The 56,260-nt window shown below is 73.7% G+C and carries 54 protein-coding genes and 1 riboswitch (2 of these 55 only partly in view); of the genes, 29 read left to right on the top strand and 25 right to left on the bottom strand.

Features of this window, described 5'->3' with window-relative positions; translation table 11 throughout:
* A protein-coding gene (locus ACF1AL_RS12260) for a streptophobe family protein (protein ID WP_391825886.1) crosses the window boundary here: on the top strand, positions 1-588 show its final stretch. It extends 1,368 nt beyond the left edge of the window; 588 of the gene's 1,956 nt are visible here — the last part of the coding sequence; its start codon lies off the left edge, out of view; its stop codon occupies positions 586-588.
* A gap of 140 nt (positions 589-728) precedes the next feature.
* Positions 729-1,970 carry a phosphoserine phosphatase SerB gene (serB, locus tag ACF1AL_RS12255; protein ID WP_391660475.1) on the top strand — a complete coding sequence of 414 codons (1,242 nt, stop codon included), beginning with the start codon at positions 729-731 and terminating at the stop codon, positions 1,968-1,970.
* 101 nt (positions 1,971-2,071) lie between these two features.
* Here the strand turns inward: serB and ACF1AL_RS12250 are convergent, their stop codons facing one another.
* The 4 genes from ACF1AL_RS12250 to ACF1AL_RS12235 form a co-directional block, all read right to left on the bottom strand.
* The gene (locus tag ACF1AL_RS12250) at positions 2,072-2,590 is read right to left on the bottom strand and encodes a histidine phosphatase family protein (RefSeq protein ID WP_366840546.1); all 519 of its coding nucleotides are present in this window, start codon (positions 2,588-2,590) and stop codon (positions 2,072-2,074) included.
* A 242-nt stretch (positions 2,591-2,832) separates the two neighbouring features.
* The gene (locus tag ACF1AL_RS12245; protein ID WP_366840545.1) at positions 2,833-3,039 is read right to left on the bottom strand and encodes a hypothetical protein; all 207 of its coding nucleotides are present in this window, start codon (positions 3,037-3,039) and stop codon (positions 2,833-2,835) included.
* A 260-nt stretch (positions 3,040-3,299) separates the two neighbouring features.
* A complete protein-coding gene (locus ACF1AL_RS12240) occupies positions 3,300-3,416 on the bottom strand; it encodes an SGM_5486 family transporter-associated protein (RefSeq protein ID WP_361637635.1) in 117 nt (38 codons plus the stop codon).
* Between the two features lie 44 nt (positions 3,417-3,460).
* Positions 3,461-4,828, bottom strand: coding sequence for a CynX/NimT family MFS transporter (locus ACF1AL_RS12235; protein WP_391825885.1), 1,368 nt, complete (start codon positions 4,826-4,828; stop codon positions 3,461-3,463).
* An 82-nt stretch (positions 4,829-4,910) separates the two neighbouring features.
* Between ACF1AL_RS12235 and ACF1AL_RS12230 the strand changes: the two genes are divergently transcribed.
* Entirely contained in the window at positions 4,911-5,600 is a 690-nt protein-coding gene (locus ACF1AL_RS12230; protein WP_386585500.1) for a FadR/GntR family transcriptional regulator, read from the top strand.
* Between the two features lie 104 nt (positions 5,601-5,704).
* Here the strand turns inward: ACF1AL_RS12230 and ACF1AL_RS12225 are convergent, their stop codons facing one another.
* The 3 genes from ACF1AL_RS12225 to fabG all read right to left on the bottom strand — a co-directional run bounded on the left by ACF1AL_RS12225 (position 5,705) and on the right by fabG (position 7,674).
* On the bottom strand, positions 5,705-6,046 hold the full coding sequence (locus tag ACF1AL_RS12225; RefSeq protein ID WP_391825884.1) for a hypothetical protein: 342 nt from the start codon (positions 6,044-6,046) through the stop codon (positions 5,705-5,707).
* A 150-nt stretch (positions 6,047-6,196) separates the two neighbouring features.
* On the bottom strand, positions 6,197-6,964 hold the full coding sequence (gene fabI / locus ACF1AL_RS12220) for an enoyl-ACP reductase FabI (protein WP_384214807.1): 768 nt from the start codon (positions 6,962-6,964) through the stop codon (positions 6,197-6,199).
* 5 nt (positions 6,965-6,969) lie between these two features.
* A complete protein-coding gene (gene fabG, locus ACF1AL_RS12215) occupies positions 6,970-7,674 on the bottom strand; it encodes a 3-oxoacyl-[acyl-carrier-protein] reductase (RefSeq protein WP_366840540.1) in 705 nt (234 codons plus the stop codon).
* A gap of 256 nt (positions 7,675-7,930) precedes the next feature.
* Here fabG and ACF1AL_RS12210 point away from each other — a divergent pair, with 256 nt between their 5' ends.
* The 3 genes from ACF1AL_RS12210 to tyrS all read left to right on the top strand — a co-directional run bounded on the left by ACF1AL_RS12210 (position 7,931) and on the right by tyrS (position 12,219).
* Positions 7,931-9,454, top strand: coding sequence for a TldD/PmbA family protein (locus ACF1AL_RS12210; protein WP_366840539.1), 1,524 nt, complete (start codon positions 7,931-7,933; stop codon positions 9,452-9,454).
* The gene (locus ACF1AL_RS12205) at positions 9,451-10,845 is read left to right on the top strand and encodes a metallopeptidase TldD-related protein (protein WP_366840538.1); all 1,395 of its coding nucleotides are present in this window, start codon (positions 9,451-9,453) and stop codon (positions 10,843-10,845) included. The genes ACF1AL_RS12210 and ACF1AL_RS12205 overlap by 4 nt, the downstream gene beginning before the upstream one ends.
* 105 nt (positions 10,846-10,950) lie before the next feature.
* Positions 10,951-12,219, top strand: a complete 1,269-nt coding sequence (tyrS, locus tag ACF1AL_RS12200; protein ID WP_391821639.1) for a tyrosine--tRNA ligase — start codon at positions 10,951-10,953, stop codon at positions 12,217-12,219.
* A 52-nt stretch (positions 12,220-12,271) separates the two neighbouring features.
* On the opposite strand, the gene ACF1AL_RS12195 is transcribed toward tyrS, so the two are convergent.
* Positions 12,272-12,556 (bottom strand): GlsB/YeaQ/YmgE family stress response membrane protein, encoded by a 285-nt coding sequence (locus ACF1AL_RS12195; protein WP_384214811.1) that lies wholly within the window; start codon positions 12,554-12,556, stop codon positions 12,272-12,274.
* A 214-nt stretch (positions 12,557-12,770) separates the two neighbouring features.
* Here ACF1AL_RS12195 and ACF1AL_RS12190 point away from each other — a divergent pair, with 214 nt between their 5' ends.
* Complete coding sequence (locus ACF1AL_RS12190; protein ID WP_391778673.1) at positions 12,771-13,163, top strand: DUF3099 domain-containing protein; 393 nt, start codon at positions 12,771-12,773, stop codon at positions 13,161-13,163.
* A 212-nt stretch (positions 13,164-13,375) separates the two neighbouring features.
* Entirely contained in the window at positions 13,376-13,603 is a 228-nt protein-coding gene (locus ACF1AL_RS12185; RefSeq protein WP_391778674.1) for a hypothetical protein, read from the top strand.
* Between the two features lie 7 nt (positions 13,604-13,610).
* Here ACF1AL_RS12185 and moaA read toward each other — a convergent pair whose 3' ends face one another.
* The 3 genes from moaA to ACF1AL_RS12170 form a co-directional block, all read right to left on the bottom strand.
* Positions 13,611-14,600, bottom strand: coding sequence for a GTP 3',8-cyclase MoaA (moaA, locus tag ACF1AL_RS12180; RefSeq protein WP_391825883.1), 990 nt, complete (start codon positions 14,598-14,600; stop codon positions 13,611-13,613).
* A 193-nt stretch (positions 14,601-14,793) separates the two neighbouring features.
* On the bottom strand, positions 14,794-16,431 hold the full coding sequence (locus tag ACF1AL_RS12175; protein WP_391706191.1) for a cation acetate symporter: 1,638 nt from the start codon (positions 16,429-16,431) through the stop codon (positions 14,794-14,796).
* Positions 16,428-16,784, bottom strand: coding sequence for a DUF485 domain-containing protein (locus ACF1AL_RS12170; protein WP_366840532.1), 357 nt, complete (start codon positions 16,782-16,784; stop codon positions 16,428-16,430). Before ACF1AL_RS12170 ends, ACF1AL_RS12175 begins: the two co-directional genes overlap by 4 nt.
* A 246-nt stretch (positions 16,785-17,030) precedes the next feature.
* On the opposite strand from ACF1AL_RS12170, the gene ACF1AL_RS12165 reads away from it, so the two are divergent.
* The 4 genes from ACF1AL_RS12165 (at position 17,031) to ACF1AL_RS12150 (ending at position 22,759) form a co-directional block, all read left to right on the top strand.
* Positions 17,031-18,557 carry a S8 family serine peptidase gene (locus tag ACF1AL_RS12165; protein ID WP_386419978.1) on the top strand — a complete coding sequence of 509 codons (1,527 nt, stop codon included), beginning with the start codon at positions 17,031-17,033 and terminating at the stop codon, positions 18,555-18,557.
* 65 nt (positions 18,558-18,622) lie between these two features.
* Positions 18,623-20,149 (top strand): S8 family serine peptidase, encoded by a 1,527-nt coding sequence (locus ACF1AL_RS12160; RefSeq protein WP_386419979.1) that lies wholly within the window; start codon positions 18,623-18,625, stop codon positions 20,147-20,149.
* 45 nt (positions 20,150-20,194) lie between these two features.
* Positions 20,195-21,637: a CoA transferase gene (locus ACF1AL_RS12155; RefSeq protein ID WP_391821637.1), complete on the top strand. Its 1,443-nt coding sequence runs from the start codon at positions 20,195-20,197 to the stop codon at positions 21,635-21,637.
* Between the two features lie 111 nt (positions 21,638-21,748).
* Positions 21,749-22,759, top strand: a complete 1,011-nt coding sequence (locus ACF1AL_RS12150) for a CopD family protein (RefSeq protein ID WP_391706200.1) — start codon at positions 21,749-21,751, stop codon at positions 22,757-22,759.
* 40 nt (positions 22,760-22,799) lie between these two features.
* On the opposite strand, the gene ACF1AL_RS12145 is transcribed toward ACF1AL_RS12150, so the two are convergent.
* Together ACF1AL_RS12145 and ACF1AL_RS12140 are read right to left on the bottom strand one after the other, a co-directional pair.
* On the bottom strand, positions 22,800-23,849 hold the full coding sequence (locus ACF1AL_RS12145) for a zinc-dependent alcohol dehydrogenase family protein (protein WP_391706203.1): 1,050 nt from the start codon (positions 23,847-23,849) through the stop codon (positions 22,800-22,802).
* A 98-nt stretch (positions 23,850-23,947) separates the two neighbouring features.
* On the bottom strand, positions 23,948-24,658 hold the full coding sequence (locus ACF1AL_RS12140; protein WP_391778680.1) for a VIT family protein: 711 nt from the start codon (positions 24,656-24,658) through the stop codon (positions 23,948-23,950).
* Between the two features lie 208 nt (positions 24,659-24,866).
* Here ACF1AL_RS12140 and ACF1AL_RS12135 point away from each other — a divergent pair, with 208 nt between their 5' ends.
* The 5 genes from ACF1AL_RS12135 (at position 24,867) to ACF1AL_RS12115 (ending at position 29,766) form a co-directional block, all read left to right on the top strand.
* Positions 24,867-25,892 (top strand): DEDDh family exonuclease, encoded by a 1,026-nt coding sequence (locus tag ACF1AL_RS12135; RefSeq protein WP_391821635.1) that lies wholly within the window; start codon positions 24,867-24,869, stop codon positions 25,890-25,892.
* A 63-nt stretch (positions 25,893-25,955) separates the two neighbouring features.
* The gene (locus tag ACF1AL_RS12130) at positions 25,956-26,189 is read left to right on the top strand and encodes a hypothetical protein (RefSeq protein WP_361637674.1); all 234 of its coding nucleotides are present in this window, start codon (positions 25,956-25,958) and stop codon (positions 26,187-26,189) included.
* Positions 26,190-26,248: 59 nt separating this feature from the next.
* Complete coding sequence (locus ACF1AL_RS12125) at positions 26,249-27,049, top strand: SURF1 family protein (protein ID WP_391706212.1); 801 nt, start codon at positions 26,249-26,251, stop codon at positions 27,047-27,049.
* A gap of 168 nt (positions 27,050-27,217) precedes the next feature.
* Positions 27,218-29,005, top strand: a complete 1,788-nt coding sequence (locus ACF1AL_RS12120; RefSeq protein WP_391706215.1) for a glycoside hydrolase family 15 protein — start codon at positions 27,218-27,220, stop codon at positions 29,003-29,005.
* Positions 29,006-29,010: 5 nt separating this feature from the next.
* Positions 29,011-29,766: an SDR family oxidoreductase gene (locus tag ACF1AL_RS12115; protein ID WP_366840522.1), complete on the top strand. Its 756-nt coding sequence runs from the start codon at positions 29,011-29,013 to the stop codon at positions 29,764-29,766.
* Positions 29,767-29,837: 71 nt separating this feature from the next.
* Here the strand turns inward: ACF1AL_RS12115 and amaP are convergent, their stop codons facing one another.
* Genes amaP through ACF1AL_RS12090 form a run of 5 tightly spaced genes read right to left on the bottom strand, consistent with a single transcriptional unit; the run spans position 29,838 to position 32,106 of the window.
* Positions 29,838-30,425, bottom strand: a complete 588-nt coding sequence (amaP, locus tag ACF1AL_RS12110) for an alkaline shock response membrane anchor protein AmaP (protein WP_391825882.1) — start codon at positions 30,423-30,425, stop codon at positions 29,838-29,840.
* Positions 30,422-31,045: a DUF6286 domain-containing protein gene (locus ACF1AL_RS12105; RefSeq protein WP_391825881.1), complete on the bottom strand. Its 624-nt coding sequence runs from the start codon at positions 31,043-31,045 to the stop codon at positions 30,422-30,424. The genes amaP and ACF1AL_RS12105 overlap by 4 nt, the downstream gene beginning before the upstream one ends.
* Positions 31,042-31,425 carry an Asp23/Gls24 family envelope stress response protein gene (locus ACF1AL_RS12100; RefSeq protein WP_366840519.1) on the bottom strand — a complete coding sequence of 128 codons (384 nt, stop codon included), beginning with the start codon at positions 31,423-31,425 and terminating at the stop codon, positions 31,042-31,044. The genes ACF1AL_RS12105 and ACF1AL_RS12100 overlap by 4 nt, the downstream gene beginning before the upstream one ends.
* Positions 31,422-31,607 carry a hypothetical protein gene (locus ACF1AL_RS12095; RefSeq protein WP_366840518.1) on the bottom strand — a complete coding sequence of 62 codons (186 nt, stop codon included), beginning with the start codon at positions 31,605-31,607 and terminating at the stop codon, positions 31,422-31,424. Before ACF1AL_RS12095 ends, ACF1AL_RS12100 begins: the two co-directional genes overlap by 4 nt.
* A 34-nt stretch (positions 31,608-31,641) precedes the next feature.
* On the bottom strand, positions 31,642-32,106 hold the full coding sequence (locus ACF1AL_RS12090) for an Asp23/Gls24 family envelope stress response protein (RefSeq protein WP_384214027.1): 465 nt from the start codon (positions 32,104-32,106) through the stop codon (positions 31,642-31,644).
* Between the two features lie 94 nt (positions 32,107-32,200).
* Here ACF1AL_RS12090 and ACF1AL_RS12085 point away from each other — a divergent pair, with 94 nt between their 5' ends.
* Positions 32,201-33,067 carry a hypothetical protein gene (locus ACF1AL_RS12085; protein ID WP_391706222.1) on the top strand — a complete coding sequence of 289 codons (867 nt, stop codon included), beginning with the start codon at positions 32,201-32,203 and terminating at the stop codon, positions 33,065-33,067.
* Positions 33,068-33,363: 296 nt separating this feature from the next.
* Here the strand turns inward: ACF1AL_RS12085 and ACF1AL_RS12080 are convergent, their stop codons facing one another.
* From ACF1AL_RS12080 to ACF1AL_RS12055, 6 genes are all read right to left on the bottom strand, one after another.
* Complete coding sequence (locus ACF1AL_RS12080) at positions 33,364-34,167, bottom strand: enoyl-CoA hydratase/isomerase family protein (protein WP_366840515.1); 804 nt, start codon at positions 34,165-34,167, stop codon at positions 33,364-33,366.
* 160 nt (positions 34,168-34,327) lie between these two features.
* The gene (locus ACF1AL_RS12075) at positions 34,328-34,549 is read right to left on the bottom strand and encodes a helix-turn-helix domain-containing protein (RefSeq protein ID WP_043499642.1); all 222 of its coding nucleotides are present in this window, start codon (positions 34,547-34,549) and stop codon (positions 34,328-34,330) included.
* Between the two features lie 334 nt (positions 34,550-34,883).
* Positions 34,884-36,482, bottom strand: a complete 1,599-nt coding sequence (abc-f, locus tag ACF1AL_RS12070) for a ribosomal protection-like ABC-F family protein (protein WP_366840514.1) — start codon at positions 36,480-36,482, stop codon at positions 34,884-34,886.
* A 161-nt stretch (positions 36,483-36,643) separates the two neighbouring features.
* Complete coding sequence (locus tag ACF1AL_RS12065; RefSeq protein WP_391706225.1) at positions 36,644-38,158, bottom strand: hypothetical protein; 1,515 nt, start codon at positions 38,156-38,158, stop codon at positions 36,644-36,646.
* A gap of 183 nt (positions 38,159-38,341) precedes the next feature.
* On the bottom strand, positions 38,342-39,466 hold the full coding sequence (locus tag ACF1AL_RS12060) for an alpha/beta hydrolase (protein ID WP_391660496.1): 1,125 nt from the start codon (positions 39,464-39,466) through the stop codon (positions 38,342-38,344).
* A gap of 215 nt (positions 39,467-39,681) precedes the next feature.
* A complete protein-coding gene (locus ACF1AL_RS12055) occupies positions 39,682-40,419 on the bottom strand; it encodes a class II aldolase/adducin family protein (RefSeq protein ID WP_391706228.1) in 738 nt (245 codons plus the stop codon).
* A 253-nt stretch (positions 40,420-40,672) separates the two neighbouring features.
* On the opposite strand from ACF1AL_RS12055, the gene ACF1AL_RS12050 reads away from it, so the two are divergent.
* From ACF1AL_RS12050 to cobI, 9 genes are all read left to right on the top strand, one after another.
* Positions 40,673-41,980 carry an inorganic phosphate transporter gene (locus tag ACF1AL_RS12050; RefSeq protein WP_366840510.1) on the top strand — a complete coding sequence of 436 codons (1,308 nt, stop codon included), beginning with the start codon at positions 40,673-40,675 and terminating at the stop codon, positions 41,978-41,980.
* Positions 41,981-42,014: 34 nt separating this feature from the next.
* The gene (locus ACF1AL_RS12045) at positions 42,015-42,236 is read left to right on the top strand and encodes a hypothetical protein (protein WP_366840509.1); all 222 of its coding nucleotides are present in this window, start codon (positions 42,015-42,017) and stop codon (positions 42,234-42,236) included.
* Between the two features lie 130 nt (positions 42,237-42,366).
* Positions 42,367-42,502: riboswitch (cobalamin riboswitch) on the top strand.
* Between the two features lie 105 nt (positions 42,503-42,607).
* A complete protein-coding gene (locus ACF1AL_RS12040; protein ID WP_391706232.1) occupies positions 42,608-43,552 on the top strand; it encodes a cobalamin biosynthesis protein in 945 nt (314 codons plus the stop codon).
* On the top strand, positions 43,549-45,057 hold the full coding sequence (locus ACF1AL_RS12035; protein ID WP_366840507.1) for a cobyric acid synthase: 1,509 nt from the start codon (positions 43,549-43,551) through the stop codon (positions 45,055-45,057). Before ACF1AL_RS12040 ends, ACF1AL_RS12035 begins: the two co-directional genes overlap by 4 nt.
* Positions 45,054-48,707: a cobaltochelatase subunit CobN gene (gene cobN / locus ACF1AL_RS12030; RefSeq protein WP_391825880.1), complete on the top strand. Its 3,654-nt coding sequence runs from the start codon at positions 45,054-45,056 to the stop codon at positions 48,705-48,707. The genes ACF1AL_RS12035 and cobN overlap by 4 nt, the downstream gene beginning before the upstream one ends.
* A complete protein-coding gene (locus tag ACF1AL_RS12025; protein ID WP_386419997.1) occupies positions 48,704-50,710 on the top strand; it encodes a putative cobaltochelatase in 2,007 nt (668 codons plus the stop codon). Before cobN ends, ACF1AL_RS12025 begins: the two co-directional genes overlap by 4 nt.
* Entirely contained in the window at positions 50,710-51,309 is a 600-nt protein-coding gene (gene cobO, locus ACF1AL_RS12020) for a cob(I)yrinic acid a,c-diamide adenosyltransferase (protein ID WP_366840504.1), read from the top strand. The genes ACF1AL_RS12025 and cobO overlap by 1 nt, the downstream gene beginning before the upstream one ends.
* Positions 51,309-52,802, top strand: a complete 1,494-nt coding sequence (locus ACF1AL_RS12015) for a cobyrinate a,c-diamide synthase (RefSeq protein ID WP_391825879.1) — start codon at positions 51,309-51,311, stop codon at positions 52,800-52,802. The genes cobO and ACF1AL_RS12015 overlap by 1 nt, the downstream gene beginning before the upstream one ends.
* On the top strand, positions 52,799-53,530 hold the full coding sequence (gene cobI, locus ACF1AL_RS12010) for a precorrin-2 C(20)-methyltransferase (RefSeq protein ID WP_391825878.1): 732 nt from the start codon (positions 52,799-52,801) through the stop codon (positions 53,528-53,530). Before ACF1AL_RS12015 ends, cobI begins: the two co-directional genes overlap by 4 nt.
* 26 nt (positions 53,531-53,556) lie before the next feature.
* Here the strand turns inward: cobI and ACF1AL_RS12005 are convergent, their stop codons facing one another.
* On the bottom strand, positions 53,557-54,285 hold the full coding sequence (locus ACF1AL_RS12005; protein ID WP_366840500.1) for a ZIP family metal transporter: 729 nt from the start codon (positions 54,283-54,285) through the stop codon (positions 53,557-53,559).
* 103 nt (positions 54,286-54,388) lie between these two features.
* On the opposite strand from ACF1AL_RS12005, the gene cobM reads away from it, so the two are divergent.
* Together cobM and cbiE are read left to right on the top strand one after the other, a co-directional pair.
* Positions 54,389-55,207, top strand: a complete 819-nt coding sequence (gene cobM / locus ACF1AL_RS12000) for a precorrin-4 C(11)-methyltransferase (protein WP_391825877.1) — start codon at positions 54,389-54,391, stop codon at positions 55,205-55,207.
* Positions 55,204-56,260 carry the 5' portion of a precorrin-6y C5,15-methyltransferase (decarboxylating) subunit CbiE gene (gene cbiE, locus ACF1AL_RS11995; RefSeq protein WP_391825876.1) on the top strand. It continues 179 nt past the right edge of the window, so the window shows 1,057 of its 1,236 coding nt (coding positions 1-1,057); it begins with the start codon at positions 55,204-55,206; its stop codon lies off the right edge, out of view. Before cobM ends, cbiE begins: the two co-directional genes overlap by 4 nt.

Below are 56,260 nucleotides of genomic sequence, written 5' to 3'. Positions count from 1 at the left end.
GCGAGCGGGGCGGCCGGGAGGCGCGCGGTGACGTGGGGCGGGGCGGACGGGCGGGGCGCCGGGGATGCGGTGGGGGCGGAGGCCCCGGGACGGCGTCCGCCGCCGGAGGGCGAGGCCGGGGGGCGGGAACAGGACGGGACGTGGACGCGGACGCAGGCTGCGCCGACGTATCCGCAGGCGCCCGGGACGTACGCCCCGCGCGAGCAGGCCGGACGGGAGACGCCGGCCGAGTCGTCCGGGCCGTACCGGCCGAGCGCGTCGTACCGGCCGCCGAACCCGGACACGAATCCCTATCTCCGGGTACCGGGGGACGCGCCTCGGCCCGGGGATGCGCCGGGCTCCGACCGGGAGGGGCCGGGCCGCGACCGGGAGGGGCCGGGCCGCGACCGGGAGCGCCCGAGCCGCGACCCGGAGGGGCCCGACACCGACGTGTACGGCGCTCCCACGGTCGTCGGACCGCTCGGGCCCGTGGGGCCGCCGCCGCGGGGCCGCAGGGGCAGGCGGCCGCCCTCCTGGCCGGACGAGGTGCCGCCACCGCCTCCGCCGCCGCCCGCTCCCCCGCCCCGGAAACCGAAGGGACCGCGCTGAGGCAAGCCGCCGGGCCGTGCGGCGCCGGACGCTCTCCTCCGTTTCGGCCCGGCGTCACCCACGCGTCGCCGAGTGTTCCGTGTCCGCCAGACGGACCTCGGGGGCGCGAGGCACTCGGTGCCGGATACGGTGGGAACACCATGAGCGCTTCGCAGACCTCGACCTCCGGGACTCCCGAGACCCCCGAGTACTCGGACGTCCCCACCCTCCTCGTCAAGATCTTCGGCAAGGACCGGCCGGGCATCACGGCGGGACTCTTCGACACCCTCGCCGCCTACTCCGTCGACGTGGTCGACATCGAGCAGGTCGTCACCCGGGGCCGGATCGTGCTGTGCGCGCTCGTGACGCAGCCGCCGCAGGGCCTGGAGGGCGACCTGCGGGCCACCGTGCACAGCTGGGCCGAGTCGATCAAGATGCAGGCCGAGATCATCTCCGGCCGCGGCGACAACCGGCCGCGCGGGCTCGGCCGGTCCCTGGTCACCGTGCTGGGCCACCCGCTGACCGCCGAGGCCACGGCCGCCATCGCCGCCAAGATCACCAAGGCGGGCGGCAACATCGACCGTATCTTCCGGCTGGCCAAGTACCCGGTCACGGCGGTGGAGTTCGCGGTGTCCGGCGTGGAGACCGAGCCGCTGCGCACCGCGCTGGTGACGGACGCCGCGGCACTGGGTGTCGACGTCGCCGTCGTGGCCGCGGGGCTGCACCGGCGTGCCCAGCGGCTGGTGGTCATGGACGTGGACTCCACGCTGATCCAGGACGAGGTGATCGAGCTCTTCGCCGCGCACGCCGGCTGCGAGGACAAGGTCGCCGAGGTGACGGCGGCCGCGATGCGCGGCGAGCTTGACTTCGAGCAGTCGCTGCACGCGCGCGTGGCGCTGCTGGAGGGGCTGGACGTCTCGGTGGTGGACAAGGTGCGCAGCGAGGTGCGGCTGACGCCGGGCGCGCGCACGCTGATCCGCACGCTGAAACGACTCGGCTACCAGGTCGGCGTGGTCTCCGGCGGCTTCACCCAGGTGACCGACGACCTCAAGGAGCGCCTCGGCCTCGACTTCGCGCAGGCCAACACGCTGGAGATCGTCGACGGCAAGCTGACCGGCCGGGTCACCGGCGAGATCGTGGACCGGGCGGGCAAGGCGCGGCTGCTGCGCCGGTTCGCGGCGGAGGCGGGCGTACCGCTGTCGCAGACGGTGGCGATCGGTGACGGCGCCAACGACCTGGACATGCTGAACGCGGCCGGTCTCGGGGTGGCCTTCAACGCCAAGCCGGTGGTGCGGGAGGCCGCGCACACGGCGGTGAACGTGCCGTTCCTGGACACGGTGCTGTATCTGCTCGGGATCACCCGGGAAGAGGTCGAGGCGGCGGACACCGTCGGCCTCGAGTAGCGCGGACACCGTCGGCCTCGACCAGGGCGGCGCATCGGCAGGGGCCCGGCACCGTGACGGTGCCGGGCCTCTGCGCGTGCGGTGGACGGGGCGGCGGTGGATCAGTCGGCGGGTGCCCAGTAGTCGACCAGGGTGGCCACGCCCGGCTCCAGGGACTTCCAGGGGGCGTCGAAGGACAGGACGGCGAAGGCGGCGGCGGGGAAGCCGCGCCGGCTCATGCGCTCGCGGGCCTCTTCCTCGGCGGCTCCGGCCAGGATCTCGGCGAGGCCCTGGACGCCCGGGTTGTGGCCAATGAGCAGCAGGCTGCGCACGTCGTCCGGGGTCTCGTTGAGCAGGGCGATCAGCTCACCCGGGGAGGCCTCGTAGATCCGCTCCTCGTAGACCGTTTTCGGCCGGTGCGGGAGCTCGTGGACGGCGAGCTTCCAGGTCTCGCGGGTGCGGTTCGACGTGGAGCACAGGGTCAGGTCGAAGGGGATGCCGGTGTCGGCCAGCCTGCGTCCGGCTTCGGCGGCGTCCTTGCGGCCCCGTTCGGCGAGCGGCCGCTCGTGGTCGGGAACCTGTGGCCAGTCGGCTTTCGCATGCCGGAAGAGGACGATCCTGCGGGGTTCTGCGACGCTCATGCGTCCCAGCTTCGCATGAAACAGGCCATGCGGCGCAGGGAGTTGACGGGGCTTCCCACCATGGGGTTCCCAGGGGATTCCCAGGGGGTGTCTCGTTGATCAGGCCGGATCAGGGAGCGGCGTCTGGTGCCGTGCATCGCAAGGCGGAGGAGGGAGTCGATGCGGAGCATCGGGGACCGACGACAACGCGGCGAGGTGCGGTGCCAGGCGTCGCGAGCCCGGCGTGATCGACGAGACACCCCCTAGCGGGCGAGGAGCGCCTGGAGGTGTTGGAGGAGGTGGGTGAGCGCGGGGCCGCCGGTGGAGGCCTGCGCGTGGGCCGGGTTCAGGATCAGCACGAGCAGGGTGATGAAGGCGAGGGTGGGCAGGGCCAGGGCCCACCAGGGCAGCCGGGCCTGGACGCCGCCCGTGGTCGCCGGGTGGGGCCGGGGGTGCGAACGGGCCGACATGGGTGCCTCCGCGGTCGTCGAGCGTGCCGTGAACGGGGTGTGTGCCGCCGGGGGCGGGCACATCTCGACGCTACGGAATCCGCGGGGCCCGGCCCATCCGGTGATCCACCCACTTGACCCTGACCCGCACCCCCTAGGGGACGGTGGGGGTAACCCCACCATGGCCGGGGTGGGTCTCACGGGGACGGCGATCACGCCCGACGGCGGCACGGCTGACGGCGGCACGGCTGACCGGCGCAGACCGACGACGACCGCGGTGGTCAGGGAGACGCGATCGTCGCGATGACGGCGATGATCACGAAGATGGCGAGGAACGAGCCGAAGACGATGAGCATCTTCTTCTGGCCGTTCTGGGGGTTCGGCTCGAGCACGGGCATACGCCCAGTTTCGCACCCCTCCCCGCGCCTCCCGTCCGCGGGGGTCAGGCCGCGCCGGCCGCCTCGTCCTCCACCGTGCGGTCGCGTCCGGCGAGGACGCCCACGGCCATCTGCGGCAGCATCAGCGCGGCCATCAGGGCGATCGGCAGGCCCCAGCCGCCGCTGCTCTGGTAGAGCACGCCGACCAGCAGCGGACCGGGGATGGAGATCAGGTAGCCGGTGCTCTGCGCGAAGGCCGACAGCTGGGCGACGCCGCCGCCGGTCTTCGCCCGCATGCCGACCATGGTCAGGGCGAGCGGGAAGGAGCAGTTCGACACGCCGAGCAGCAGGGCCCAGGCCCAGGCGCCGCTCGCCGGCGCGAAGTACAGGCCGGCGTATCCGGCGAGGCCGCACACGCCGAGGGCGAGCACGATGGGACCCTGCTGGGGCAGGCGGGTGGCCAGCCGCGGGATGACGAAGGCGAGCGGCACGCCCATCACCATGGTGACGGCCAGCAGCAGCCCGGCCGTGCCGGCCGAGACCCCGGAGTCGCGGAAGATCTGCGCCATCCAGCCCATGGTGATGTAGGCGGCGGTGGCCTGGAGGCCGAAGAAGACGGCGAGCGCCCAGGCGGTACGGCTGCGGGTGATGCGCAGGGCGGGCGCGGCAGCCTCGGCGGCCCTCCCCTGCCGCGAGCCGGCCGGCGCGCCGCCGCCCGCCGCGGTCGAGGCGTCCTCGGCCGACGCGTCCTCGGCCGACGTCTCCTGGGCGCGGGCCGCGGACCGCTCGGCGGTGCCGCGGTCGCGCAGGACGGGCAGCCAGGGCAGCACGGCCGCGGCGGCGAGGGCGGCCCACACGGTGAGCCCGGACTGCCAGCTGCCGCCGAGCGCCCGGGTCATCGGCACGGTCGCGGCGGCCGCGATGGAGGTGCCGAAGGCGAGGAACATCGAGTACAGGCCGGTCATGGAACCCACCCGGTCGGGGAACCAGCGCTTGACGATGACCGGCATGAGCACGTTGCTGACGGCGATGCCCATCAGGGCGAGGGCGCTCGCCGCGAGGAAGCCGGCCGTGCTGCCCGTGTACGGCCGGACGGCCAGGCCGACGGCGATGGCGGCCATGCCGGCGCACACCACGGCGGCGGGGCCGAAGCGGCGGGCGAGCCGGGGCGCCGTCACGCCGAACACGGCGAAGCACAGCGGCGGCACGGAGGTGAGCAGGCCCGCCACGCTGCCGCTCATCCCGAGCCCGTCGCGGACCTCCTCCAGGAGGGCGCCGAGGCTGGTGATGGCCGGGCGGAGGTTGAGCGCGGACAGCATGATGCCGACCACCACCAGGCGGGTCGCCCACGCGCGCGTGGCCGTACCGCCGGTTTTCCCGCGTGTCGCGGGCGGGGTCGGGGTCGTGATCGTCCGGGTTTCCTCACTAGCCATGCCGCCCATCATAGAATCATGGGATGATTGGTTGTCCATCCCCGGGCGGCCGGCCCCGGCCCCGCGCGTGCGAAGGTGTCCCATGCCCCTGAGCCATCCCCGCCGCTCGGTGCTGTCCGAGCAGGTCATCGCCGAACTGCGCACCCAGATCACCTCCGGCGAGTGGCCGGTCGGCTCGCGCATCCCGACCGAACCCGAGCTGGTCGAACAGCTCGGGGTGGCCCGCAACACCGTCCGTGAGGCCGTCCGCGCCCTCGCCCACAACGGCCTGCTGGACATCCGCCAGGGCTCCGGCACGTACGTCGTGGCGACCAGCGAGCTGGCCGGGGTGATGCACCGCCGGTTCGCGGGCGCCGATCCGCAGCACATCGCCGAGCTGCGCTCCACGCTGGAGGCGAGCGCGGCGAAGCTGGCGGCGGTGCGGCGTACCGAGAAGGACCTCAAACAGCTGGACGCGCTGCTGCTGCGGCGCGAGGAGGCCTGGGAGTCGGGGGACGCGGAGGCGTTCGTGACGGCGGACGCGACCTTCCACCTGGCGGTGGTCTCGGCGTCCCACAACGACGTGCTGACCGCGCTCTACGCCGACCTGGGCGAGGTGCTGCGGGACTGGCTGCGGGTGGACGTCGGCGATGAGCTGACGCCGGAGACGCACATGGACCACGCGCGGCTGGTGGACGCGCTGCGCGACGGCGACGCCGAGACGGCCGCCGAGGAGGCCGGGAGCTACCCGTTCCTGTGCCGCCCGGGCCGCTTCACCCCGCCCGGCGGCTGAGCACACCCCGGGGCTCGCCCCTGCTCACCGGCACACGGCCCCCGGCCACTCGCGCACGCACCCGTCTGATCACGACTCGGCCGGGCTCACCCGTGCACGGCTGATCACGTCTTCTCATGGCTGACCCACACCGCCTCGACCTCCTTCCAGCACCGCCCGGTCAGCCGTACGGTCGTGGCCGGGCCGGCGTCGACGGGGGTGCCGTCGGTGTCGATGTCCCACCATCGGGCGCACTCGATGTGCAGAGCGACGCGATCGGTGTCCACATAGGGGTTGTGGCACCAGGCGACGACCTCCGAGCCGTGCACGGTGGCCCGGCACTCGGCGCCGAAGGGCTGGTCGGCGGAGGGCCGCGCCACGCGCGGGTGCGGCAGCGCGTCGTACGGCAGGCAGAGGACCAGCGCGGCGGCGACGGTCACTGGGACGAGGCTGCGGAACAGACGCACAAGGGGACCTCCTCGGCCGTACGGCTGCGGGGGCGGTGCCCTACCAGCGTGCGCGGTGAGCACCCCACCCCGCCCGGCCGGTGAGCCGAACGGGTGAACGCCGAGGGCCCGCACCCCCGTGGGATGCGGGCCCTCGCGCGTCGGCCGTGATCAGGCGCCGATGGCGTGCAGACCGCCGTCGACGTGCACGATCTCGCCGGTGGTCTTCGGGAACCAGTCGCTCAGCAGGGCGACGATGCCGCGGCCGGCCGGCTCGGGGTCCTTCAGGTCCCACTCCAGCGGGGAGCGGCTGTCCCACACCGAGGCCAGCTCGCCGAAGCCCGGGATGGACTTGGCGGCCATGGAGCCGATGGGCCCGGCGGAGATGAGGTTGCAACGGATGTTCTGCTTGCCCAGGTCCCGGGCGAGGTAGCGGCTGGTGGCCTCCAGGGCGGCCTTGGCCGGGCCCATCCAGTCGTACTGCGGCCACGCGTACTGCGCGTCGAAGGTCAGGCCGACGACCGAGCCGCCGTTCTGCATGAGCGGCAGGCAGGCCATGGTGAGCGACTTCAGGGAGTACGCCGAGACGTGCATCGCGGTGGCGACGGACTCGAACGGCGTGTTCAGGAAGTTGCCGCCGAGCGCGTCCTGCGGCGCGAAGCCGATGGAGTGCACGACGCCGTCCAGGCCGCCCAGCTCCTCGCCGACCAGGTCGGCGAGCCGGCCCAGGTGCTCGTCGTTGGTGACGTCGAGCTCGATGACCTTGGTGGGCTTCGGCAGCTTCTTGGCGATGCGCTCGGTCAGCGTGGGCCGCGGGAACGCGGTCAGGATGATCTCGGCACCCTGCTCCTGGGCCAGCTTCGCGGCGTGGAAGGCGATGGAGGACTCCATCAGCACACCGGTGATCAGGACGCGCTTGCCCTCGAGAATTCCGCTCATGGTGATCAGTGACCCATTCCCAGTCCGCCGTCAACGGGAATGACGGCTCCAGTGATGTACGAGGCGTCGTCCGAGGCGAGGAACCGCACCGTCGCGGCGATCTCCTCCGGCTGCGCGTACCGGCCGAGCGGCACCTGCGAGACGATGTTCTCGCGCTGCTCGTCGGTGAGCGCCTTGGTCATGTCGGTGTCGACGAAACCGGGTGCGACGACGTTGAAGGTGATGTTGCGCGAGCCCAGCTCACGGGCGAGGGAGCGCGCGAAGCCGACGAGCGCGGCCTTGGAGGCGGCGTAGTTCGCCTGCCCCGCGGAGCCGAGCAGCCCGACGACGGAGGAGATCAGGACGACCCGGCCCTTCTTGGCGCGCAGCATGCCGCGGTTGGCGCGCTTGACGACCCGGAAGGTGCCGGTGAGGTTGGTGTCGACGACCGAGGAGAAGTCCTCCTCGGACATGCGCATCAGGAGCTGGTCCTTGGTGACACCGGCGTTGGCGATGAGGACCTCGACCGGGCCGTGCTCGGCCTCGATCTCCTTGTAGGCCTGCTCCACCTGCTCGGAATCGGTGATGTCGCACTTGACGGCGAGGAAGCCGGCCGGCGGCTCCCCCGAGCGGTACGTGATGGCGACCTTGTCGCCGGCGTCGGCGAACGCGCGGGCGATGGCGAGGCCGATGCCCCGGTTGCCTCCGGTGACGAGAACCGAGCGGCTCAACGGATCACCCTTTCGATAGCGTCTGACAGCACCCGCCCGGACACCTGGATGGCAGGCGGCTTCACCGAAAACCTATCGGTCCGCCCGGCGGCGCGGACATTCGGGCACCCACAGCGGCATACGGAACTGACTGTGGGGTCCCTACAGAAAGCGGCGCACGCCGGTCGCAAACGTGTGGTCCCCGGCCGGGCCGGCAGGACATGATCGGTGCAACGACAGGCCACGACGACAGGTCACGACGACAGGAGAGACCTCGGTGCCTCATACGATCGACGAAGCCTTCACGGCACTCCCGCTCCGCGCGCTCGCCGACGCCGCCCTCGCCCGGGCGCGGGCGCTCGGGGCGGAGCACGCCGACTTCCGGCTGGAGCGGGTGCGCAGCGCGTCCTGGCGGCTGAGGGACGCCAAGCCGGCCGGGTCGTCGGACACCACCGACCTCGGGTACGCGGTGCGGGTCGTGCACGGCGGGACCTGGGGGTTCGCCTCGGGCGTGGACCTGACCATGGACGCCGCGGCCCGGGTCGCCTCCCAGGCCGTGGCCATGGCCAAGCTGTCCGCGCAGGTCATCAAGGCCGCCGGCGCCGACGAGCGGGTGGAGCTGGCCGACGAGCCGGTGCACGCGGACAAGACGTGGATCTCGGCGTACGAGATCAATCCCTTCGACGTGCCGGACGAGGAGAAGACGGGACTGCTGGAGGAGTTCAGCCGGCGGCTGCTGAACGCCGACGGGGTCGACCACGTCGACGCCTCGCTGCTCACCGTGCACGAGAACAAGTTCTACGCCGACACCGCGGGCACCGTGACCACGCAGCAGCGCGTCCGGCTGCACCCCGTCCTGACGGCCGTGTCGGTGGACGACTCCAGCGGCGAGTTCGACTCCATGCGCACCCTCGCGCCGCCCGTGGGGCGCGGCTGGGAGTACCTGACGGGCACCGGCTGGAACTGGGACAAGGAGCTCGCCGAGATCCCCGGGCTGCTCGCGGAGAAGATGCGCGCGCCGAGCGTCGAGCCGGGGCTGTACGACCTGGTCGTCGATCCGTCCAACCTGTGGCTGACCATCCACGAGTCCATCGGCCACGCCACCGAGCTGGACCGCGCGCTCGGCTACGAGGCGGCCTACGCCGGCACCTCCTTCGCCACCTTCGACCAGCTCGGCACGTTGCGGTACGGCTCGGAGCTGATGAACGTCACCGGTGACCGCACCGCCGAGCACGGGCTCGCCACGATCGGCTACGACGACGAGGGCGTCGCCGCGCAGTCCTGGGACCTGGTGAAGGACGGCACGCTCGTCGGCTACCAGCTCGACCGCCGGATCGCGAAGCTCACCGGGTTCGAGCGGTCCAACGGGTGCGCCTACGCCGACTCCCCCGCGCATGTGCCGGTGCAGCGCATGGCCAACGTCTCGCTCCGGCCCGACCCGGCCGGGATGTCCACGGAGGACCTGATCGGGGGCGTGGAGCGCGGGATCTACGTCGTCGGGGACCGGTCCTGGTCGATCGACATGCAGCGGTACAACTTCCAGTTCACCGGTCAGCGCTTCTTCCGGATCGAGAACGGGCGCCTCGCCGGGCAGCTGCGGGACGTGGCCTACCAGGCGACGACCACCGACTTCTGGGGCTCCATGGCGGCCGTCGGCGGCCCGCAGACGTATGTCCTGGGCGGCGCCTTCAACTGCGGCAAGGCCCAGCCGGGGCAGGTCGCGGCCGTCTCCCACGGCTGCCCTTCGGCCCTGTTCAAGGGCGTCAACATCCTCAACACCACGCAGGAGGCCGGTCGATGAGCGCCGCGACGAACAAGCCGCACGAGATCGTCGAGCGGGCCCTTCAGCTGTCCCGGGCCGACGGCTGCGTGGTGATCGCCGACGAGCGGTCGACCGCCAATCTGCGCTGGGCCGGGAACGCCCTGACCACCAACGGCGTCACCCGCGGGCGCACGCTCACCGTGATCGCGACGGTGGACGGCAAGGAGGGCACCGCGTCCGGTGTGGTCTCCCGGTCGGCGGTGACCGCCGACGAGCTGGAGCCACTGGTGCGGGCCGCCGAGGCCGCCGCGCGCGGCGCGGGTCCCGCCGAGGACGCGCAGCCGCTGGTCGGCGGGGTGCCCGAGGCCGGCGACTTCACCGAGCCGCCGGCGGAGACCTCCTCCGCGGTGTTCGCCGACTTCGCGCCCGCCCTGGGCGAGGCCTTCGCACGCGCGCGTGCGGGCGGCCGGGAGCTGTACGGCTTCGCCCACCACGAGCTGGTCTCGACGTACCTCGGGACCTCGACCGGGCTGCGGCTGCGGCACGACCAGCCCACCGGCACGCTGGAGCTGAACGCCAAGTCCCCGGACCGTACCCGCTCGGCGTGGGCGGGCCGCGCCACCCGGGACTTCAAGGACGTCGACCCGGCGGCGCTGGACGCCGAGCTGGCGGTGCGGCTGGGGTGGGCCGAGCGGCGCGTGGAGCTGCCCGCCGGGCGGTACGAGACGCTGCTGCCGCCGACCGCCGTGGCGGACCTGCTGATCTACCAGCTGTGGTCGGCGTCGGGCCGGGACGCGGCCGAGGGCCGGACGGTGTTCTCCAAGCCGGGCGGCGGCACGCGCGTGGGCGACAAGCTCACGGATCTGCCGCTGACCCTGCGCAGCGACCCGCACGCGCCGGGCCTGGAGTCGGCGCCGTTCGTGATCGCGCACTCCTCGGGCGGGGACCAGTCGGTCTTCGACAACGGGCTGCCGGTCGGGAACACCGAGTGGGTCGACCGCGGTGAGCTGCGGCATCTGACGACCAGCCGCCACAGCGCGGCGCTGACCGGGCTGCCGGTCGCCCCGGGCGCGGACAACCTGATCCTGGAGGGCGGCGAGGACCGCTCCCTGGAGGAGATGGTCGCCGCCACCGAGCGGGGGCTGCTGCTGACCTGCCTGTGGTACATCCGCGAGGTCGATCCGGCGACGCTGCTGCTGACCGGCCTGACCCGGGACGGGGTCTACCTGGTGGAGAACGGCGAGGTGACCGGCGAGGTGAACAACTTCCGGTTCAACGAGTCGCCGGTGGACCTGCTGGGGCGGGCCACGGAGGCAGGGCGTACGGAGAAGACGCTGCCGCGGGAGTGGAGCGACTGGTTCACCAGGGCCGCGATGCCCGCCCTGCGGGTGCCGGACTTCAACATGAGCTCGGTCAGCCAGGGCGTCTGAGGGAGCCCCGCCGGTCCCACCGTGCGAAATGGCGGGCGGGGGTGGCGGAGCTCCCCCCTAGACTGGCCACGACACCTTTCGCACCTCTCGAGGAGACATACGACCGTGACGGACATCGTCGACGAGCTGAAGTGGCGCGGGCTGTTCGCCCTGTCCACCGACGAGGACGCTTTGCGCAAGGCTCTCGCGGACGGTCCCGTCACGTTCTATTGCGGCTTCGACCCGACCGCGCCGTCGCTGCACGTGGGGCACCTGGTGCAGGTGCTCACCGTGCGCCGGCTCCAGCAGGCCGGGCACCGGCCGCTGGCGCTGGTCGGCGGCGCGACGGGCCTGATCGGCGACCCGCGGCCCACCGCCGAGCGCACGCTGAACGACCCGGAGACGGTCGCCGGCTGGGTGGACAAGCTGCGCCGCCAGATCGAGCCGTTCCTGTCCTTCGAGGGCGAGAACGCCGCGGTCATGGTGAACAACCTGGACTGGACCGCGGGCCTGTCCGCGATCGAGTTCCTGCGCGACATCGGCAAGCACTTCCGCGTCAACAAGATGCTGACGAAGGACTCCGTGGCCCGCCGCCTGGAGTCCGACCAGGGCATCAGCTACACCGAGTTCAGCTACCAGATCCTGCAGGGCATGGACTTCCTGCAGCTCTACCGGCGCTACGGCTGCACGCTCCAGCAGGGCGGCAGCGACCAGTGGGGCAACCTCACGGCCGGCCTGGACCTGATCCACCGGCTGGAGCCGGGCGCCACGGTGCACGCGCTGGCGACGCCGCTGATGACCAAGGCGGACGGCACCAAGTTCGGCAAGACCGAGGGCGGTGCCGTCTGGCTGGACCCGGAGATGACGACGCCGTACGCGTTCTACCAGTTCTGGCTGAACGTGGACGACCGGGACATCTCCCGGTACCTGCGCATCCTGTCCTTCAAGTCCCGCGAGGAGCTGGAGGAGCTGGAGAAGCAGACCGAGGAGCGTCCGCAGGCGCGTGCGGCGCAGCGTGCGCTGGCCGAGGAGCTGACCACGCTGGTGCACGGCGCCGACCAGACGGCCGCCGTGATCGCAGCCTCCAAGGCGCTGTTCGGTCAGGGCGAGCTCGCCGAGCTCGACGAGCGCACGCTGGCCGCTGCCCTGTCGGAGGTGCCGCACATCCAGGTCGCCGAGCTCGGGCCGGTGGTCGACCTGCTCGCCGAGGTCGGCCTGGTGCCCAGCAAGTCGGCCGCGCGGCGCACGGTCAAGGAGGGCGGCGCCTACGTGAACAACGTGAAGATCACCGCCGAGGACGCGGTCCCCTCTCCGGAGGACCTGCTCCACGGGCGCTGGCTGGTGCTGCGGCGCGGCAAGAAGAACCTGGCCGCGGTGGAGGTCACCGGAGCCTGAGCACGGCCGACGGGCCCCGCACTCCTCGCCGAGGGGTGCGGGGCCCGTCGCGTCAGGCCCGCTGCCGCATCTTCTTGTTCCCCCACAGCGCCATGTACGCCATGTCGCCGACGGCCACGATGATGATCGCGGCGACCAGCTGGAACAGGTGCCGCCACCAGTCGATGCCGGAGGTCGCCGCCACGCCGGCGGCGCGGGCCACCGCGTTGCCGACGATGGCGCCCAGCATGCCGAAGATCGTGGTCAGCCACAGGGGGCTGTGCTGCTTGCCGGGGATGATCGCCTTCGCGATCAGTCCCAGCACGAATCCGACGATGATCGCCCACAACCAGCCCATCGACTGCCTCCTCGTCCCGCTCGACGTGAGCATTACGACGAGTGTGTGGCCGTACACCGTACGGCGCATGCCGGGTGCCGCCGTACGTGCTACGGCGCAGGTCGCGCGCCCATCGGTACCGGGGACCCGGTCTCGTGGGCCGCGCGGGCGCGGCGTACCGTGGACGGTGTCCGGGATGTCCGGGGGAGTCCGAGCGGGCGGGTGGTGGAATTCGATGCGGAAGCTGCAGCACGACAGCGGCAACACCCAGGTGTTCCGGATCACGGGGGCACGCACGGGCCTGCAGGAGGACGTGCGCGGCCGCCAGCGGCGGTATGTCATCTCGATGACCATCCGCACCCTGTCGGTCATCCTCGCGGTGTCGCTGTGGAACGTGGAGCGGTACGTGGCGATCGCGGCGCTGGTCCTGGGCGCGGTACTGCCCTACATCGCCGTGGTGATCGCCAACGCGGGGCGGGAGAACGCGCCGGGGCTGCCCTCGACGTTCCTGTCGACGCCGGTGCGGACGATGATCGCGCCGCTGCCGGCCGAGGAGCCGTCCGGGGACCGTTTCGCGGAACCGGGAGCGGAGCGGTCCGTGAAGCAACCGCCCGAGGCGCAGGTGTGAGGGTGCCGGGCGCCGGTGGTGCGTGGCCCGTCCTCGAACCTCAAGAAAAGCTCAGATCAATCCTGTTGTTCCGCTGCCCCGCGGCCCACGGGTCGTGACGTACTGCGTACGCGCTCCGCATCCCCCGTCGGAGCGACGGACCGACGCCGGGCAGCTCCCCCCGTGGCTGCTCGGCGTCGCCTTTTGTGCGGCTTCCTCTGTGAGACGAACCTGTGAGTGACGAGACCCCGATCTGTTCCGCCAAGGGCTGCCGTGCCGACGCCGTGTGGGTGCTGGCGTGGAACAACCCGAAGATCCACACGCCTCAGCGGCGCAAGACGTGGCTCGCGTGCGACGAGCACCGCGAGCACCTTTCCCAGTTCCTGGGGGTGCGGGGGTTCCTGAAGGACGTGGTGAAGCTCGACGAGTGGCAGGCGCCCGAGGCGCCCGAGGCGCCCTAGGGGGTGTCTAGCCGCCGATCGCGGACATCGGGCGGTCCGGCTGGACGAAGCTCGGGTCGTCCAGGCCCGCTCCCGCCTTCTTGCCCCACATCGCCAGGCGCCAGATGCGGGCGATCTCCTCGTCGGGGGCGCCCGAGCGCAGGGCGGCGCGCAGGTCCGTCTCCTCGGTGGCGAACAGGCAGGTGCGCACCTGTCCGTCGGCCGTGAGGCGGGTGCGGTCGCAGGCGGCGCAGAACGGGCGGGTGACGGAGGCGATCACGCCGACCACATGGGGGCCGCCGTCGACGACCCAGCGCTCGGCCGGGGCCGATCCGCGCTTCTCCTGGCCCTCGGCGGTCAGCTCGAACCGGGTGCGCAGCGAGGTCAGGATGTCCCCGGCGGTGATCATGCCGTCGCGCTTCCAGCCGTGCTGGGCGTCCAGCGGCATCTGCTCGATGAAGCGCAACTCGTAGTCGTGCTCGACCGCCCAGGCGAGCAGGTCGGGTGCCTCGTCCTCGTTCAGCCCCGGCATGAGGACGGAGTTGACCTTGACGGGGGTGAGGCCGGCGTCGCGGGCGGCCCGCAGCCCTTCGAGGACGTCCTGGTGGCGGTCGCGCCGGGTGAGGGTCTTGAAGACGTCGGGGCGCAGCGTGTCCAGGGAGACGTTGACCCGGTCCAGGCCGGCCGCCTTCAGGGCGGTCGCGGTGCGCTTGAGGCCGATGCCGTTGGTGGTGAGGGACATCTGCGGGCGGGGGCCGAGGGCCGCGACGCGCTCCACGATGCCGACCAGGCCGGGCCGCAGCAGCGGCTCGCCGCCGGTGAAGCGGACCTCGGTGATACCGAGCGAGGTGACCGCGATGTCGATCAGGCGGACGATCTCGTCGTCGGTGAGCAGGTCGGGCTTGGCCAGCCACTGCAGGCCCTCCTCGGGCATGCAGTAGGTGCAGCGCAGGTTGCACCGGTCGGTCAGCGAGACCCTCAGGTCGGTGGCCACCCGGCCGTAGGTGTCGATGAGCACGTGGGCCCCCTCCCTCGTCGCGGAGCAGTCCTGCCTGTCACCGGACTCAAGTCACCAATTCCGTCACCTGCGAGCCTACGTGACACCACTGACGGTCACACCAGCCCGATCCCACGACGTAAGACGCGGCCGTGTCGTAGGTACCTACCAGGCACCCGCGGCACGGCCGCTCGGAGGATGCGCCGGGTGCCGCTCAGTGGGCTCCGGTGCCGGTGAGCGAGCGCACCTCCAGTTCGGCGTACTTGCCGGTGTCCGGGGTCTCCTTCGACAGCAGGGTGCCCAGGATGCCGAGCAGGAATCCGACCGGGATGGAGATCAGGCCGGGGTTCTCCAGCGGGAACCAGTGGAAGTCGACGTCGGGGAACATCGACGTCGGCTTGCCGGAGACGACCGGCGAGAACAGCACCAGGCCGACGGCGGTGACCAGGCCGCCGTAGATCGACCACAGGGCTCCGGCGGTGGTGAACCGCTTCCAGAACAGGCTGTAGAGGATCGTCGGCAGGTTGGCGGAGGCGGCGACCGCGAAGGCGAGGGCGACCAGTCCGGCGACGTTGAGGTCGCGGGCGAGGGCGCCGAGCACGATGGAGACGGCGCCGATGCCGACGGTGGCCCAGCGGGCGGCGCCCAGCTCCTGCTTCTCGGTGGCGCGGCCCCGCTTGATGACGTTGGCGTAGATGTCGTGCGCGAAGGACGAGGAGGAGGCCAGGGTCAGGCCGGCCACGACGGCGAGGATGGTGGCGAAGGCGACCGCCGAGATGGAGGCCAGCAGGATCGCGCCCCAGCTGGAGTCGGTGCCGCCGAGGTGCAGGGCGAGCAGCGGGGCGGCGGTGTTGCCGGCCTTGTTGGAGGCGATGATCTCGTCCGGCTTGATGAGCGCGGCGGCGCCGAAGCCGAGGGCGAGGGTCATCAGGTAGAAGGCGCCGATCAGGCCGATGGCCCAGATGACGGACTTGCGGGCGGCCTTCGCCGTCGGGACGGTGTAGAAGCGGATCAGGATGTGCGGCAGGCCGGCGGTGCCGAGCACCAGGGCGATGCCCAGGGAGAGGAAGTCCAGCTTGGTGGTGCCGGTGGCGCCGTACTTCAGGCCGGGCTCCAGGAAGGCGGCGCCCTTGCCGCTGTTGTCGGCGGCGGAGCCGAGCAGGTCGGAGACGTTGAAGTCGAACTTCAGCAGCACCAGGAAGGTCAGCAGCAGGGCGCCCGCGATGAGCAGGACCGCCTTGACCATCTGCACCCAGGTGGTGCCCTTCATGCCGCCGATGGTGACGTAGACGATCATCAGGACGCCGACCAGGGCGACGATGCCGATCTTGCCGCCGTCGCTGGTGATGCCGAGCAGCAGCGAGACGAGGACGCCGGCGCCGGCCATCTGCGCGAGCAGGTAGAAGATCGACACGACGATGGTGGAGGTGCCGGCCGCGGTGCGCACGGGCCGCTGGCGCATCCGGTAGGCCAGCACGTCGCCCATGGTGTAGCGGCCGGAGTTGCGCAGTGGTTCGGCGACCAGGAGCAGGGCGACCAGCCAGGCGACGAGGAAGCCGATCGAGTACAGGAAGCCGTCGTAGCCGAAGAGGGCGATGGCGCCGGCGATGCCGAGGAAGGACGCGGCGGACATGTAGTCGCCGGAGACGGCGAGCCCGTTCTGGAAGCCGGTGAACTGCCGTCCGCCGGCGTAGAAGTCGGCGGCGTCCTTGGTCTGGCGGCCGGCCCAGACGGTGATGACGAGGGTCGCGGCGACGAACACGGCGAACAGCGTGATGATCAGCGTGCGGTGTTCGCTCGCCTCGCCGGCGGCGAGCGGGGTCACGGCGGCGTGCGCGATCGCGGGGCTCATGTCCGGTCCTCCATGCGGGACTTGATGGCCTCCGCCTTGGGGTCGAGCTTGGCGGCGGCGTGCCGGGCGTACCACCAGGCGATGAGGAAGGTGGTGACGAACTGGGCGAGACCGAGGGCGAGCGCGACGTTGAGGTTGCCGACGAGCCGGGTGCCCATGAAGTCGCCCGCGTAGTTGGACAGCAGGACGTACAGCAGGTACCAGACGATGAACGCGACGGTGAGCGGGAAGGCGAAGGAGCGGTGGGAGCGGCGCAGTTCCCCGAATTCCTCGCTCTGCTGCGTCTGGACGAACTCCTCCTGGGTGGGGAGTGCGGTGGGGGCTGGGGAGGGGGGCGGTGTCTCGGTGGCCACCTGGTTCTCCTCGCGTCGCGGACGGTTACGGCCGGGGCCTCCGGCACGGCGGAGGCTCCCTGTACAACGGCACGGCGCCCCGCGGGGTCCGGTTCAGTGCGCTTTTTCTTTCAGTCGCATCGCCATAGGTCATTGCTGACGCTCCAGGTGGCGGGATAGCTTCGGCCTGGCACCACCCGTCATGTACCTGCCCGAGGACCACCTGTGTCTCGGGCCGGTTTCGTTTCCGGATGATGTGGAGACCCCATGGCTCATCTGCGCTCCAGACGCCGTCTCGCCCTCGCCGTGCCCGTCGTGATGTCCCTGACCGCCTCGCTCGGCTTCCTGCCGGCGGTGGCGTCGGCGGCACCGCACGCGCAGACCACCGCGCAGGCGACGTCGGCCGGAACGCTGGCGTACGTCGTCAACACGCGCACGGACCCCCGCACGATCGCGTCGGTGCGGCAGGCGATCGCCGCGCACGGCGGCAGTGTCGTGGCGACGTACGCGCGCATAGGCGTCTTCGTCGTGCACTCCGCCAACCCGGACTTCGGCAAGGAGATACGCGCGGTGCGCGGCGTGCAGTCGGCGGGCGCCACGCGCACGACCCCGCTGAGCGCGGCGGGCACCACCGACGAGGGCGCGGTGCAGTACCTGTCGAAGGCCGAGGCCGCGAAGGTCACCCAGGGCGCCGCGGCGGGCGAGGAGCCGCTGGAGGCCGACCAGTGGGATCTGCGCGCGATCGGCGCCGACCGGGCCGCGAAGATCAACCCGGGCAGCCGGAACGTGACCGTCGCGGTCATCGACACGGGCGTGGACGACACCCATCCCGACCTGGCGCCGAACTTCTCCCGGTCCCAGTCGGCCAACTGCGTGGGCGGTGTCGCCGACACCAGCGAGGGCGCCTGGCGGCCGTACAACCCGGCCGAGGACTACCACGGCACGCATGTCGCCGGTGAGATCGCCGCGGCCCGCAACGGCGTCGGCGTGGCCGGTGTCGCGCCGGGGGTGAAGGTCGCCGGCATCAAGGTGAGCGACCCGAAGGACGGCCTGTTCTACCCGGAGAACGTGGTCTGCGCCTTCGTCTTCGCGGCCGACCACGGCGTGGAGGTCACCAACAACAGCTACTACGTGGACCCGTGGCTGTACAACTGCATGGACGACCCCGACCAGCGCGCCATCGTCGACGCGGTCAACAGGGCCCAGCTGTACGCGCAGAGCAAGGGCACGCTCAACGTGGCCTCCGCGGGCAACTCCAACGACGACCTGGACTCCGACGCGCTGGTGGACGACTCCAGCCCGGACGACGCGACCCCGGTGACCCGGACGGTGAACCCGCACGAGTGCTTCGACGTGCCGACCCAGCTGCCGGGTGTGGTCACGGTGAGCGCGACCGGCGTCAAGGGCACCAAGTCGTACTACTCCAGCTACGGCAAGGGCGTGGTGGACGTGGCCGCGCCGGGCGGTGACAAGTACCAGATCCCGGACACCCCGTCGAAGAACGGCCGCATCCTGTCGACGATGCCGGGCAACCAGTACGGCTTCCTCCAGGGCACCTCGATGGCCTCCCCGCACGTGGCCGGTGTGGCCGCGCTGCTGAAGTCCGCGCACCCGCACGCGACCCCGGCCCAGCTGCAGGCGCTGCTCAAGGCGCAGGCGGACAACCCGGGCTGCCCGGCCGGACCGTACGACGGTGACGGCGACGGCGTGGTGGACGCGACCTGCGTGGGCGGCAAGCGCGTGAACGGCTTCTACGGCTTCGGCGTCGTCGACGCGCTGCGCGCGGTCAAGTGACCCGCCCCGCCCCGCACGTCCGCACGGCCCGCCCGAACCGCGAACGAACTGGAGAGAACTCACCCATGACAGCGCCTCACCCGCGCCACCGCCGGCTGGTGGCGATCCCGGCCGGCATGGCCCTGGCCACCGCTCTGGCGTTCCTGCCCGACGTCGCCGCCTCCGCCGCGCCGCAGCAGCAGGCGCCCGCGGCGGCCGCCGCCGACGCGACCGCGCTCAGCTATGTCGTCAACGTCAGCCCCGGGCACGGCGTCTCGGCGCACGTGAAGAAGGCGATCGCCGCGGCCGGCGGCACCGTCGTGACGTCGTACGACCAGATCGGCGTGATCGTCGTCCACTCGTCGAACGCCGACTTCGCCAAGACCGTGCGCCGGGTGCCCGGGGTGCAGTCGGCGGGTGCCACGCGCACCGCGCCGCTGCCCGCCCAGTCCACGGGCGACATGGGCGCACCGAAGGTGCTCACCGCGCAGGAGGCCGCGGCAGTCCAGGCGAGCGCCGGGCAGGACCCGCTGGAGCCGCTGCAGTGGGACCTGCCGGCCATCAAGGCGGACAAGGCGCACGAGAAGACGCTGGGCAGCCGGGACGTCACCGTCGCGGTGATCGACACCGGTGTGGACGACACCCACCCGGACATCGCGCCGAACTTCGACCGGGCCGCGTCCGTCAACTGTGTGTCGGGCAAGCCGGACACGGCCGACGGGGCGTGGCGGCCGGGCGCGGCGGAGAGCCCGCACGGCACGCACGTGGCGGGCGAGATCGCCGCCGCGAAGAACGGCATCGGCATGACGGGCGTGGCGCCGGGCGTGAAGGTCGCCGGCATCAAGGTGGCCAACCCGGACGGCTTCTTCTACACGGAGGCGGTCGTCTGCGGGTTCGTCTGGGCGGCGGAGCACGGCGTCGACGTGACGAACAACAGCTATTACACGGACCCGTGGTACTTCAACTGCACCGACGACCCCGACCAGAAGGCGCTGGTGGAGGCCGTCACGCGCGCGTCGCGGTACGCGGAGAAGAAGGGCACGGTGAACGTCGCGGCGGCCGGCAACGAGAACTACGACCTGGCCGCGGACACGATCACCGACCCGGCCTCGCCGAACGACTCCACCCCCGGTGACCGGGTGATCGACACCTCCAAGTGCTTCGACATACCCACCGAGCTGCCGGGTGTGGTGACGGTGTCGGCGACGGGCGCCAAGGGCGTGAAGTCGTCGTTCTCCAACTACGGTCTGGGTGTGATCGACATCGCCGCCCCCGGCGGCGACTCGACCCGCTACCAGACGCCCGCCCCGCCGGCCACGAGCGGCCTGATCCTGGGCACCCTGCCCGGCGGCAAGTACGGCTACATGGCCGGTACGTCGATGGCGACGCCGCATGTCGCGGGTGTGGCCGCGTTGATCAAGTCGACGCACCCGCACGCCCCGGCGGCCCTGGTCAAGGCCCTGCTGTACGCCGAGGCCGACGCCGTGCCGTGCACGGACCCCTACGACATCGACGCCGACGGCAAGGTCGACGCGGTGTGCGAGGGCACGAAGAACCGCAACGGTTTCTACGGCTGGGGCATGGCGGACGCGCTGGACGCGGTGACCAAGTAGGGACTCGTCCATATATTGATTCAGTCAATACTGCATAGTGCAGTCATGACTGACATCAGGTCCGCATGGTCCGCGCTGGGCGGCGACCCCGCCCTCCTCACGCGGACGACGACCGTCGTACGGGAGGGCGCGCTCACGGCGCGCCTTCCCGCCCGGGAGCTGGCACGCGCGTGCGTCGGTGCGTGCGCGCTCGCCGCAGCCGAGCTGGGGGCGCGCCGCGCCGGGCTCGCCGAGGTGCCGGCCGTGCGCGTGGACGACGGCGCCGTGGCGGCCGCGTTCGCCAGTGAGCGGCTGCTGCGCGTCGACGGGCGGGCGCCCGTGTCGTTCGCGCCGCTGTCGCGCCTGTGGCAGACGGCCGACGGCTGGGTGCGCACCCACGCCAACTACCCGCACCACCGCGCCCGTCTGCTCGCCGCGCTGGGCGGACTCCCCGAGGACGCGGCCGCGGTCGAGGCCGCGCTCGCCGAGCGGTCGGCCGCCGAGGTCGAGGAGAGCGTGTACGCCGCCGGCGGGCTCGCCGTCGCCCTGCGCACCCCCGAGGAGTGGGCGCGCCATCCGCAGGCCGCCGCCCTCGCCGGGCAGCCCCTCGTCGCCCGCGAACGCCTGGACGACGCCCCCGCGCGCGTGCTCCCGCCGGTCACCGGCGCTCCCCTGCTGCCCGCCGCCGGGCTGTGCGTGCTCGATCTCACCCGGGTCCTGGCCGGGCCCGTCGCCACCCGCACGCTCGCGCTGCTCGGCGCGGACGTGCTCCGCGTAGATGCCCCGTGGCTGCCCGAACTGCCCGACCAGCACGCCGACACCGGCTTCGGCAAGCGGTCGGCGCTGCTGGACCTGACGGCCGACCGGGCGGCCTTCGAGGAACTGCTCGCCTCGGCCGACGTCGTCGTCACCGGCTACCGGCCCGGGGCCCTGGACCGGTTCGGGCTCTCCCCGCGGGCGCTCGCCGCACGGCGGCCGGGGATCGTGGTGGCGCAGGTGTCGGCCTGGGGCCCGGACGGGCCGTGGGCCGGGCGGCGCGGCTTCGACAGCCTGGTGCAGGTCGCCACCGGCATCGCGGTCACCGAGGGGGCGGACGGGCAGCCGGGCGCCCTGCCCGCGCAGGCCCTCGACCACGGCACCGGCTATCTGCTCGCCGCCGCGGTGCTGCGGGCCCTGACGGAGCAGACGCGGGACGGCGGCAGCCGCTGCGTCCGGCTGGCCCTCGCCCGCACGGCGGCCTGGCTCACCCGGGAGCGCCCGGGCACGGCCGCCCGGCTCACCCGGGAGCGCCCGGGCACGCGGGACGCTCCGGGCACGCCGGCCGCTCCCTACGACGTGGTGACCGAGCCCGGCGAGCCGTACCGGGGCCCCGAGCCCTGGCTCACCGAGACCGACAGCGCGCTGGGCCGGCTCCGGTACGCGCGCCCCGCGGTGTCGTTCACGAACGGCCCCACCGACTGGACGCGTCCCTGCGGCCCGTGGGGAGCGGACCCCGCCCGCTGGACGTGAGCCGGGCGCGGGGGCGGAGGGTGGCCGGAAGCGGGCGGGTGGGGGGAATCGCGGGCAGGCCGTCGTTTTCCCGGACTTGCCCGGTTCCGGGCGGCTGGTGAAGATCCTGAGGTGACCTTGATACGACCCAACCCCGAGGTCGCCGGCGAGGGCGGGGCCGGGCGGCGGGCCGGTGCCGGCCGGGCCGTGGCCGTCCTCGTCCTCGTGGCCCTCGGGGTGCTCATCCCGCTGCTGGGGCCGTCCGCCGCGCTCCACGGCACCGGCGAGGCCGCCGCGCCCGGCGTCACCGGCATCGCCCTGCTGCGCACCCTCCTGTTCGCGGCGCTGTCCGTGCCGGTGGGCGAGCTGCTGGTGGACCGGCTCGTCCGCCGGGTCCCCGGCGCCGGGCAGGCACGGCCGCGCCGGTGGGCGCCGTACGCCGCCGCCGTCGGTTTCCTCGCCGCGCTGGCGCTCGCCTCCGTCGTGGCCACCGGCAACCTGGTCCCGCACAGCCTCGACGAGATCGACGTCGGCGGCCTCTACGGGTCCCGGGACGGCCGGCTGGCCCTGCTGGAGGTGAACGCCTTCCTGGTGGCCGGGGGATGCGCGCTGTCGCGGCGGCCCGGCACCCAGGTGTGGCCGCTGGCCGCGGTGGTCGCCGCCGAGGCGCTGCGCGCCCATCCGGCGCCCGAGCACACGCCGCTGCTGGGCTCCGCGCTCACCGTGGTGCACCTGACGTGCGCGGCGCTGTGGACCGGCGGCCTGCTGTCCGCGCTGCGCACGATCCGGGCCTGGCGCGGCGGTACGGCGGGAGCGGCGCTGCTGGGGCGCTACGCGCGCGTGGCGGCCGTGGCGCTCGCCGCGCTCACGGCGACGGGGGTGTGCAGTGCGCTGCGCCGCATGCCGCCCGGCACGATCCTGGAGCAGCTGACGACGACGGCGTACGGGCGCACCCTGCTGGCCAAGGTGCTGCTCGTGGCCGTCGTCGCCGTGCTGGCGCTGATCGCCCGGGGGCGGCTGCGCCGGTCCGCCGACCCGCTGACCGCGTGCGCGCCCGCCCGGGCGGAGGTCGTGGCCCTGGGCGCGGTGGTCGCGGTGTCGGGGCTGCTGACGGCGCTGCCGCTGCCGATCCGCTGGTCCTAGGCCCGCCTTGGTGGCCCTTGCCGGGCAGCGGCGGCGCGGCTCAGCGGTCGTTGGTGACGAGCACCTTCAGCGCGGTGCGCTCGTCCATCGCCTTGTAGCCGTCGGGCACGCCCTCGATGCCGACGGTCATGTCGAACACCGGCGAGGGGTCGATGCGGCCGGACAGGACGTCGGGCAGCAGTTCGGGGATGTAGGCCCGCACCGGGGCGACACCGCCGCGCAGGGCGATGTTCCGGTCGAACATGACGCCGAGGTCGACGCCGGTGCCGCTGCCGTGCGGCACGCCGACGAAGCCGATCGCGCCGCCGTCGCGGGCGATGTGGACGGCGGTCCTCATGGACTGCTCGGTGCCGACGGCCTCGACGACGGCGTGCGCGCCCTGGCCGCGGGTGAGTTCGCGGACGGCCTCCACGGCGGCGTCCCCGCGCTCGGCGACGACGTCCGTGGCGCCGAAGCGGCGGGCGATGCCGGTGCGGACCTCGTGCCGGCCCAGCGCGATGATGCGCTCGGCGCCGAGCCGCTTGGCCGCGAGGACCGCGCACAGGCCGACGGCGCCGTCACCGACGACGGCGACCGTGGCGCCGGGGCGGGCCCCCGCGCCGAGGGCCGCGTGGTGGCCGGTGCCGAGTACGTCGGACAGGGTGAGCAGCGCGGACAGCAGGTGGTCGTCGGAGGCGGCGTCCTTGGGGAGCTGCACGAGGGTGCCGTCGGCGTAGGGCACGCGCACGGCCTCGCCCTGGCCGCCGTCGTACCCGACCGAGCCCCAGAAGCCGCCGTGCTCGCAGGAGGTGGTCAGGCCCTCGCGGCAGTAGTCGCAGACGCCGTCGGACCACATGAAGGGGGCCACGACCAGGTCGCCGCGCCGGACGGTGCTCACCTCGGAGCCGGTCTCCTCGACGACGCCGAGGAACTCGTGGCCGATGCGCTGGCCCGGCTGCCGGGCCGCCTCGCCCCGGTAGGCCCACAGGTCGCTGCCGCAGATGCAGGCGCGCAGCACCCGGACGACGGCGTCGGTGGGCAGCTGCACCACGGGCTCGGGCACGTCCTCCACGCGCATGTCGTACGGGGCGTGGATGGTGGTGGCGCGCATGGCGAGGATCTTTCTCGTGCGGGGCGTGGGGGCGCTCAGGGGTGGCGAGCGCCCTTCACGGTACGCCAGTGACCCGGGCGCCCGCCCTCCAGGCCCGCTCAGACCCCGGCCGCTCCGAGAAGCGCGCCCGCCGCGTAGGTGACGCCCATCGCCAGGGCGCCGCCCGCGACGTTGCGCAGGACCGCCGGGCCCGGCCGCGCCGCACCCAGGCGCGCGCTGCTCCACCCGGTGAGCACCAGGGCGGCCAGGACGGAGACGACGGTGACCGCGAGCCGCCAGCCGGCCGGTGGGAGCACGATGGCCAGCAACGGCAGCAGCGCGCCCACGGTGAACGCCAGGAAGCTCGCCCAGGCCGCGTGCCAGGGGTTGGTCAGCGCGTCCGGGTCGATGCCGAGCTCCACGCGTGCGTGCGCGCGCAGGGCGTCCCGTTCCGTCAGCTGCTCCGCCGCCTCACGGGCCACCTGGTGCGACAGCCCGCGCTCCTGCAGGAGTTGGGTCAGCTCCTCCAGCTCCGCCTCCGGCCGCTCCTTCAACTCCCGCCTCTCCAGGGCGAGCGCGGCGAGCTCGGAGTCCCGCTGGGTGGAGACCGACACGTACTCGCCGGCCGCCATGGACATGGACCCGGCGAGCAGTCCGGCCAGGCCCGCGGTCAGCAGTGCCGAGCGGGCGTCGGTGGCGCCGGCCACGCCGACGACGAGTCCGGCGGTCGAGACGATGCCGTCGTTGGCGCCGAGCACGGCCGCCCGCAGCCAGTTCAGCCGCTCCCCGAGCGCGCCGCCGTGGGCTTCGTCATGGTTGGAGTCGGTCACCTCGGGAGCATCGCACCCGGCGCGGCGACCGGGACGGACGACCCGCCGGGCCGTACCGGACCGCGAACACGAGGGCCGCATACGGAAGAAGAGACGACGTAACGGCGGAAGTAGGGGCGTAACGGACACCCCGAGGGCGTGAACCCGCTTGCGCGGAGGCGGACCTGACGGACAGCGGTGTCAGTGACGGCCCGTATCCTCAGGGACCATGCTCGAAGACCTCGCGACCGCCGTCTCCTCCCCCACCGAGTGGCCGGCCGCCTATCCCCGGGGATACGCGGTCGTCGACGTGGAGACCACCGGCCTGGCCCGCGACGACCGCATCATCTCCGCGGCCGTCTACCGGCTGGACGCGCGCGGCGAGGTCGAGGACCACTGGTACACGCTGGTCAACCCCGAGCGCGACCCGGGGCCGGTGTGGATCCACGGCCTGACGAGCGAGGTCCTGGAGGGTGCGCCGCTGTTCCGGGACATCGCCGGGGAGTTCGCGGCGCGGCTGGCCGACCGGGTGCTGGTGGCGCACAACGCGGTCTTCGACTGGCAGATGATCGCCCGGGAGTACGCGCGCGCCGAGAGCGAGGCGCCGGTGCGGCAGCGGCTGTGCACCATCGCGCTGTCCAAGGAGCTGGGGCTGCCGCTGCCCAACCACAAGCTGGAGACGCTCGCCGCCCACTTCGGTGTCGTGCAGCAGCGGGCGCACCACGCGCTGGACGACGCGCGCGTGCTGGCGGAGGCGTTCCGGCCGAGCCTGCGGGCCGCGGCGGCGCGCGGGGCGCGGCTGCCGCTGCAGGAGTGCCGGCCGCTGACCGAGTGGCGGGACGGCCCGGCGCCGCTGATCGGGCGGCAGGCGGGCGGCTCGTACGGGTATGGCGGCTACCGGTCGGGCAGTTGGCGCCCGTCCCGCAAACGGCCCGCCTGCCCCTATCCCAACCCGGGCCGGTACGAAGAGGGCAAAAGGCTCAAGCAGGGGATGCGCGTCGCCTTTTCCGGTGACACCTCGACCGACCGCGAGCTGCTGGAGGACCGGGCGGTCGAGGCCGGGCTGCACGTGGCGACCAGCATCTCCCGGCTGACCAGCCTCCTGGTCACGAACGACCCCGACTCGGGCACCTCGAAGGTGGTCAAGGCGCGGCAGTACGGGACGCCGGTGGTGGACGAGGCGGCGTTCGGCCAGCTGCTCGCGGACGTGGAACCGGCGGACGGCGCCGCGCCCGCGACCCGTACGGACGGGTGATTGCCGCGCGACTCGCCCGGCGCCCGCTCGCCCCGGTCCGGCCGACGGCTCACGCTGTGGCGCATGGCGAGATGCGAAGTTTGCGGCAATGACTACGGAATGACCTTCGAGGTCCACGCCCAGGGCGCGGTGCACGTGTTCGACTGCTTCTCCTGCGCGATCCACCGCATGGCCCCCATCTGCGAGCACTGTCGTGTGCAGATCATCGGCCAGGGCGTGGAGGTCGAGGGCCACTGGTTCTGCGGCGCCCACTGCGCCCGCGCGGAGGGGAAGGCGGGCATCGTCGACCGCGTCTGAGCAGCCCCCGGGGACACCCCTGTGCGAGCACCCCACGGCCCGAGATGTACCGTCGTGGGGTGTACCGCTTCCTGTTGACCCGCCAGTGGGTGATCCTCACCGTCGTCGCGATCGCGCTGATCCCGACGATGATCCGGCTGGGTTTCTGGCAGATGCACCGCTACGAGGAGCGCAGCGCCCGCAACCAGCTGGTGACCGACGCGCTGAACTCCGCGCCGGTGCCGGTGGAGCGGCTGACCTCCCCGGGGCACACGGTCACCAAGGACCAGCGCTACCGCAACGTGACCGCCACCGGCCGGTTCGACACCGGGCACGAGGTGGTCGTCAGGCGGCGGGTCAACGACTCCGGTGAGGTGGGTTTCCACGTCCTCACCCCCTTCGTCCTTACCGACGGCAAGGTCGTCCTGGTCAACCGGGGCTGGATCCCCGCCGACGGGCCGACCCAGACCGCCTTCCCGAAGGTCCCCCCGCCGCCGGGCGGCGACCTCACGGTCAGCGGGCGGCTGATGCCCGACGAGACGACCGCGGCCAGCGGCATCAAGGACGTCAAGGGCCTGCCGGACCGGCAGATCATGCTGATCAACAGCGAGCGCGAGGCACGGCGCCTGGGCGCCCGGGTCCTCGGCGGCTACGTCGCGCTGAGCGCGCCGCAGCCCAAGGGCGGCAGCCCGGAGCTGATCGGCGGCAAGCCCGGCATGGAGGACTCCGCGCTGAACTACGCCTACGCCGTCCAGTGGTGGCTGTTCTCCGCGTGCGTGCCGCTCGGCTGGGTGATCCTCGCCCGCCGCGAGGCACGCGAGCGCCGGCAGAAGGCCGCCGAGGAGGCGGAGTCCCAGGAGGCCACCCCGGCGACGGTGTGACCCGCCACCCCGGCGACGGTGTGACCCGTCCCGGACCCGCGGCCCGACCGGGGAACGAGGAGGCGACCGGGCCCCGGCTCGCTCCCCCGCCGGAGGCGACCGGTCGCGGCTCACTCCCCCGGCGCACCCGCTGATTGCCGGTTCACCGCCGCGGGAACCCACAACTGCGTGGATCCCCGCATCGAGGACTACGCCCTGATCGGCGACGAGCAGACGGCGGCCCTGGTGGGCCGGGACGGCTCCGTCGACTGGCTCTGCCTCCCCCGCTTCGACTCCGGCGCCTGCTTCGCCCGGCTGCTCGGCGACGAGGACAACGGCCACTGGCGGATCGCGCCCAAGGGCGTCGACGGCCCCTGCACCCGGCGCGCCTACCGCCGCGACACGCTCGTCCTCGACACCGAGTGGGACACCCCCGACGGCCGGGTCCGCGTCACCGACCTGATGCCGCAGCGCGACCGCGCCCCCGACCTGGTGCGCATCGTGGAGGGCCTCGACGGCCGCGTCACGGTGCGCAGCACCCTGCGGCTGCGCTTCGACTACGGCTCGATCGTGCCGTGGATGCGCCGCTCCCGCGACCACCGGGTGGCCGTCGCCGGGCCGGACGCGGTGTGGCTGCGCAGCGAGCCGCCGGTGCGCACCTGGGGCGAGGACTTCGGCACCCACTCGGAGTTCACCGTGGCCGAGGGCGAGTCGGTCGCGTTCGTGCTGACCTGGCACCCCTCCCACGAGCGGCGCCCGCCGCAGATCGACCCGTACGACGCGCTGCGGGTCAGCGTGCGCGACTGGCGCGCCTGGGTGGCGCGGTGCCGCTACGACGGCCCGCACCGGGACGCCGTGGTCCGCTCGCTGATCACCCTCAAGGCGCTGACGTACGTCCCCACCGGCGGCATCGTCGCCGCCCCGACGACCTCGCTGCCCGAGCAGATCGGCGGCGTGCGCAACTGGGACTACCGCTACAGCTGGCTGCGCGACTCCACGCTCACCCTGGGCGCCCTGGTCACGGCCGGGTACCGGCGGGAGGCGGAGGAGTGGCGCAACTGGCTGCTGCGGGCGGTCGCGGGTGACCCGGCCGACCTGCAGATCATGTACGGGGTGGCGGGCGAGCGGCGGCTGTCGGAGGTGGAGCTGCCGTGGCTGTCCGGCTTCGCCGGTTCCACCCCCGTCCGCATCGGCAACGACGCGGTCAACCAGCTGCAGCTCGACGTGTACGGCGAGGTGCTGGACTCGCTGGCGCTGGCCCGCTCCACGGGGCTGTCCACCCGGCCGCACATGTGGTCGATCCAGCGTTCGCTGATGGACTGGCTGCGCGATCACTGGCGGCAGCCGGACGAGGGGCTGTGGGAGGTGCGCGGCGGACGCCGGCAGTTCGTGCACTCCAAGGTGATGGTCTGGGTGGCCGCCGACCGGGCGGTGCGCGCGCTGGAGGAGTACGGCCATCTGGAGGGCGACCTGGACGGCTGGCGGGCGATGCGCGACGAGGTGCACCGCGAGGTGTGCGAGAAGGGCTTCGACGCCGAGCGCAACACCTTCACCCAGTACTACGGCTCGCGGGAGCTGGACGCGGCGCTGCTGCTGATCCCCCGCGTGGGATTCCTGCCGGCGGACGACCCGCGGGTGCTCGGCACCATCGAGGCGATCCGCGAGGACCTCGGGCACCACGGCTTCCTGCGCCGCTACAGCACCGCGGAGGCCACCGTGGACGGGCTGCCCGGCGACGAGGGCGCGTTCCTCGCGTGCTCGTTCTGGCTGGCGGACGCCCTGCACGCCTCCGGCCGCACCAAGGAGGCGCGGGAGCTGTTCGAACGCCTGGTGGGCGTGGCGAACGACGTGGGGCTGCTCGCCGAGGAGTACGACCCCGTCGGCGCCCGGCAGCTCGGCAACTTCCCGCAGGCGTTCAGTCACATCGGGCTGGTCAACACCGCCCTCGCCCTCTTCGGGGAGCACCGGGCAGGATAGGGGCCATGGATCTTGGACTGAAGGACCGGGTGTACGTCGTCACCGGGGCCACGCGCGGGCTGGGCAACGCCACCGCGCGGGAGCTGATCGGCGACGGCGCGAAGGTCGTCATCACCGGGCGGGACGAGAAGCGGGTCGCGGACGCGGCCGCCGAGCTGGGCGGCAACGCGGTCGGCGTGGCCGTGGACAACGCCGACGAGGGGGCGCCCGAGCGGCTGATCGCCGCCGCGCGGGAACACTTCGGGCGCTTCGACGGCATCCTCGTCAGCGTCGGCGGGCCGCCTCCCGGCTTCGTCGCGGACAACACCGACGAGCAGTGGCGGGCCGCGTTCGACTCGGTGTTCCTCGGCGCGGTACGGCTGGCGCGGGCCGCGGCGGCGGAACTGGAGGCGGGCGGCGTCATCGGCTTCGTGCTGTCCGGTTCGGTGTACGAGCCGATCGCGGGGCTGACCATCTCCAACGGGCTGCGGCCGGGGCTCGCCGGGTTCGCGAAGTCCCTCGCGGACGAGCTGGGGCCGCGCGGCATCCGGGTCGTGGGCGTGCTGCCGGGCCGTATCGACACCGACCGGGTCCGGGAGCTGGACGCGCTGTCCGCCGACCCGGAGGCGACGCGCGCGGCGAGCGAGTCCCGCATCCCGCTGCGCCGCTACGGCACCCCGCAGGAGTTCGGCCGCGCCACGGCGTTCCTGCTCTCCCCGGCGGCCTCCTACGTCACCGGCGTCATGCTGCCGATCGACGGCGGCAGCCGCTCCGGCTTCTGACCTCCGTCCGCCGTCCCGCCCCGCCGAGGCGGTGCGGGACGGCGCGAGGACCCAAGGGGACGGCGGACGGCTCAACTCACGCGTTCCTCACGGTGCTTGACCGCGCGCATGCGCACTTCCGCCGGCAGCGAGGCGAGGCCGGCCGCGTCCCGCGCGTGTCCGAGGGTCTGACGGGTGAGGTGGTCGAGCGTCGTTTCCGGGTCCGCATGCGGCTCCAGCTGGAGGCGGACGCGGGCCGTGGGGGCGGTGCGCCGGCCCTTGAGCCGGGCGCGGGCGCGGGACACGCCGTCCAGGGTCTCCGCGTCGGCGGTGAGGGCGTTCTCCAGGGCCCGCCCGCGCACCTGCGCCCCCGCGCCGTCGCCGGTGTCCACGAGAACCGCGCCGAGCCGGCGGCGGCGCAGGACGGCCGTCAGCCACCACAGCGCGAGTAGCAGCAGGACGGCGAGCGCGGCGATGACCACCGGCCACCACCAGCCCTGGTCCCGCCAGTGGGTGCGCTCGGAGTCGCTGAGCAGGACGTCGTGCCGGTTGCCGTGGATCCACCAGGAGGGCGCCGGCGCGCCCAGCCCGACGGCGAGGACCGCGCCGCCCACGGCCAGGAGCACGAGCCCCACCAGGGCGAGCAGGACCCGGTTGACGGTTCTGAGCACCGCCGTCACCCCTTCCGTCCGGGCCGCCGGACGCGCACCGCGAGGCGGGGCGGCCGGGCGAGCCCCAGCGCGCCCACCGCCTCGCCGAGCACCGTGTCCAGGTCGGCGTGGACCTCGTCCAGTTCACGGAAGTGCGACGCCGCGCGGACCTCCGCCTTGCGGCGGCGCACCCGCACCCGCGCCGACTGCACGCCGGACACCTCCATGGCCCGGTCGCGCAGCACCAGCGCGGCCGCGTCCCGGTGGAGCCCGGCCCGTACGTCGGGATGGGTGCGGCGCATCGGCAGGACGGCCCGCAGGCCGGGCGTGAGGGCCAGCACGAGCAGCCACAGCCCGAGCGCCGCGGCGACGCCGGCGCCGATCAGCACCCAGATGTCGTCCAGCGGGCGCGTCGCGAGCTGCCCGGCGAGGTAGGTGCGCCAGTACATCGCGGAGTGGCCGGCGCGCACGGCGACGACGTCGTACAGGAAGACGCCGAAGGCGCCCAGGAGCAGCGCGGCGACGATGCCGGCCGGGACCCGGCGGACCGACCAGAAGCGGCCGGCACGCGGCAGGGCCCGCTCCTCGGGCGGGGGTGCGGGCTTCTCCAGCACCGGCATCCGCCGGGTGGTCCCCTCGGGTTCGCTCATGACGTCCTCCCCTGGGCCGCGCCGTGCACCGCCGCGAGGTGCAGCCGCTCGACGTGCACGGCGACCTCCGGGACCTGCATGCCCGTCAGTTCGCTCACCCGTTCGGTGACATGGCGGCGCACCGCGCGGCACCGGCCGCCGATGTCGGTGGGGTAGTCGAGTTCGAGGTGGACGCGCAGGCGGGCGGTGTCCTGGTGGACCACGACCGTGGCGTGCGGGGACGCGGCGTCCCGGGGCAGCGTGCCGACCGCCTCGCGCGCCGCCTGCGCGGCGACCTTGGCCACGACACGGTCGGCGATCCGCGTCGCGCCGCGCTCCGCGGGCACCACGGTGCTCAGGGGTGTGCGGAGCTCACCGGCCCCAGTGGTCACGGGCGTCACCGCCGTCGGTCGGTACGGCCACGGAAGAAGTCACCGATCTCCAGGTCCCCCTCCGCGAACCTGCCGACCACGAAGCCGATGGCGCCCAGTGCCGCCACCAGCACGAAGGCGCCGAATCCGCCGAAGTATCCGGCGAAGGCCAGTGCCATGCCGGCGATCATGCCGGCCACGGCCATGCTCATGCTGTGCTCCTCAGCTCGTCAGCGGGTGGTGGCGTCACTGGATGCGGGGCTGTTCCTGCTCTTCTTCCTCTTCCTCGGGGAGCTTCACGTCGCTGACGGCGATGTTCACCTCGACGACCTCGAGACCCGTCATCCGCTCGACCGCCGCGATGACGTTCTCCCGCACATCGCGCGAGACCGACGAGATCGACACGCCGTACTCGACGACGATCTCCAGGTCGAGCGCGGTCTGCACCTCGCCGACCTCGGCCTTCACGCCCCGCGTCACCGACTTGGATCCGCCGGGCACCCGGTCGCGGACGGCGCCGAAGGTGCGGGACAGTCCGCTGCCCATCGCGTGCACGCCCGGGACGTCGCGGGCCGCGAGACCCGCGATCTTCTCGACGACACCGTCCGCGATCGTCGTCTTGCCGCGGCTGCCGGGGTCACCGCCGCCGCGCCGCGAGGTCGCACCCTCCTTCTGGAACTCGGAGGTGCTCGCCCTGTTTCCGGCCGTCATGTCGGTCATCGGCATGTCCTTCCGCATTGTCGTCCTTCGACCACCGTAAGTGCGGTTACGCGATCCCGCGCCCGCGATGCGGCAGGCTGGAGGAATGACAGCGGAACGATGGACGCGGGACGTACGGCAGCGGCTGGGGCTGGGCAGACTGCTGCCGCTGGGTGGTCCGCGGGACGGGGCCTGGCTCGCGGAGGCCGCGGCGCTGGCCTTCCTCGGGCGGGTCGCGGCGGGGGTGCCGGGGGTGGCGCTCGGTGCGGCGCGGATCGGGCTCGCCGATCCGGCGGACGTCACCGAACCCGTCGTCCCGGCTCCGCCGAGTGGGCTGCCGCCGGGGCCCTTGCGGGTGACGGCGGAGTTCTCCGCCACGGCGGCGGAGCCGCTGCCGGCGACCGCGGACCGGCTGAGGGCGGCGCTGGTCACGGCGGCGACGGAGGGGCTTGGGCTGACGGTGGCGGAGGTGGACCTGCGGGTGACCGACCTGCTGGAGGAGAGCCCGGCACCCACCGCGCCACCGGCGACGGCACCATCGGCGACGGCGGAACCGGCGCTCGCCGGATCGGTGTCCGCGCAGACGTCCCCCACGACGGCTTCCCCCGCGACGGCGCCGGGCGTGGGCGGCGGGGTCGGCACGGGAACCGGGACAGCCGCCGGGACCGGGGTGACGGCGGAGGGCGCCGTGGTGGCGGGCGGCGACACGGACGAGACGCGGGCCACCGCCGCGGCGCTCGCGGTGCCGGGCGTGGCACGGCTGACGAGTTCGCTGAGCGGGCTGGGCCGCCCGGTGCATCTGGAGGAACGCGGCCACGACGGCCCGGCCCTGCCGCACCTGCACGCGCGCGTGGAGATCGCCGTGGTCACCGGTCACCGTCCCGTGGAGGTGGCCCGGGCGGTCCGCGCGGCGGTGACCCAGGCACTTCCGGAACGTCCGACGGTGGCGGTGCTGGTGACGGCGATCGACTGAGGCACCGTCACGGGAGGGGGCGACACGGGCCTCACGCGCCGGGCCCGGCGCGTGAGGTCACACCGGCGCGCGTGGGCGCACGCTGACGCGTCTGGGGTCACGCCGGCGCACACGGGCAGATCACTGCACGCGCCGACGGCACCACCCGTACCCTCACGCGCGCATGGCCGTCACCCCGTACCGCTACGCACCGTCACGCGCGCGTCGGCGAGCACCCGTACTCCCACGCATCGTGACACGCGCGTGGCGATCCCCGACCGCCGCACCGTGACGGCGTCACGCGGCGCGGGCCCGGGTCACTCCCCCATGCCCGCCAGGTCGCGCAGGCGGCGGGCCTGGGCCTGGCGTTCCGCGGCACGCTGCTCGTCGTAGGTGCGGTCGGCGGCGCCGCGCAGGAGCGCCTTGGTCTCGATGACCGCGTCGCGCGGGGCGGAGAGCAGTGCGGCGGCCAGGTCCTTGACCGCGCCGTCGAGTTCGTCGCGCGGCACGGCGAGGTTGGCCAGGCCGCAGGCCACCGCCTCCTCGGCCAGGACGAACCGCCCGGTCGCGCAGATCTCCAGCGCCCGGGCGTAGCCGACCAGGCCGACGAGCGGATGCGTGCCCGTCAGGTCGGGGACCAGCCCGAGGCTGGTCTCGCGCATGGCGAACTGCACGTCGTCCGCGACGACGCGCAGATCGCAGGCGAGTGCGAGCTGGAAGCCGGCCCCGATCGCATGCCCCTGCACGGCGGCGATGGACACGATGTCGTTGCGCCGCCACCAGGTGAACGCCTCCTGGAAGCCGGCGATCGCCGCGTCCAGGTCGGTGTCGCTGCTGCGGGCGAGGTCGATGAACGACGGCTCGCCCTCGATCCCCTCGGGCGTGAACATCTGCCGGTCGAGCCCGGCGGAGAAGGACTGGCCCTCACCGCGCAGCACGACCACCCGGACGGAGCCCGGCAGCCGCCGGCCGGCCTGGGCGAGCGTCCGCCACATGGCGGGGCTCTGCGCGTTGCGCTTGGCCGGATGGGTCAGCGTCACCGTGGCGATCGCGCCGTCGACGGTGAGCCTTACGCCGTCCTGGTCGAGCAGGGGAACGAGTTCCGGGCCGGGCGTGGCCATGGGGCGCCTCCGATGCGTGCGGTCAGGAGCGGATGTCCGTGGGGGACATCCGCCGCTCGGACACCCCTGCGGGGCATCCTAAGCGACTGCACAGTAACCACCCGGTCGAACAGCCGGCCGACCGGGTGGCCACCATCGGAGTCGAGGGGCCGCCCGGGGCTCAGGCCGACTGGGCCTTCTTGCCCCGGGTCGCCCCGCCGCGTCCACGCAGCGTGACGCCCGACTCGCTGAGCATGCGGTGCACGAAGCCATACGAGCGGCCGGTCTCCTCGGCCAACGCCCGGATGCTCGCACCGGCGTCGTACTTCTTCTTCAGGTCTGCCGCGAGCTTGTCGCGCGCGGCGCCGGTCACCCGGCTGCCCTTCTTCAGAGTCTCGGCCACCCGTGCCTCCTCATGGGAAGTGCGCTCTGGTCTCCTCATGATCACCCCTCCGGGGCGGGATGGCCACCCATTCGGCAAGGTCTGTGCGACACCGTTGTGACGACAGGAGCGCGTCCCCACAATCGGAAGCTGTGATTCCGCGCACACCTGTTCGTCCGATCGCCGAGGAGCGGGACGGAACGCCCAGGTCAGAGACGTACGACGGCCGGCCCCTCCCGAGGGAGGGACCGGCCGTCAGATACGTGTAGGACACACCTCGATACGAGGAGATCTCACACAGATGATGGATCACGGATCGGCCGAATGATCCATACCCAGTGGATCATCCATTCGATCAAGCCAGGGCGACGAGGTCCGCGTAGTCCGCGCCCCACAGGTCCTCGACACCGTCCGGGAGCAGGATGATCCGCTCCGGCTGCAGCGCCTCCACCGCGCCCTCGTCGTGGGTGACGAGGACGACGGCGCCCTTGTAGGTGCGCAGCGCGCCGAGGATCTCCTCGCGGCTGGCCGGGTCGAGGTTGTTGGTGGGCTCGTCGAGCAGCAGCACGTTGGCCGAGGAGACCACCAGGGTGGCCAGGGCCAGCCTGGTCTTCTCACCGCCGGAGAGCACACCGGCCGGCTTGTCCACGTCGTCGCCGGAGAACAGGAACGAGCCGAGCACCTTGCGGACCTCGACGAGGTCCATGTCGGGCGCGGCGGAGCGCATGTTCTCCAGCACCGTGCGGTCCGGGTCCAGCGTCTCGTGCTCCTGCGCGTAGTAGCCGAGCTTGAGGCCGTGGCCGGGCACCACCTGGCCGGTGTCGGGCTGCTCGACGCCGGCGAGCAGGCGCAGCAGGGTGGTCTTGCCGGCGCCGTTGAGGCCGAGGATGACCACCCGGGAGCCCTTGTCGATGGCCAGGTCGACATCGGTGAAGATCTCCAGCGAGCCGTACGACTTCGACAGGCCCTCGGCGGTGAGCGGGGTCCGGCCGCAGGGCGCGGGCTCGGGGAAGCGCAGCTTGGCGACCTTGTCCGACATCCGGACGTCCTCGAGCCCGGCGAGCAGCCGCTCCGCGCGGCGGGCCATGTTCTGCGCGGCGACCGTCTTGGTGGCCTTGGCGCGCATCTTGTCGGCCTGCGCGTTGAGCGCGGCGGCCTTCTTCTCGGCGTTGGCCCGCTCCCGCTTGCGGCGCTTCTCGTCGGCCTCGCGCTGCTGCTGGTACAGCTTCCAGCCCATGTTGTAGATGTCGATGGTCGAGCGGTTGGCGTCCAGGTAGAACACCTTGTTCACGACCGTCTCGACGAGGTCCACGTCGTGGCTGATGACGATGAAGCCGCCGCGGTAGGTCTTGAGGTAGTCGCGCAGCCAGACGATCGAGTCCGCGTCGAGGTGGTTCGTGGGCTCGTCGAGGAGCAGCGTGTCCGCGTCGGAGAACAGGATCCGGGCCAGCTCGACACGGCGGCGCTGGCCGCCGGAGAGGGTGTGCAGCGGCTGCCCCAGCACCCGGTCGGGCAGGTTGAGCGCGGCGGCGATGGTGGCGGCCTCGGCCTCGGCGGCGTACCCGCCCTTGGTGAGGAACTCCGTCTCCTGCCGCTCGTACTGCCTGAGGGCCTTCTCGCGGGTGGCGCCCTGGCCGGTGGCGATGCGCTGCTCGTTGTCGCGCATCTTGCGGATCAGTACGTCGAGGCCGCGGGCGGAGAGGATGCGGTCGCGGGCGAGGACGTCGAGGTCGCCGGTGCGGGGGTCCTGCGGGAGGTAGCCGACCTCGCCGGAACGGGCGACCTGTCCGGCGGCGGGCATCGCCTCGCCGGCCAGGACCTTGGTGAGGGTGGTCTTGCCGGCGCCGTTGCGCCCGACGAGCCCGATGCGGTCGCCCTTGGTGACGCGGAAGGTGGCGTTCTCGATGAGGATGCGGGCACCGGCGCGCAGCTCGATACCGGAGGCGGAGATCACGGGGTCATACTCCTGGGCGGTGTGGTGTGACGGTGGACGGCTTGCGGACGGTCCCGCCGTCTAATGCGCGAGGAGAATGGCCATGGGACCAGTCTAACGGGGCTGTGCAACTGGTTTTCCGGGCCGGAGGGCCGGGACGCTCCCGGCCCTCGCCCTCACGGTCAGCTGCCGCCGGTGTGGACCTGGAAGGCCGCGCGGCGGACCGCCTTGGCCAGGGCCGGGTCGGGGTGCGCGGCGGCGAGCGCCACCAGCACCTGCACGGTGCGCGGGTGGCCGACGGCGCGGACCTCGTCGAGCAGGGCCGGCACGGTGGGCTGCACGGCCGACTCCAGATGCCGCACCAGCATCGGGGCCTCCCCGTGGTCGGTGACGGCGGCGGCGGTGTCCACCCACAGCCACGTGGCCTCCTCGCGGGTGAGCACCTCGTGGGCGTCCTCGGGGTCCACCCCGTCGTGCTCGGCCAGCCACAGCAGGGCGTACGGCCGCAGGGTCGGCTCCTCGACGACGGCGCGGACGTCCGGCTCGGCGGGGGCGCCGACGACGCGCAGCGCCTCGAAGGCGAGTCCGCGCAGCAGGGCGTCGTCGCCGCGGGCGGCGTCGATCAGCTCGGTGACGGCGTTGCCGACGGGGCGGGCGGCGAGCCAGGCGCGGTACTCGGCGCGGGCGGCGTTCGGGCGCAGCTGGGCGCAGCCGCGCAGCATGTCCTCGGCGGACTGCTCGATGTTGCCGGCCGGGCTCTGCGCGGCGACGCAGATCTGCTCCAGCTTGACCCAGACCGCCCAGCTGCCCAGGGGGGTCAGCGTGGCCTGGCCGTCGCCGTAGGTGAGCGCGCCGACGGAGGCGAGGGCGCGCAGCGCCCAGTCGAGCAGCGGCGCGAGCTCGGCCGCCTCGGCCGGTTCCGCGGGGGTGGACGCCACGGGGACGGCCGTGGCGTCCGCCGGGCCCGAGGGGGCGCCGGGGCGCGCGGTGGCCGACGCGGTGGCGCGGGGCGGCGCCGTGCGGGCGCCGGGCTCCTCGGACAGGTCGGCGCCGTCCGGGACGTAGGAGATCTCACAGCGCTCGGTGCGCAGCTCGGTGACCCGCTGGCGCAGCAGGTCGAGGAGCTGGTCCACGGGCACGGGGCCGGCGGAGAGCTGGAGGAAGGACAGCACCTGGGGCATGGCGGAGACGACCTCGGCGACGGCCGCGGGCTCCAGGTCCCCGGGTTCGGGGTGGGCGAGCGACCAGGCGTCGAACAGGGCGACCCAGCCCCGCAGGACGGCACTGTCGTCTCGGTTCCAGGCGCGCAGCCGCCAGCCGGGGCGGGCGCTGTCGCCGTGGACCTCGACCAGGCCGGCGAGGCGGGCGATGTCCCAGTCGTGGCGGACCTGATCCACGGTCAGGCCCAGGTCGCGTGCGGCGCGTTCCGCGGTGGTGTCGGAGAGGGTGGCCTTGCCGTCGGCGGTGGCACCGTTCCGGCCGGGGCCCAGCGCGGCGTCGGCCCAGCGGGCGACGCGGGCGGCGGCGGCCAGGCCGGAGCGAGCCATTCCGGCCAGCTCCGCGGGCGCCGGGGTGCCCTCGGGCGGGCGGGGTGCCCGACGGCGCGGGCGCCGCTGGTTCACGGCTCTGGGGGCGGCGGCCAGGGGTCGGGGTCGGACGAGACGAAGCCTGGAGTCGCGCGGGATACGGGACGTCACGGGTGCAGTCTTCCGGTTGACGGTCCGAAAACCCAAACGGAATGTCACCGCGGGCGACGGGGAGGGCCGGCGGACCGCCTCGGGGCGGCGAGGGGAGGCGTGATCAGGCCAGTCGTACGGCCTGGGACGGAGCACGGAAGCGGAATGAGGACCACCGGCACGGAGACGGGAGGGGGCCGGCGGTCACATCAGGGGGGTCAGGAAGCGGCGCAGGGTCTCCTCGTAGGTGCCCGGGTCGGCGTTCCACATCGCGGCGTGCGGCGCGTGGGGCACGGTGTGCAGGGCGACCAGGTCGGGGCGGCGCTCGGCGAAACGGCGGGAGTCGCGCCAGGGGGCCACCGTGTCGCCGGGGCCGTGGAAGATCATCGTCGGCACGGCGAGGCCGTCGGCGTCGCTGCCGTGGACCGGGCCGTCCTGCAGCCCGGTGCGGCCCTGCGCGGCCCGCACCGCGAGCGGCAGCAGCGCGCCCGGCGTGCGCCGGGCCAGCGCCAGGGCGCGCAGGGTGGCCTGCCAGCTGAACACCGGGGAGTCCAGGACCAGCCCGGAGACGTGCTCCCGCATCCCCGACCGCTCGGCCGCGCGCAGCGCCATCGTCGCGCCGGTGGACCAGCCGTACAGCACGACGCGGCGGGCGCCGTAGCGCACGGCGTAGCGGATCGCGGCGTCCACGTCGCGCCACTCGGTCTCGCCGAAGTGGTTCAGGCCGTCCGGGCGGCGCGGGGCGCCGAGGTCGCCGCGGTAGGCGAGGGAGAGCACGGGCAGGCGCAGCCGGTGCAGCAGGCCCACGACGTTCAGCGGGTGCTCGCGGGTGGCGCCGAGGCCGTGCACGGCGATCACCCAGGTGTCCCTCGCGCCGGGCACGAACCACGCGGGCAGCGCGCCCAGCTCGCCGGGCACGTCCACGTCGGCGTGGTCCAGGCCCAGCGCGGCGCGCGGGTCGCCGACGTGGACGTTGGGGGTGAGCCACACCTTGTCGCCGGGTTCGAGGGTGCCGTGCGTGACGCGTTCGAGACGGCGTACGACGGTGTCGGCGGGGTGGTCGGCGGAGTCCAGGACCTGGCCGACCACCGCGTGGCTGCCGTCGCCGGCGAGCCCGTAGGTGCCCGGGCGCAGGGCCGCCAGGTCGCGGGTGAGCGTGATCTGGCCGGCGGCCGTGCCGTGCACGGTGAGCCGGGGCTCCGTGGGCAGCGGACGGCCCGGCGGCGCCTTGAGCGCTGCGTCGCTGGCGAGTCGGCCGGCGGCCACGGCGGCGGCCCCGGCGCCCATCACGGCGGTGACGGCAGCGGCCGTCGCTTTGACAGTGCGCACGACATCCAGTTTCCCGGCGAGCCCCACCTCAAGCCACCGGAAGCGACACCCGGAGTGACCGGCCCGACCGAAACGCCCCCCACGCCCCGAGGGTCCAGTCACGACCGACGGGACGACACCCCGCTCAGGGGCGCGGGGAACCGCGCGACCAGCCCCCACACGCCCGCACCGGCACCCGCACCCCCAGGGCACCCGCAGCTCACCGCCCCGCCCCCTCACCCCCGCTGCCCATACCCCCGCAGCCGTTCCGTCACCTCGGCCAGGTCCGCCTCCGTCAGGAGGGTCGGGGTGCGGTCCGGGACCGACGAGGCCGTCAGCCACAGGCGGCACATCCACTCCAGCTGGGCCGTGCGGTCGTAGGCCTGGTCGAGGCCGGCGCCGTAGGTGATCGTCCCGTGGTTCTGCAGCAGGCAGCCCGTGCGGCCGGCCAGGGCGTCCAGCATGTGGCGGGCCAGTTCCTCCGTGCCGTACGTCGCGTACGGGGCGACCCGGACGGGGCCGCCGAGGGCCGCGGCCATGTAGTGGACGAGCGGCAGCTCGGAGACCAGCGTGGAGACGGCGGTCGCGTGCACCGCGTGCGTGTGCACGACGGCCCCCGCGTCGGTGGTGCGGTATACGGCGAGGTGCATCGGCAGCTCGCTCGTCGGCACCAGCGAGCCGCGCACCTGACGGCCGTCGAGATCGACCGCCGTCAGGTCCTGCGGCCGCAGCCGGTCGTAGGGCACGCCCGACGGGGTGACCAGCACCAGGTCGCCGACGCGCACCGAGACGTTGCCGGACGTGCCGACGACCAGCCCGTCGGCCACGGTCCGGCGCGCCGTCGCGACCAGCTCCGCCCAGGCCGCCGCTTCGTCCTCACCACCGGGAACGACCGGCTCCGGTCCCGTCCCGCTCCCGCCCTCCGCGCGGGCCCCCGGCCCGTCCCCCGCCGTCCACCGCTGCTTCGCCGACATGCCGCGATCCTGCCAGGGGCGCCCCGCCCGGGCATGTCCCCCGGCGCAGTGACCGGAATCTCATCCACGCCGCCCCGGGCCACCGGAACGAGCGGCGCGAGCCGCGGGGCCCGTGTGCCGTACGGGCCGTCGGCGGCGAGCGGAGCGGCACCCCCCTCTTTCCGACATCGGGACGCCCGGCCCAGTTCACCTTCCGTTCACCCGGGTTACCTACGTTCGGCTCGCCAATGACTTCGAACGAATGCCTGGGTAAATGGAAAGCTTCTCGCTGATCCTCGCGATTGTGGTCGTCACCGCACTCGCGTTCGATTTCACGAACGGTTTCCACGACACCGCCAACGCGATGGCCACCACCATCTCGACCGGCGCGCTGCGGCCCAAGATCGCCGTGGCCATGTCCGCCGCCCTCAACCTTGTGGGCGCCTTCCTCTCCGTGGAGGTCGCCAACACGATCTCCAAGGGTCTCGTCGACGAGAGCGGCATCCGTCCCGAGGTCATCTTCGCCGCCCTGGTCGGCGCGATCCTCTGGAACCTGCTGACCTGGCTCGTGGGCCTGCCCTCCAGCTCCTCCCACGCCCTGATGGGCGGTCTGATCGGCGCCACCGTCGCCTCCGCCGGCTTCGGCGCGGTCCACGGCGACGTGCTCGTGACCAAGGTGCTGCTGCCCGCGGTGGCCGCCCCGATCGTCGCCGGGCTCGCCGCGATGGCCGCCACGCGGCTGTCGTACACGATCGGCAAGAAGGCCGACGGCAAGGCCGCCGAGAAGGGCTACCGGGCCGGCCAGATCGCCTCCGCGGGCCTGGTCTCCCTCGCCCACGGCACCAACGACGCGCAGAAGACGATGGGCGTCATCACCCTGGCCCTGGTCGCCGGCGGCGCCGTCGCGCCCGACTCCGACCCTCCCACCTGGGTGATCCTCTCCGCCGGCCTGGCCATCGCGCTCGGCACCTACATCGGCGGCTGGCGCATCATCCGCACCATGGGCAAGGGCCTGACGGACATGCAGCCGCAGCAGGGCTTCGCCGCCCAGACCAGCGCGGCCACCGCCATCCTCGCCTCCTCCCACCTCGGCTTCTCGCTGTCCACCACGCACGTCGTCTCCGGCTCCGTGATGGGCGCGGGCCTGGGCCGCAAGGGCGGCGTGGTGCGCTGGTCGACCGCGACCCGGATGTTCGTCGCCTGGGCGCTGACCCTGCCGGCCGCCGCCCTGGTCGGCGCGCTCGCCGAGTACGTCACCGGCCTCGGTGACTGGGGCACCGCGCTGGTCGCCGTCTTCCTGGTGGCCTCCAGCTTCGCCATCTGGCGGATCTCCCGCCGCGAGGTCGTCGACCACACCAACGTCAACGCCGCCGACCCCGCCACGGAGGAGCCGGCCGGCGTGGTGACCACCGCGATCGCCGCCGTGACCCCGCCCCCGGCCGCCGGCCTGGCCGCCGTGGGCGACCCGGCGGCCTCGGTCCCGGCCACCCCCGAGGACCTGACGGCCACCATCCCGGCCCCCGCGGCCGCGGAGCCGGCGGCCACCGCCACGCCCGCCGCGAACCCGGCCCCGGCCGCCTGACGGCCGCTCACGGGAACGAAGGAAGAGAAGCAGCATGAAGATCGACTGGGCGGCCCTCGGCTCCGTCTTCGGTGTCAGCCTCGCGGTCACCGTCGGCCTGGTGACCCTGTTCACCCTCGGCATCATGGGCCTCTCCCGCCGTGAGCGGGTCCAGGCCCAGGGCGGCTCGGCCGCCCTCGCGGTCACCGGCGCGTACGTCTGCTTCGCCGCGTGCGCGGCGGCGGTGGCGTACGGGATCCATCTGATCGTCGCCTGACCTCACGCATCGGCGGACGCGGGGTGCCCCACCGGCACCCCGCGTTCGCGTGTGACCTGGCAGGTCCCCTCCGTGTGGGCCTGCCCACACTCCTCCACCCCAGGTCAAGGGCAAGTTGACGGCCCTCGAACAGCCGTGGTGGACTGCCGGGGCCAAGTTGCGGCGGCAGGAGAGGAAGCCGGTGGAAGTCCGGCGCGGTCCCGCCACTGTCACCGGGGTGCGAACCCCGGGAGCCAGGAACTCTCACCGCCGATCTCCTTCGAACCAGGGCGCGGACACCCTGAGTGAGGACATGACGCCATGCGCGGCTGCCGGTCGAGGACCAGGCCCACCCTTCCCGCTCCGCTCGACCCCGCGGTCGGCTGAGCCCGATGCGAGCCGAACGCGTCTTCGCGTACGGCGCCGCCGCCGGCCTCCTCGGCGACCTCCTCCTCGGTGACCCGCGGCGCGGGCACCCGGTCGCCGTGTTCGGACGGGCCGCGGCCGCCGTCGAACGCGCCCTGTGGCGCGACCACCGCGGCTGGGGCGCCCTGCACACCGCCGTCTGCGCGGGCGGCGCCGTCGCCCTCGGGGCCGCCGCCACCCGTGCCGTCCGCCGCTCCCCCGCCGCCTCCGTGGCGCTGACCGCGGCCGCCACCTGGTCCGTCGTCGGCGGGACCTCCCTCGCCCGCGAGGCCCGCGCCATCGGCCGGGCCCTGGACGCCGGTGACGTCGAGGCCGCCCGCGCCCGCCTGCCCCACCTGTGCGGACGCGACCCGCAGGCCCTGGACGCCGACGGCATCGCACGGGCGGTCGTGGAGTCCGTCGCCGAGAACACCTCCGACGCCGTCGTGGGCGCCCTGGTGTGGGGCGCGCTCGCCGGGGTGCCGGGACTGCTGGGCTTCCGCGCGGTGAACACCCTGGACGCGATGGTGGGTCACAAGTCGCCCCGCCACCTGCGCTTCGGCTGGGCCTCGGCGCGCCTGGACGACCTCGCTGGCTGGCCGGGCGCGCGGCTGACCGCCGCCCTCGCCGCGGCCGCGGGGCCCGACCCGCGCGGCGCCCTGCGGGCCTGGAAGGCGGACGCCGGCCGGCACCCGAGCCCCAACGCCGGGCCCGTGGAGGCCTCCTTCGCGGGCGCCCTCGGCGTACGGCTCGGCGGCACCCTCTCCTACGGCGGCCGGGTCGAGCACCGGCCCGTCCTGAACGGGGCGACGGGACGCGCCGTCGCCGTGACCGACATCGACCGGGCGGTACGGCTGTCCCGCCGGGTCGGCTGGCTCGCGCTCGGCGTGGGAGTGGCCGGGCGTCTGGTAGCGAAGGGGCGGAAGAAATGAACGGTGGTCTCCTCGTCGCCGGCACCACCTCCGACGCCGGCAAGAGCGTCGTGACCGCCGGGATCTGCCGGTGGCTGGTGCGGCAGGGCGTGAAGGTGGCGCCCTTCAAGGCGCAGAACATGTCGCTGAACTCCTTCGTCACACGGGAGGGCGCCGAGATCGGGCGGGCGCAGGCCATGCAGGCCCAGGCGTGCCGGATCGAGCCGACCGCGCTGATGAACCCGGTGCTGCTCAAGCCCGGTGGTGAACAGAGCAGCCAGGTGGTGCTGCTGGGCAAGCCGGTGGGCGAGCTGAGCGCACGCGGCTACCACGGCGGACGCCAGCAGAAGCTGCTGGGCACGGTGCTGGACTGCCTGGCCGAGTTGCGGGGCACGTATGACGCGGTGATCTGCGAGGGGGCGGGGTCGCCGGCCGAGATCAACCTGCGCCGGACCGACATCGTGAACATGGGCATCGCGCGGGGCGCGCGACTGCCCGTGCTCGTCGTCGGCGACATCGACCGCGGGGGCGTGTTCGCGTCCTTCTTCGGCACCGTCGCGCTGCTCTCCCGCGAGGACCAGGAGCTGGTCGCCGGGTTCCTGGTGAACAAGTTCCGCGGTGACGTCTCCCTGCTGGAGCCGGGCCTGGACATGCTCCACGGCCTCACCGGGCGGCGGACGTACGGCGTGCTGCCCTTCCGGCACGGGCTCGGCATCGACGAGGAGGACGGGCTGCGGGTGTCCCTGCGCGGCACGGTCCGCGAGTCGAACGTCTCCCCGCCGGTCGGCGAGGACGTGCTGCGGGTCGCCGTCTGCGCGATCCCGCTGATGTCCAATTTCACCGACGTGGACGCGCTCGCCGCCGAACCCGGCGTGGTCGTGCGGTTCGTGGACCGGCCGGAGGAACTGGCCGACGCGGACCTGGTGGTGATCCCGGGGACGCGCGGCACGGTCCGCGCGCTGGAGTGGCTGCGCGAGCGCGGCCTGGCGGACGCGCTGGTCCGCAGGGCGGCCGAGGGGCGGCCGGTCCTCGGCGTCTGCGGCGGCTTCCAGATCCTCGGCGAGCACATCGAGGACGAGGTGGAGAGCCGGCGCGGGCACGTCGACGGGCTCGGCATCCTGCCCGTGCGGGTGCGCTTCGCCCGCGAGAAGACCCTCACCCGGCCCTCCGGGGAAGCCCTCGGCGAACCCGTCGAGGGCTACGAGATCCATCACGGCGTGGCCACCGTCGGCGGGGGCGAACCCTTCCTGGACGGCTGCCGGGTCGGCCAGACCTGGGGCACGCACTGGCACGGCTCGCTGGAGTCCGACGGCTTCCGCCGCGCCTTCCTGCGCGAGGTGGCCGCCGCCGCGGGCCGCCGCTTCGTGCCGGCCCCCGGCACCTCGTTCGCCGCGCTGCGCGAGGAGCAGCTCGACCGGCTCGGCGACCTGATCGAACAGCACGCGGACACGGACGCGCTGTGGCGGCTCATCGAGTCGGGCGCGCCGCAAGGACTGCCTTTCATTCCACCGGGAGCGCCCGCATGAGCACAGTGTTGTTGTTGTCGACCGCCGACACGGATCTGCTGGCGGCCCGGGCGTCCGGTGCGGACTACCGCATCGGCAACCCGACCCGGGTGGACGTCGCCGGGGAGCTGCCGCGCCTGCTGGAGGGCGCGGACCTCGCCGTCGTACGGCTGCTGGGCGGCAAGCGGGCCTGGGAGGAGGGGCTCGCCGCGCTGAAGGCGTCCGGGATCCCGACCGTGCTGCTGGGCGGCGAGTCCGTGCCGGACGCGGAGCTGATGGCCGAGTCGAGCGTGCCGGCGGGCGTCGTCGCGGAGGCGTTGCGGTACCTGGTCGAGGGCGGCCCGGCGAACCTGCTGGAGCTGTCGCGGTTCCTGTCGGACACCGTACTGCTGACCGGTGAGGGCTTCGACGAGCCGCGCAAGATGCCGGAGTTCGGCGTGCACGGCTCCTACCCGGTCCAGGAGGGCCGCCCGACGGTCGGCGTGCTCTTCTACCGCGCCCACGAGCTGAGCGGCAACACCGCCTTCGTGGACACCCTGTGCGAGGCGATCGAGGCGCAGGGCGCCAACGCGCTGCCCGTGTACTGCGGTTCGCTGCGCGGCGCCGACCCCGCCCTGTACGAGCTGCTCGGGCGGGCCGACGCGCTCGTCGCCACGGTGCTCGCGGCCGGCGGCACGCACGCCTCGCAGGCGTCCGCGGGCGGCGACGAGGAGTCCTGGGACATCGGGGCGCTCGCCGACCTGAACGTGCCCGTGCTGCAGGGACTGTGCCTGACCTCGTCGCGCAGCGCCTGGGAGGAGTCCGACGCCGCCCTGTCCCCCATGGACGCGGCGATGCAGGTCGCGATCCCCGAGTTCGACGGCCGGCTCGTCACCGTGCCGTTCTCCTTCAAGGAGCAGGGCCCGGACGAGGTCCCGGTGTACGTCGCCGACCCGGAGCGGGCCGCGCGCGTGGCCGGGATCGCGGTGCGGCACGCCCGGCTCAAGCACAAGCCGAACGCCGAGAAGAAGATCGCCCTGGTCTTCACCGCCTACCCGACCAAGCACTCCCGCGTCGGCAACGCCGTCGGCCTGGACACGCCAGCCTCGGCGGTGCGCGTGCTGGACGCGCTGCGCGACGCCGGGTACGTCGTCGAGGGCCACCCCGACAACGGCGACGAGCTGATCCACCGGCTGATCGAGGCCGGCGGGCACGACGTGGAGTGGCTGACGGAGGAGCAGCTGGCCGCCGCGCCCGCGCGGGTGCCGCTCGCCGACTACCGGGCGTGGTTCGAGAAGCTGGACCCGGAGCTGCGGGAGGCGATGACCGAGGCGTGGGGCGAGCCGCCGGGCTCCCTCTACGTGGACGGCGACGACATCGTCCTGGCGTCGCTGCAGTTCGGGAACGTCGTCGTCATGATCCAGCCGCCGCGCGGCTTCGGCGAGAACCCGATCGCGATCTACCACGACCCGGACATGCCGCCGTCCCACCACTACATGGCGGCCTACCGGTGGCTGGAGAACAGCTTCGGCGCCGACGCCGTCGTGCACATGGGCAAGCACGGCACGATGGAGTGGCTGCCGGGCAAGGGCCTGGGCCTGTCGGGCGGCTGCGCCCCCGACGCGGTCCTCGGTGACCTGCCGCTGATCTACCCGTTCATCGTCAACGACCCCGGCGAGGGCACCCAGGCCAAGCGGCGCGGGCACGCCACGGTCGTCGACCACCTCGTCCCGCCGATGGCGCGCGCCGACACCTACGGCGACCTGGCGAAGCTGGAGCAGCTGCTCGACGAGTACGCGCTGGTCTCCGACCTGGACCCGGCGAAGGCGCCGGCCGTGCGCGCGCAGATCTGGACGCTGGTGAAGGCGGCCGAGCTGCACCACGACCTGCATGTGGACGAGCAGCCGGACGACGAAGAGTTCGACGAGTTCGTCATGCACATCGACGGCTATCTGTGCGAGATCAAGGACGTGCAGATCCGCGACGGCCTGCATATTTTGGGCGGCGGCCCGGTCGGCGAGCCGCGCGTCAACCTGGTGCTGGCCGTGCTGCGCGCCGCGCAGGTGTGGGGCGGCCAGGCGAACGCCCTGCCGGGTCTGCGCTCCGCGCTGGCCGCGCACTTCGGGCTGGTCGAGAAGGAGCTGCTGGCCGAGCCGGGCGCCCCGGTGAAGGTGCCGGTGGAGCTGACGGACCTCGTGGAGGGCCCGGCGCGCACCGCGTCCGACGCGATCGACCTGCTGGAGCAGCTGTGCCGGCGGATCGCGGAGGGCATGGAGTCGCGGGCGTGGGAGCGGGCGGCCGTGCCGGAGATCCTGCGGGACGTGCTCGGCACGCAACTGCCGGACGCGGTCGCCGTGCTGGAGTTCGCGTGCACGGAGGTCGTGCCGCGCCTGGCCCGCACCACGGACGAGATCGGCCACATCCTCAAGGCGCTGGACGGCGGATACGTCCCGGCGGGCCCCTCCGGCTCGCCCACCCGCGGCCTGGTCAACGTGCTGCCGACCGGCCGCAACTTCTACTCCGTCGACCCCAAGGCGATCCCCTCGCGGCTGAGCTGGGAGGTCGGGCAGTCGCTCGCGGACTCGCTGGTGCAGCGCTATCTCCAGGACACGGGCGCGTACCCGCAGTCCGTCGGCCTCACGGTCTGGGGCACGTCCGCGATGCGCACCCAGGGCGACGACATCGCCGAGATCCTGGCGCTGCTGGGCTGCCGTCCCGTGTGGGACGAGGCCTCGCGCCGGGTGACCGGCTTCGAGGTGGTCCCGCTTCAGGAGCTGGGCCGGCCGCGCATCGACGTCACGGTCCGCATCTCCGGCTTCTTCCGGGACGCGTTCCCGCACGTCGTCGGGCTGATCGACGACGCGGTGCGGGCGGTGGCCGAGCTGGACGAGCCCGCCGACCGCAACTACGTCAAGGCGCACGCCGACGAGGACACCGCCGGCCACGGCGACCGCCGCCGGGCCACCGCGCGCATCTTCGGCTCCAAGCCGGGCGCGTACGGCGCCGGTCTGCTGCCGCTGATCGACGCCCGCAACTGGCGTTCCGACGCCGACCTCGCCGAGGTGTACGCGGTGTGGGGCGGCTACGCCTACGGGCGCGGGCTGGACGGGCGGGCGGCGCGCGGGGACATGGAGACCGCGTTCAAGCGGATCGCCGTCGCCGCGAAGAACGTCGACACCCGCGAGCACGACCTGGTCGACGCCGACGACTACTTCCAGTACCACGGCGGCATGGTCGCCATGGTCCGCCACCTCACCGGCGCCAACCCCGAGGCGTACGTGGGCGATTCGGCCGTACCGGACCAGGTGAAGACCCGCACCCTGGGCGAGGAGACCCACCGCGTCTTCCGCGCCCGCGTGGTCAACCCGCGCTGGATGGCGGCCATGCGCCGGCACGGCTACAAGGGCGCCTTCGAGATGGCGGCGACCGTGGACTACCTCTTCGGCTACGACGCGACGGCGGGCGTGGTCGACGACTGGATGTACGAAAAGCTCAGCGCCGAGTACGTCTTCGACCCGGAGAACCGGGACTTCATGAAGAAGTCCAACCCGTGGGCGCTGCGCGGCATCACCGAACGACTGCTGGAGGCCGCCGAGCGCGGCCTGTGGGCGGAGCCGGACGCGGACACGCTGGAGCGGCTGCGCGCCACGTATCTGGAGCTGGAAGGCGACCTGGAGGGCGACGAGAAGTGACCACCCCCTTTCCCTTCACGGCCGTCGTCGGCCAGGACGATCTGCGGCTCGCGCTGCTGCTGAACGCCGTCTCGCCGGCGGTCGGCGGGGTGCTGGTGCGCGGCGAGAAGGGCACGGCGAAGTCGACCGCCGTGCGCGCGCTGTCGGCGCTGCTGCCCGAGGTCGACGTCGTCCCCGGCTGCCGGTTCTCCTGCGATCCGGCCGCCCCGGACCCCTCGTGCCCCGACGGCCCGCACGAGCCGGGGGCGGGCGTCGCCCGGCCCGCCCGCATGGTCGAACTGCCCGTCGGCGCCTCCGAGGACCGTCTCGTCGGCGCGCTGGACATCGAGCGGGCGCTCGCCGAGGGCGTGAAGGCGTTCGAGCCGGGCCTGCTCGCCGACGCGCACCGCGGCATCCTGTACGTCGACGAGGTCAACCTGCTCCACGACCACCTGGTCGACCTGCTGCTGGACGCGGCGGCGATGGGCGCCTCGTACGTGGAGCGCGAGGGCGTCTCCGTGCGGCACGCGGCCCGTTTCCTGCTCGTCGGCACCATGAACCCGGAGGAGGGCGAGCTGCGGCCGCAGCTGCTCGACCGGTTCGGGCTGACCGTGGAGGTCGCCGCCTCCCGCGAGCCCGACCAGCGGGTCGAGGTCGTCAAGCGGCGCCTGGCCTACGACGCCGACCCGGCCGCGTTCGCCGCGCGCTGGGCGCAGGAAGAGGCCGCCGTACGGCAGCGGATCGCGGCGGCGCGGGCGCTGCTGCCGCAGGTGCGCCTGGGCGACGGGGCGCTGCGGCAGATCGCGGCGACCTGCGCGGCGTTCGAGGTGGACGGCATGCGTGCCGACATCGTGATGGCCCGTACCGCGACCGCGCTGGCCGCGTGGGCGGGGCGTACGGACGTCCTCGCCGAGGACGTGCGGCAGGCGGCGCTGCTGGCGCTGCCGCACCGGCGCCGCCGCAACCCCTTCGACGCGCCCGGGCTGGACGAGGACAAGCTGGACCGGACGCTGGAGGAGTTCTCCGGCGAGTCCCCCGACGACGACCCCGACCCGGACCCGGACGGTCCCGGGGGCGGCGGCGGGCAGCCGGCGCCGGACGCCGGCCCGCAGGGCGGGGACACCGGGGCGCGGCCCGAGGAGGGTGAGGGCGGTGAGCCGCAGCCGTCCGGCGCGGGCGCGGCCGAGCAGCCCGCCGCGCGGGCCGCGGAGCCCTTCCGCACCAAGGTGCTGAGCGTGCCCGGCATCGGCGAGGGCGCCGCCGGGCGGCGCTCGCGGGCGCGCACGGAGCAGGGGCGCACCACCGGGGCACGCCGGCCGCGGGGGGCGCTGACCAAGCTGCACCTGGCGGCGACCGTGCACGCGGCCGCCCCGCACCAGCGGGCGCGGGGCCGGTCCGGGCCGGGCCTGGTGATCCGCCGGGACGACCTGCGGCAGGCGACCCGTGAGGGGCGCGAGGGCAACCTCGTGCTGTTCGTGGTGGACGCCTCCGGGTCGATGGCAGCGCGGCAGCGGATGAGCGCGGTCAAGGGCGCCGTGCTGTCGCTGCTGCTGGACGCCTACCAGCGCCGGGACAAGGTCGGGCTGGTGACCTTCCGCGGGTCGGCCGCCGACGTGGCGCTGCCGCCGACCTCGTCCGTGGACGCCGCCGCCGCGCGGCTGGAGTCGCTGCCGACCGGCGGCCGCACGCCGCTGGCGGCCGGGCTGCTCAAGGCGCACGAGGTGCTGCGGGTGGAGCGGCTGCGGGACCCGGCGCGGCGGCCGCTGGTCGTGGTCGTCACGGACGGGCGGGCGACGGGCGGCCCCGAGCCGGTGGCGCTCGCCTCCCGCGCCGCGCGGCTGTTCGCGGCCGACGGTGTGGCCTCGGTGGTCGTGGACTGCGAGGCGGGGCCGGTGCGGCTCGGCCTCGCCGGGCAGCTCGCCGCCGATCTGGGCGGCACGGCCGTCACGCTCGACGAGCTGCGGGCGGACGCGATCGCCGGGCTGGTCAAGGACGTGCAGGGGACTTCGAGGAGGGCCGCGTAATGCCGCAGGGACAGCCGAGTGTCATCCCGGACGACGGTCTGACGACCCGTCAGCGCCGTAACCGTCCGCTGGTCGTCGTGCACACCGGCATCGGCAAGGGCAAGTCGACCGCCGCCTTCGGGCTGGCGCTGCGTGCCTGGAACCAGGGCTGGCCGATCGGGGTGTTCCAGTTCGTGAAGTCGGCCAAGTGGAAGGTCGGCGAGGAGAACGCGCTGCGCGTGCTCGGCGCCTCCGGCGAGGGCGGCACCGTCGACTGGCACAAGATGGGCGAGGGCTGGTCCTGGGTCCAGCGCGACGCGCAGATGGACAACGAGGAGAAGGCCCGCGAGGGCTGGGAGCAGGTCAAGCGCGACCTGGCCGCCGAGACGTACCGGCTGTACGTGCTGGACGAGTTCGCCTACCCGATGCACTGGGGGTGGGTGGACACCGACGAGGTGATCTCCGTGCTGCGGGACCGGCCGGGTACCCAGCACGTCGTCATCACCGGGCGCAACGCGCCGGAGAAGCTGGTGGACTTCGCCGACCTGGTCACCGACATGTCCAAGGTCAAGCATCCGATGGACGCCGGGCAGAAGGGCCAGAGGGGCATCGAGTGGTGATGTCCGTTCCCCGGCTGGTCGTCGCCGCGCCCTCCTCGGGCAGCGGCAAGACCACCGTCGCCACGGGGCTGATGGCCGCGTTCGCCGCGCGGGGGCTTGCCGTGTCCCCGCACAAGGTGGGCCCGGACTACATCGACCCGGGGTATCACGCGCTGGCCACCGGGCGTCCGGGGCGCAACCTCGACGCGTACCTGTGCGGGCCGGAGCTGGTCGCTCCGCTGTTCCTGCACGGGGCGCGCGGCTGCGACCTGGCCGTGGTGGAGGGCGTGATGGGGCTGTACGACGGTGCCGCCGGGGAGGGTGAGCTGGCGTCCACCGCGCAGGTCGCGAAACTGCTGCGGGCGCCGGTCGTGCTGATCGTGGACGCGTCGTCGCAGTCGCGGTCGGTGGCGGCGCTGGTGCACGGGTTCGCGTCCTGGGATCCGCAGGTGCGGGTCGGGGGCGTGATCCTGAACAAGGTGGGCTCCGAGCGGCACGAGGCGCTGCTGCGGGAGGCGCTGGACGCGGCGGGCGTGCCGGTGCTGGGTGTGCTGCGGCGGGCCGCACAGGTGTCCACGCCGTCCCGGCACCTCGGCCTGGTGCCGGTCGCGGAGCGGGGGTCCGCCGCGGTGGAGGCCGTGGCGGCGATGGGGGCGCAGGTGGCCGCCGGGTGTGATCTGGAGGCGCTGCTCGCGCTGGCCCGGACGGCCGGTGCGTTGCCGGGGCCTGCGTGGGACGCGGGCGAGGCGCTGGTTTCCTCGCCCCCGCCGCCCCTTCCCTTCCCGTCCTCCAGGGGCTCCGCCCCGTCGACCCCGCCGGAGGGCTCCGCCCTCGGGACCCCCGATCGGCCTCAACGGCCTCGTCCTCAAGCGCCGGACGGGCTGGTCGGCACCCTGAACGGACGAGAGGGCGCACCGGTGGTCGCTCTCGCCGGTGGTCCCGCCTTCACCTTCTCCTACGCCGAGCACGCCGAGTTGCTGACCGCCGCCGGGGCCGAGGTCGTCACCTTCGACCCCCTGCGGGACGAGCAGTTGCCGGAGGGCACCGCCGGGTTGGTGGTCGGTGGCGGTTTCCCCGAGGTGTACGCCGGTGAGCTGGCCGCGAACGAGCCGTTGCGGAAGGCGATCGCCGAGCTGGCGCTCTCCGGGGCGCCCGTGGCCGCCGAGTGCGCCGGGCTGCTGTATCTGTGCCGGGAGCTGGACGGGCAGCCCATGTGCGGGGTGCTGGACGCCACCGCGCGGATGACCGAGCGGCTCACGCTCGGCTACCGGGACGCCGTGGCCGTCGGCGACAGCGTGCTGGCGGCCGCCGGGACGCGGATGCGGGGGCACGAGTTCCACCGCACGGTCGTCGAGCCCGGCGCCGGCGCGGCTCCCGCCTGGGGGGTCCGCACCCCCGTGAGGCGGGTCGAAGGTTTCGTACAGGGCGGTGTGCACGCGAGCTATCTGCACACCAACTGGGCGTCCGAGCCCGGTGTCGCCCGTCGGTTCGTGGAGAGGTGCCGGACGTCATGAGCAGCAGGCTGATCGGGGTCGGAGTCGGTCCGGGCGATCCGGAGCTGGTGACCGTCAAGGGCGTGAACGCGCTGCGCTCCGCCGACGTGATCGTCGTACCCGTGATGGACACCGGCGAGCGCGGGCGCGCGGAGGCGACCGTGCTGCACTACGTGGAGCCCGGCAAGGTCGTCCGGGTCGTGTTCGCGCTGAACGAGCGCGAGGACCGGGCCCGCCGGGAGGCGGCGTGGGACGCGGCCGGCGAGCGGGTGGCCGCGCTGCTGCGCCGGCACGGCACGGTGGCGTTCGCGACGATCGGCGACCCCAACGTGTACTCGACGTTCACCTACCTCGCGCAGACGATCGCCGGGCTGGTGCCCGGCACCGTCGTGGAGACCGTGCCCGGCATCACCGCGATGCAGGACCTGGCGGCCCGCTCGGGCGCGGTGCTGACCGAGGGCACCGAGCCGCTGACGCTGGTGCCGGTGACGGCCGGTTCGGCGGTGCTCAAGGACGCGCTGAACGGGCCGGGCACGGTCGTGGCGTACAAGTTCGGGCGGCAGGCCGCCGAGGTCGCCGAGGTGCTGCGGGAGACGGGGCGGCTCGGGGAGGCGGTGTGGGGGTCGGCGCTGGGTCTGGCCGAGGAGTCGATCCGGCCGGCGGCCGACCTGGACGGCGCTCCCCTGCCGTATCTGTCGACGCTGATCGCGCCCGCGCGGCGGGACGGCGGCCGGGGCGGCAAGCTGTGAGACACCCGGCGACCGGGCGGCGGGCGTCAGCCCGTCATGCCCACCACCAGCCAGATGAACGCCGCGCCCGCGACCGTGCACAGCAGGGTGGAGCGGGCGGGGTGCTCGTGGTGCGCCTCGGGCAGGATCTCGGCGGCGGCGAGGTAGAGCAGCACGCCGCCGAACAGGCCGAGATAGCCGCCGAGCAGTCCCTCCGGGATGGCGAGGAAGGACGACGCGGCCGCGCCGACCACGGGCGCGAGGGCGTCCGCGAACAGCATCGCGTAGGCCTTGCGGCGGGCGTTGCCGTACAGGCTGGTCAGCGTGAAGGTGTTGAAGCCGTCCGCGAAGTCGTGGGCGATGACGGCGAGCGCCACGGCCGTGCCCATGGAGTCGCCGACCTGGAAGGACGCACCGATCGCCACGCCGTCCATCAGGCTGTGGCCCACCATCGCCGCGGCGGCCGTCAGGCCCACCTCGGGCGCGCGGTGGTTGTGCTCGTCCCCTCCGTGGGAGGCGCGGCGGGCGGCCAGGGTGCGTTCGACCAGATGGGCCAGCAGGAAGCCGGCCACGAACAGCAGCAGCGCCGCGGGCACACCGTGGACCTCGGTGCCGGCCGCCCGCAGGGCCTCCGGCAGCAGGTCGAGGCCGACCACGCCGAGCATCAGCCCGCCGGCCAGGCCCAGCACCAGATGGCGGCGGTCGGTCACGCGCTGTGCCGTCCAGCCGCCGGCCAGCGTCATGAGGAACGCGCCGAGCGCGACGAAGACCGCCATAGGGCCTTGCTATCCGATGCACCGGCACGCGCGCACCTTTGACAACACCCGACGTTCCGACTCGTACCGACTTGCCCTGACTTGTAGGAGAGGACCGATTCCCATGGCCGATGCCCCCACCGGCAAGGTGACCTTCGTCGGTGCCGGCCCCGGCGCCGCCGATCTGCTGACGTTCCGTGCCGCGCGCGCCATCGCCGAGGCCGACGTCGTGATCTGGGCGGCCAGCCTGGTCCAGGCGGAGGTCCTCGAACACGCCCGCGAGGACGCGGAGATCCTGGACTCGGCGACGATGTCGCTGGAGGACGTCGTCGCCGTGTACCGGCGGGCGTCCGTCGAGGGACTGAGGGTGGCGCGGATCCACTCCGGCGACCCGGCCCTGTGGGGCGGCACGCAGGAGCAGCTGGACCGCTGCCGGGAGATCGGCATCGCCACCGAGGTGGTGCCGGGCGTGTCGTCGTTCTCGGCGGTGGCCGCGCTGGCGCAGCGCGAGCTGACCATCCCCGAGGTGGCGCAGTCGGTGGTGCTGACCCGGCTGGGCGGCGGCAAGACGCCGATGCCGCCCGGCGAGGAGGTCCGCGAGTTCGCCCGGCACGGCACCACCATGGCGGTGTTCCTGTCGGCGGCGCGCAGCGGGCAGCTGGTGCGCGAGCTGCTGGAGGGCGGCTACCCGACGGACACGCCGGTCGTCGTGGCGTACCAGGCGACCTGGCCGGAGGAGCTGATCGTGAAGTGCACGATCGGCACGCTGGAGGAGACCGTCAAGGAGCACAAGCTCTGGAAGCACACCCTCTTCCTGGTGGGCCCGGCCCTCGACGCACACGGCACCCGCTCGCACCTGTACCACCCGGGTCACTTCCACGGTTACCGCAAGGCCGACCCTCAGGCCCGCAGGGCGCTGCGCGAGCGGGGTGCGAGCACGTGATCACGGTCGTCGGGACGGGGACGGGCGGGCCGGCCGGCGCGGACGTCCTCGCCGGGGCCGCGCTGGTCGTGGGCGGGCGGCGGCACCTGGACGCGGCCGCCGTGCCGGAGAGCGCCGAACGGATCGTGCTCGGGCCGCTCGCGCCCGCCCTGGACCGGATCGAGGAGTACGTCCGCACCGAGCGGCCGGTGGTGGTGCTGGCCTCCGGCGACCCGGGGTTCTTCGGGATCGTGCGGGTGCTGGCCGAGCGGTTCGGCGCGGACCGGCTGGACGTGCGGCCGGGGGTGTCATCGGTGGCGACGGCCTTCGCACGGCTGGGCCTGACCTGGGACGACGCCGTGGTGGTCAGCGCGCACGGGCGGGATCCGCGCACGGCCGTCAACGTCTGCCGGGCGCACCCGAAGGTCGCGGTGCTGACCGGGCCGGGCGCCGGGCCCGCCGAGATCGGCGCCGCGCTGCGGGACCACGACCGCACGCTCGTCGTGGCGACCGCGCTGGGCTCGGCGGACGAGCGGCTGGAGCGGGTGACGCCCGCCGAGGCCGCCGCCCGCGACTGGGGTACGGCGGTCAGTGTCGTCGTCAGCCTGGACGAGCGGCGCGCGCCGGGCGCCGTACGGACGCTCGCCGGGCGCGGGCCGGGGCCGGCGGGGTGGGCTCTCGCGGAGGACGCGTTCGCGCACCGCGACTCGATGATCACCAAGTTCGAGGTGCGGGCGCTGGCGCTGGCCCGGCTGGCGCCGCGCCCGGGCGACCTGGTGTGGGACGTGGGCGCGGGGTCCGGTTCGGTGGCCGTGGAGTGCGCGCGGCTCGGCGCCGCCGTCACCGCCGTGGAGAAGGCGGCGGACGGGGTGGAGCGGATCCGCGCCAACGCGGCCGCGCACGGCGTCGACGTGCACGTGGTGCACGGGACCGCGCCGGACGCGCTGTCCGGGCTGGACGAGCCCGACGCGGTCTTCGTCGGCGGCGGGGGGCGCGAACTGCCCGCCGTCGTCGCGGCGTGCGCCCAGCGCGCGCGGCGGTCCGTCGTGGTCGCCCTGGCCGCCCTGGACCGGG

It is taken from the genome of Streptomyces sp. NPDC014801, from assembly GCF_043082085.1.
In the GTDB taxonomy this organism is placed as follows: domain Bacteria; phylum Actinomycetota; class Actinomycetes; order Streptomycetales; family Streptomycetaceae; genus Streptomyces.
This window is presented reverse-complemented; position numbering and strand designations above follow the sequence as displayed.

Coding starts and splice junctions, on each gene's coding strand:
- cobM (WP_391825877.1), top strand. CDS start 54,389: ATGGCCGATGCCCCCACCGGCAAGGTGACCTTCGTCGGTGCCGGCCCC.
- cobO (WP_366840504.1), top strand. CDS start 50,710: ATGCCGCAGGGACAGCCGAGTGTCATCCCGGACGACGGTCTGACGACC.
- ACF1AL_RS12130 (WP_361637674.1), top strand. CDS start 25,956: ATGGCGAGATGCGAAGTTTGCGGCAATGACTACGGAATGACCTTCGAG.
- cobN (WP_391825880.1), top strand. CDS start 45,054: ATGAGCACAGTGTTGTTGTTGTCGACCGCCGACACGGATCTGCTGGCG.
- ACF1AL_RS12050 (WP_366840510.1), top strand. CDS start 40,673: ATGGAAAGCTTCTCGCTGATCCTCGCGATTGTGGTCGTCACCGCACTC.
- ACF1AL_RS12090 (WP_384214027.1), bottom strand. CDS start 32,106: ATGACGGCCGGAAACAGGGCGAGCACCTCCGAGTTCCAGAAGGAGGGT.
- cobI (WP_391825878.1), top strand. CDS start 52,799: ATGAGCAGCAGGCTGATCGGGGTCGGAGTCGGTCCGGGCGATCCGGAG.
- ACF1AL_RS12230 (WP_386585500.1), top strand. CDS start 4,911: ATGCCCCTGAGCCATCCCCGCCGCTCGGTGCTGTCCGAGCAGGTCATC.
- ACF1AL_RS12055 (WP_391706228.1), bottom strand. CDS start 40,419: ATGTCGGCGAAGCAGCGGTGGACGGCGGGGGACGGGCCGGGGGCCCGC.
- fabI (WP_384214807.1), bottom strand. CDS start 6,964: ATGAGCGGAATTCTCGAGGGCAAGCGCGTCCTGATCACCGGTGTGCTG.
- ACF1AL_RS12105 (WP_391825881.1), bottom strand. CDS start 31,045: ATGAGCGAACCCGAGGGGACCACCCGGCGGATGCCGGTGCTGGAGAAG.
- ACF1AL_RS12165 (WP_386419978.1), top strand. CDS start 17,031: ATGGCTCATCTGCGCTCCAGACGCCGTCTCGCCCTCGCCGTGCCCGTC.
- ACF1AL_RS12195 (WP_384214811.1), bottom strand. CDS start 12,556: ATGGGCTGGTTGTGGGCGATCATCGTCGGATTCGTGCTGGGACTGATC.
- ACF1AL_RS12035 (WP_366840507.1), top strand. CDS start 43,549: ATGAACGGTGGTCTCCTCGTCGCCGGCACCACCTCCGACGCCGGCAAG.
- ACF1AL_RS12235 (WP_391825885.1), bottom strand. CDS start 4,828: ATGGCTAGTGAGGAAACCCGGACGATCACGACCCCGACCCCGCCCGCG.
- ACF1AL_RS12115 (WP_366840522.1), top strand. CDS start 29,011: ATGGATCTTGGACTGAAGGACCGGGTGTACGTCGTCACCGGGGCCACG.
- ACF1AL_RS12245 (WP_366840545.1), bottom strand. CDS start 3,039: ATGTCGGCCCGTTCGCACCCCCGGCCCCACCCGGCGACCACGGGCGGC.
- ACF1AL_RS12095 (WP_366840518.1), bottom strand. CDS start 31,607: ATGAGCATGGCCGTGGCCGGCATGATCGCCGGCATGGCACTGGCCTTC.
- ACF1AL_RS12190 (WP_391778673.1), top strand. CDS start 12,771: ATGCGGAAGCTGCAGCACGACAGCGGCAACACCCAGGTGTTCCGGATC.
- ACF1AL_RS12145 (WP_391706203.1), bottom strand. CDS start 23,849: ATGCGCGCCACCACCATCCACGCCCCGTACGACATGCGCGTGGAGGAC.
- ACF1AL_RS12175 (WP_391706191.1), bottom strand. CDS start 16,431: ATGAGCCCCGCGATCGCGCACGCCGCCGTGACCCCGCTCGCCGCCGGC.
- ACF1AL_RS12135 (WP_391821635.1), top strand. CDS start 24,867: ATGCTCGAAGACCTCGCGACCGCCGTCTCCTCCCCCACCGAGTGGCCG.
- ACF1AL_RS12250 (WP_366840546.1), bottom strand. CDS start 2,590: ATGAGCGTCGCAGAACCCCGCAGGATCGTCCTCTTCCGGCATGCGAAA.
- serB (WP_391660475.1), top strand. CDS start 729: ATGAGCGCTTCGCAGACCTCGACCTCCGGGACTCCCGAGACCCCCGAG.
- ACF1AL_RS12205 (WP_366840538.1), top strand. CDS start 9,451: ATGAGCGCCGCGACGAACAAGCCGCACGAGATCGTCGAGCGGGCCCTT.
- ACF1AL_RS12045 (WP_366840509.1), top strand. CDS start 42,015: ATGAAGATCGACTGGGCGGCCCTCGGCTCCGTCTTCGGTGTCAGCCTC.
- ACF1AL_RS12005 (WP_366840500.1), bottom strand. CDS start 54,285: ATGGCGGTCTTCGTCGCGCTCGGCGCGTTCCTCATGACGCTGGCCGGC.
- ACF1AL_RS12015 (WP_391825879.1), top strand. CDS start 51,309: ATGTCCGTTCCCCGGCTGGTCGTCGCCGCGCCCTCCTCGGGCAGCGGC.
- ACF1AL_RS12085 (WP_391706222.1), top strand. CDS start 32,201: ATGACAGCGGAACGATGGACGCGGGACGTACGGCAGCGGCTGGGGCTG.
- ACF1AL_RS12155 (WP_391821637.1), top strand. CDS start 20,195: ATGACTGACATCAGGTCCGCATGGTCCGCGCTGGGCGGCGACCCCGCC.
- ACF1AL_RS12040 (WP_391706232.1), top strand. CDS start 42,608: ATGCGAGCCGAACGCGTCTTCGCGTACGGCGCCGCCGCCGGCCTCCTC.
- ACF1AL_RS12160 (WP_386419979.1), top strand. CDS start 18,623: ATGACAGCGCCTCACCCGCGCCACCGCCGGCTGGTGGCGATCCCGGCC.
- ACF1AL_RS12080 (WP_366840515.1), bottom strand. CDS start 34,167: ATGGCCACGCCCGGCCCGGAACTCGTTCCCCTGCTCGACCAGGACGGC.
- ACF1AL_RS12240 (WP_361637635.1), bottom strand. CDS start 3,416: ATGCCCGTGCTCGAGCCGAACCCCCAGAACGGCCAGAAGAAGATGCTC.